Origin of the sequence: Agarivorans sp. Alg241-V36, assembly GCF_900537085.1 — a bacterium.
Lineage (GTDB): Bacteria > Pseudomonadota > Gammaproteobacteria > Enterobacterales > Celerinatantimonadaceae > Agarivorans.
Window position 1 is genome coordinate 62,672 of sequence record NZ_UNRE01000009.1, and the last position, 57,671, is coordinate 120,342.

The window sequence follows — 57,671 nt, forward strand, 5'->3', positions numbered from 1 at the left end:
GAGAGCTGAAAACGTTCAAAGAGGCAAAGGCTGGATATGTTAAGCGGATAATATAGCTGGGAAACCAATGGTGAGATAGTCGGCAAAGCTGCTCTGATGTTTTAGCCAATGTTCGCCTGTCACTAGCAAAAGCTAGAACTAAAAAAGGGATGCCGTTGTTTACAACTAAGCATCCCTTACTATGTAGACTGGTGTCTAGCGTGGTATTAAGTCATCGCTTTAGCGAGACTTAAAGATACACGGCTGGCTTACATCATGCCGCCCACCACAATATAAGCAACTGATAATATGGCAAATTTATCCAATTCGCATTTAAGATACCCCAACTTATACCCCACAATGTTCTAGAATATCTAATATTTACATCGCAACGCTCAACTAAAGGTGGTCTAGAGCTCCCAAAATTGAGCAGTTAGGCGTGTTTTTAGATTGTTCGCCCAGTTGGTTTTGCACTTAACAGGACACGCTGTAAAAGCCACAGGTAATTACAATAGCAATCTCGCTAATTCAACTATGCATCGTAATGTTCTTTCGAACCAAATGATGGGCTCAAGAACTTACAGAGATAGCGGCGTTGTTGATCAATTCAGTGCCGATTCAGCCTAGATACACCCGCACTCACCTTTTATGAAAGCTACATTTTTCTATAATTTGCAATTGAGAAGTAGGGGCACCATGAATACTTTTTACAAGAGTTTCTATTAACAACCTACCGATCTTATGAAAATCTTGACGAAAGCCAGATATTGGTGGAGAAAAGTAACTAGGAAAATTGCAGGTTTCTATCAGCATCACTTCAATATCTTTACCAACCACTTTACCTGCATCTTGGATCCCAGCAATCACTCCCGCAGCATTGATTTCAGAACTACAGATCACGCCATCAATATTGTCTTCAGAAAGCGCTAACGTCTTACCTAGCTCGCGATAATTGAGTTCATCTGACTCAAAAATCACATTCTTTTCTTTTTCAAATTCAGCGCCAAACTCCATTGCCGCTCGGCGTGCGCCGTAGTACTTATGCCAAACAAAGGTATAAATCTCTGAGGCGCAAAGTAATCGTATGTTCTTACGTTGATTGGCAAATAGTTTACTGGCCGCTCGATAAACGATATCAGTATTATCAATGTCGACAAAAGGATGCTCAATGCTCATTTCGGTTTGACCAAATGTTACAAAGGGGACGCCGTTGTCGTGTAAGTAACTGACGCGTTCATCTTGTGTTTTGGTCATATTAAATATCATACCGCCGCAGAGATTGTTCTCTACTGCATATTTAACAGGCTCAAGAGGGTGCTCGTCTGGCCGAACTGGCAATACTGTAAGCTGGTAAGGGGATTCCTTCAAGGCTGAAGCAAAGCCTTCAATTAAGCCTAGCGAGCCAATATCACCAACTATATCCCCCGGCTTAGTCACTGGTAGTACTGCACAGATATTGTAGTTAATACCTGTTCTTAGACCAACTCCAGAAGGATTAGGGCGATAGCCTAGCTCTTTAGCAGCAGCTTTAACAATTTCTTTGGTTGGAGCCTTTACATCATCTCCATCCTTGAGCGCTCTGGAGACGGTGGTCACCGATAGACCTGTATGCTGGGCGATGGTTTTTAGAGTTGCTCTTGCCATAGTTTTCTTTTTGTTAGCTAGTTACGAAACGTTACGAGTCTTTATTGACAGCAATAATAACACGATAGCCCTACCCTAAAAACTGCCATTAGGAATTTTTGTTAACTTCAGGTCAAATAATAGTACTCCCTTTAGCCAAACTCACTAATAATTTAGTGAGTAAAGCGCAGTAACGCTGCCAAAGATGCAAAATAATTTGCAAGACTATGCTAAGTAACTAGCCTGCGGGAACCTTTCGAAACAACTGTTTACTTGTCTCGAACTAACCATAACGTTTATCTATTTGATTTCTTGCTCAAAAAACCATCATCACATATTTCATAACCAATCTATTAATTTTGTTGCCGTAACCTCTTCTTCCTTGCACACTAAAATCGTAACGTTTCGATTTAGGGTTTGGAGAGCGCTGTACCAGATAGTCGATGCTGCACGTTACTCACACTCAATAACATCATAAAAAGAGATTATAAAATGCGTATAACCCTAACTCCTACACTGCGGCGCAAGCTCAATTCATACCTAATACTCACTCAGGCTGGAGGCCTAGCCTTGCTGTTGGCTTTGCCAGTCAAAGCTTTAGAAACGCTGGATTATCTATACTCCATCCAAGGCAAGCACACTTTGGGCGCAATGCACAACCGCCAGCCAAACTCCAATCCCAACCTCTACAGTAGCCAATTACAGCAGGTTACTGGAAAATGGCCGAGCTTATACAGCACTGACTTTCAATTTGAACCTCAAGAGGTCACCTATCGCCAAACCATTACCAATCAGGTCATTACCGAGTGGAACAACGGTGCCATGATTCATTTAATGTGGCATGCCTGCAACCCTGCTAAGCAAAGTCCCTGCGAATGGGATGAGCAAGGCGTGTTAAGCCAAATGAGCGATCAGGAATGGAACAACTTAATCACCGACGGCAGTAATTTGAACCTACGCTGGAAAGCGATGATGGATGAAATTGCGGTCTATTTACAACAGATGAAAGACGCTGGGGTAGAGGTATTATTTCGCCCGCTTCACGAAATGAATCAATCATTGTTCTGGTGGGGCGGAAGACCCGGCGCAGAGGGTTCTGCACGACTCTATCAAATCACCCACGACTACCTACTCTATGAAAAAGGCTTAACCAACATTGTCTGGTTGTGGAATCTACAAGATTTTCAATCTCTAGCCCAGGATCTCAATGACTACGATCCCGGCAATGACTATTGGGACGTACTAACTTTGGATATGTACTGGAGCGACGGACAGGGTTATACCACTCAAAAATATCAAGCGATGAGCCAAAAAGCCGCTGGCAAACCCATGGCTATCAGCGAGTGTGATGACATCCCCATGCCAACGCTATTGGCACAGCAGCCACTTTGGACCTTTTTCATGCCTTGGTCCGAGTTGACCTTTGCCCATAATAGTTCAACCAAATTAAACACCGTATATCAATCAGACCGGGTACTCACGCTGGAAGAAATGCCCGGCTGGTTGGGTTATCAGTTCCCCAATTCGCCTCAAATTAATAAGACCTATATACAAGCACAGCATTACAGCAATCAAAGCGGTATTGTGCTGGCCAGCTCCAGTGATAATGGCGGAGCTCAAATGGCAACATCTATCGACGCCTATGATTGGTTAAGTTTCAATAATATTAGCGTGAAAAAATCAGGCAACTATGTATTTGCCTTTAGGGTAGCCAGCAGCAACGGCGCCAGCCTACGCTTAGAGCATGCTGGAGGTGGAGAGTCGCTAGCCACAGTGGTCATTCCTCCCACCGGTAGCATGTCCAATTGGACCACCGCATATGCCACTGTTTACCTTAGCGCAGGCACGCACAGCCTAGGGATAAAAGCGCTAACAAGTGGATGGAACATGAACTGGTTCTCTTACGACGATCAAGATTAAGTCCAATATAAAGCCCCGCTTGCGGGGCTTTATTACTTTAGATAACCGGAGCAGGCTGCCGCCAGCACCTAATACTACTACTCTTCAAGCTTATTGATCACCAGAGGATGAGTGCAGTGTTGCTGCTCTAGTTTATGCTGCTCAAACAATTGTTGCTGAGGTAAATACCACTGATTTAAACTTTGTTGTAACTGGGCTACCGCCAGTTCTGGTGACAGCCGCTGTTGTATCACCGCCTGACTGACCTCGCTCATTTGGGCCTGAAAGTTAGGCTCGCCTCGAGACAACAATTGGCTAAAATTGCGAATAGTGACATCACACTTAAAACGCCAGCCTTGCATGGTTCTGGCAAGCGGATTACTTAGCTCGAAGAAATGATTGGATAGCGAGAAAAAACCAGGCTCCGACTCGGTAAAAAGTTGAGCAAACTCGGCGCTTGTCATCCACTGCAACAGTTTGTAGGCCGCCTGTTTATTCGGGCTAGCACTGTTAATCGCAATCCCTTTGTCGGTATGGTCAGACACATAGCATTGCTGTTGCCCCTCAGGCACTGGCGGCTTAAACACAGCCAATTCTAAGTCAGCCGACAGATTGGCTATTTCCCAAGAGCCCCCTGGCGCAATGACCGCTTTGCCACTGTTAAAAAGCGCCCAGGCATCACCATAGGAACGGGCTTCATGGCCCTCCCCCATATAGCTGCCCCAAGCTTGAATACTAGCTAATGCCTGTTTATATGCCGGGCTATCAACCGCCTCTTTACCCTCTAGCAAACGAAAGCGGCCATCTTCACCCTGCCAATAATTGGGGCCAATGTTTTGCAGCGCTACTTCAGATACTGCCCAGGCATCCTTTGAGCCAAATGCCAAAGGCAGGTATTTGCCATGGCTTTTGATCCGTTCCAGGATATTAAAGAATTCCGCTTCGGACTCTGGCTCAACTAAGCCCAGCTCGGCAAAGGCACGCTTGTTATAAAAGAAACCGTGCATGACCGAGCCCAGAGGCAAACAAAAGCTACTGGCACCGGAGTCAGTTTGCCAAGCCGCCTGAGCAAAGCTGGGAAAATTCTCCATGCCCGCTAAATCAGTAATGTCTTCTAAGTACCCAGCCTTAAACCAATTCAATGAAGGGTCAAAGGGCTTGCACATCACCAAATCTCCGGCTTCTTGGTTGGCGAAGCGTTGGTTCTGGGTGGGCACATAATTCCAACTATCCATTTGCTTGATGACTAGCTCAATCTCAGGATGATGGCGTTGAAAAGCAGGAATAATTTTCTGTTGCCAGAGCCTAAGTTCGTCTCCCCAGGTATCGATAACCAATCTCTGATTGGCATGGGAGGATATGCTAAGCATCAGTATAATGAGCGATAAAAACAATTTCATGTGTCCTCCTAGACTACAAACTTCTCTACTAAACCCTGTTGTTGGTTGGCTAAGGTCGCCAGAGAAATACTGCTATTTGCTGATTGCAGTGCTCCTTGCTCAGTGGAGCGAGAACTATCGCCGATCAGCTTTGCGTTTAAAGCGAGACTGGTGCACACTTCAATTTGTTGATGAGCGGCGCTATTAATGGTTTTAGATAACTCCGAAACTGAGAGCACTTTCTCTGATACCTTCTGCAACATCAGTTGGGCACCTTTAGTCTGGTTAAGGTTAGCATCGGTCTGATCCTCACTCGCCTGCATGGCTCTTAAGATCTGATCGGAGCATTGGACTAGCTCTGCTATCATTTTTTGTATCACCAATGTGGAATCTTGAGAGCGGTTGGCCAGCTCCCTAACTTGCTCGGCAACCACGGCAAAACCCCGCCCCGAGTCACCCGCGCGAGCGGCTTCGATAGCGGCATTCAAGGCCAGTAAGTTAGTTTGCTCTGCAATTCCCTGAATAATGTCGACCACTTTACGGATCTCGCCAGTCGTATCGCTGAGTTGCTTCGAGAAGGCTGCGGCATCACTAATAGACAGAGATAACTCCTCCATTGAACCACAATTATGAGCCATCACTTGCTTACCACTAAGCAGATCCTCGCAAGCGCTGACGATGTTATTTAGTGATTGATCACTAAATCGGCGTACATCATCAGCATTACCTTCCAACTGAGTAACTGCCGTAGCTATTATTTCGGTTTGCTGGCGCTGCTTTTCCACTTGCTGCTTGGTTTGCTCACTCACCAACGCAGCACTATTTGACTCAAGCACCAAATCACCTGAAGCTTTGCTGATCCCTCCTAGCAAATGAGCCAATTGATCTGCTAAACCATCAATAGATTGCGCAATACTGGCAAACTCATCCTTAGCTTGATAATGCGTTCTAACCGTAAGGTCACCTTGAGCCAATTTGCTTAATACAGGCCTTAATCGTGACAGTGGTTTTCGAATTCCATTGAACACTAAGCTGGCAATGACTAAGCCTACCAAAGCGGCAATCAAGGCTAGTAGTAAGCTAATGCGATTGCCAAAGTTTAGAGCTTGATCTGCAGCATCTTGACTTTGGCTGGCTGAAGCAATCGTTGAACCAATGAGTTGCTCAAGCTCTGCTTGAACTAACAATGCAGCTTGCTTCGAGTCTTCGCTAGATTGCATCAATTTAGCCTCCAGTCTAATCTCCTTAACCAACATATTGAGTAGTCCAGTATCCGATAAGGTCATTTGCTTGAGTTGAATGATAGTGTTAACGAAGCGCTGTTTCACATCATGAGCAATATCCATAGCCTGCAAGTGTTGCAGAGCTATTCGAATGTCATTCTCAAGGGTGTGCTGCAGTTGGCTGATGTCTGCATGGTCATCAATTCGCCGTAGGTTTTTTAAGTCCCGATTAAGCCCGCTAGTTACTAATTCTGCTCGGTTATGTAAAGAACGGCTGCGTTGAGCAACTTTTAATAGTAGCTGGGCAGCTCGAGAATACCGATCTTCTAGTGAAATAAACTGGTGCATCAGAGCCTGTTTCCGCAGGCTCAATTCTACCAACTGCTGCTGCGCCAACATGGTCTTCTCAGCCTTATTCAAATACATGCCAATACTATGTGAAACTTGATTCAACAGCAGGCTATCTTCGGTCTCCATATGATAAGAAGAAAGCTCTGCCATCAGGTTAGTAAAAAGTATTCGCTTATCAGTAAAGCTCTCAGACATGTCTAGTAATTGCTCACGGTCATGGTTCATCAAAAAAGCAAACACATCTGTCTGCGCCCTTTGCACCATCGACTCTAAGCGATAGGCCGACACCAGCTTAGGAGAAGCATTTTCTACTATGTTGGTGATGCGTTGATACATCAAGTTGCTGGTAAAATGGTTGCAGACTACTACTACTATTAGTAGAACGAACATCAATGTGAAGCCCATAATGGTTCGAACAACTATAGACATCTATTTCTCCTCAAATTGCGACTTCAAAGCTCCACGACGGAGCTAGCACCATCTTTAAGTGCGAATAACGGCGTACAACTGCGCCAGCGCAGACTAACGACCTCGATCAAAAAATTTAGCTTTCTCAATGCATTGCAACTTGGACATGGCCTCTCCTTTGATCCTGAGAATCAATACTTCAACCAACCTTCGACCAATCAAGTGCAAGTCCTGGCGGAACCCTGAAATAGGTGGAGAAAAATACTCTGCAAAGTCACTGGTTTCTAAGACCAGTAAGTCCACGTCATGGCCAACCTGCTTACCACTATCTTTAATCCCTGATAACACCCCTGCTGCATTAATTTCCGAACTACAGATGATTCCATCCACCGGCGTGGCCGCATTCACTAATTCGCGGCCCAAGGAGCGCAGTTCAATATTGCTCCGTTCATAAATCACATTGCTGCACCGAGTGAATGACAGGCCGTGTTCCATAGCAGCCCGTCGCACACCAAAGTATTGGTGCCACGCGAAAGTGTATTCGGCCGGAGCACTCAGTAAGCGGATCTCCTTACGACCCTTTGCAATTAAGCGAAGCGCTGCTTGGTAGCAGGCCTCTAGGCAATCAATATCAACAAAGGGATGCTCAATACCCATCTCGGTTTGACCAAAAGTCACAAAAGGAACCTGTTGCTGTTGCAGGTATTTCACACGTTGATCTTGAGGCTGAGTGAGGTTAATGATTAGGCCATCGCAAAGTTTATTTTCAACCGCTAGCTTAACTTGCTCAAGTGCTTCTTCAGCATTACTAGCGGGCAGCACACTTAGCTCATAAGGAGAGTTTTTTAGGGCTGCAGCAAATCCTTCGATGAGACTTAAACTACCTACATCACCAATAATATCGCCAGTTTTTGTTACTGGCAGCACCGCACACAGATTGAAGTTTTTGCCCGTTCTCAGACCTACTCCAGAAGCATTGGGCCGATAGCCCATTTCAGCAGCGGCTTGCCTAACTGTTGACTTGGTTTCTGCTTTTATGGAGCTTTGATCCTTCATTGCCCTTGAAACAGTCGATAAGGACAGTCCTGTGTATTCAGATATAGTTTTTAAGGTTGCTCTAACCATTTCGTAACGTTACGTTTATTAACCTATATTAACTACACTAGGTGTGGAAAATTCGGTTTGGTTTTAGATTTTAGTTTGACCTAGACAAGGACGAACCAGCTCCAGACAGGAAAGTGAGAACTTTCGGTCAGTGCTCCTTGTATAAAACAGCACTGACCACGAACACTCGACTAGGGCTCAGCTTTTGCAAACACTTGCAAGTTACCTAACACTTGGTCCCATTGCTTACCATCGTAAAGAGGTAGAGTTAAAGCAAGTCCCTTATAGTCACCTACTAGGTCAGAGACACTATATATCACTTTCTTATAGTTACCTTCTGCCGGAGTATCACTAGAAATGCCTTGAATGACATCTAGAGCTACCCATGTGCCGTCATCGAGCTGACCTTCGAAAGTGATCAAGTTAGCTTCGGTGCCATCGGTGTAATAGCTGACTAACTCAAATGAATCAATATACTGTTCAAATGAATAGGACAACTTAGAAGCATGAGCAATAAAGTAGGTATCTCCGTCTCCCCAGTCTGTGGCATTACCTACTCTACGCAGTGTACTGCTGTCGCCGTAAAAACGATCCGCATTGGGGCCTTCTAGCTGAAAATTCCAATCATCAACGTAACTGTAGGGTGCTGCGTCAGATTGCGGTACGATCGCAAAATCGTCACTTAAAAGCACAACCGGGTCCACCGGGTCTACTGGATCAACCGGGTCCACTGGGTCCACTGGGTCCACCGGGTCTACTGGATCAACCGGGTCCACCGGGTCTACTGGATCTACCGGGTCTACCGGGTCTACCGGGTCTACCGGGTCTACCGGGTCCACCGGGTCTACTGGATCAACCGGGTCTACTGGATCAACTGGGTCCACCGGGTCCACCGGGTCTACTGGATCAACTGGGTCCACCGGATCAACCGGGTCCACCGGGTCTACTGGATCAACCGGGTCCACCGGGTCCACCGGGTCCACCGGGTCTACTGGATCTACCGGGTCCACCGGGTCCACCGGGTCCACTGGATCCACCGGGTCTACCGGGTCTACCGGGTCTACCGGGTCAGTTGGTTCTTCTGGTTCTACCGGGTCTACTGGGATTTCAGAACCTTCTTTAGCATAGACAATGAAACTGCCTAGCACCTGATCCCATTGTTTGCCGTCATATAATGGTAAAGCAAAGGCAATGCCCCTATAGTCTTCGTTAATACTCGATAGGCTATAGGTGACCTTTTTGTAGCTACCTTCCACAGGGCTTTCGCTAGAAACAGTTTGATTTACTGCGATACTCTCCCAGCTGCCATCTTGGGTTTGCCCTTCAAAGCTTATCAGATTGCTCTCGGTACCCTCGTTGTAGTATGTGACCAGTTCAAAGCCATCAATGTATTGGACAAACTCGTAAGAGATTTTGGATGCATGGGAGATAAAGTAAGTATCACCATCATTCCAATCGGTAGCGTTACCCACTCGACGCACGGTGCTGCTGTCGCCGAAGAAGCGATCGGCATTGGGACCCTCTAGCTGAAAATTCCAGTCATCAACGTAACTATAGGGTTCAGTGTCAGCCCTTGGGGCTGCTGCAAAATCATCAGTCAGCAATACCTCTAGCTCGACTGGCTCTTCTGGGTCTACCGGATCAGTGGGTTCTTCTGGTTCGACTGGGTCGGTGGGTTGCTCGTCCTCACCACTATCCCCTTGGCGAACGGTTTTTAGACTGCCTACCTGTGGTGCCCAGGGCTTACCGTCGCCAACTTCTGGGAAAGTGACTTTTAAATAAGAGTAATTAGTGTTGCTATCGTTAAACATGCCGACTTGTGCTGCATCCAGGTTGGTAAGGTCAACGCTGTAGGTCACTTTTTTGTAGTTGTTCGGACTCGTCTCATCCGATACTGTGATACTTGGGCTTAGAACTACTTCGCTAGCCCCTTCTGACTCTGCAGCCACAAACACGAACTCAGTACCCACTGAATCGGCGTCAAAATAACTGACTAACTCGAATGATTGTATCGCGGTCTCGTAATTGAAGGCTAAGTGAGAGGCAAAATCTCCGTAACGTTTAATCCGTGTTTCATCACCAAAGAAGTCTTCTGGAGAACCACTATCAATCGCTAAGTTATCGCTGTCATAACTATGAACGCCATCAAAGTTAACAAAAGTGTCTTCTTCAACTATTTCAGGTGGAGTGGGCAAGCTATCGACATAAATTGACTCAAATTCTGAGAAATCGGTACACTGTTCAGCGGTACAGGCTTGTACCCGATAGTCGTAGCTCTGAGCAAGCTCTACGTCGTAATCTTGGAACAAGATTTGGTAAGGATAACCATCCTTCATGACATAGTTGCTTTCATCGGTTGAGCCGGTCACCACTTGCTCGGCCACAATCTCACACTGACTGTTCGAGTCACAGCGCTCAATATTGTAGTACTGGGCACTAGTAACACCCTGCCAACGAATGTCTTCAATGCTGCTAATCGGTAACATGCTTGGCGTTTGCTCGAGATAGGGCAAGACACCAGGGTAAGTCAATCCGTCGATAAGATAAGCGTTTTGCCATACTAAATCGATCACATCTATTTCGTCATAAGCGCTGTTATCTGCGAAGCCAGGCCAGTGGTAAGCGCGATATGGCTCAGCCTCAGCGTGGTCTAAATAACCACCGTCTGCACTCTGCTGACGTAGGCTCCACAACATAATACCGCTTGCCCCGCTATCAACAACTTCTTCAACCACTTCGCTGAGAGTGTCGATGCTGGCAATCCCTACTTCACCGACAAACAAGGGCTTAGTGCCCTTAACTTTGTTCCAATCACGAGCGAAACGTTGCGCGTAGTTGTCCCCATTAGAGCCATCAAGGTTGTAATAGTGGTTAGTGAGCAAGTCAATATTTGGATCCATCGCCGACTTGATTGAGAGCATACCGTATTGGCCGTCAATGAGCAGGTGCTTAGTATCAATAGACTTAATGTAAGCGGCCATTTCAGTGGTCCAATTATCGGGCACTTCATATAACTCGTTACCTGTTTCCCAAGCAAATATTGCAGGATCATCTTTGTAGGCAACCCCCGACACCGTATTTACTCGGTTTAGTACGTAGCTCACAATGGTCTTGTAGTCTTTTTTGAGAAGGCTAGAACCAAAGAAATCCTGTTTCTTTAACCCTCTATTATTAGCTAGCTGTTCAATGCCTCCCCACCAATCCCAATAGTCGATAAAAGGAATAATTAGGCGAACACCGTGCTGGTTAGCTAAATCTAAAGCCTTATCAATGTCGGTGAACAACTCTTCATTAAACTGTAGCTCCCCCTTGTCATCGAAACTTATGTGGTAGGGACCATCGCTATTGCCATTCTCAATCGACAGTACATAGGTTCTAGCTACTTTGCCTCCCATATCAGAGATCGACTTAAGTGCATCTGCTATTTCAAACTCTGTTGTGCGCTGCCAATAGGGAGACTCTTTAATCAATAATTCTGGTACATTGAATGAGACAAAACGAAATTCTTCTGCGCCTTCAAACAACTTGCTACTGCTATATTCATCCTGCACTGTGTCAGCGCGCGCTTCAGCACTATCATTACCACGAGTGATGTAATGCTCAAAATTATTATGGGTTGCGCCACCTATTTCCGCCGGGACTACAAGCTCTCCTTGGCCACCAGCAACATATTGAGGTTTGCCCATAACGTTATCATTTTTGAGCGTGGGGTCACTGTCGTAAGCATACTTAATCTCACCTAACTGGGGACGGTCATAGTAGGTATTCCCCTCATTATCCTGATAGGAAAAATCAGGCAAGATAATTCTCAGGTGGTCATAACCACTATCAGTAATCACCATGTTGCCATGGTATTCAGTAACCCAATAACCTGGACCTCCGGGGCCAACTTCAGTCATGAAATACGTGACTTGCTGGTAGTTCAATCCATCTTTAGATATCTCTACACGAAACGGCTTAGCATCAACACCGTAGTTATACAGCATGCTAAGTTCAAGCGTTCTCAAACTACCGGGAAACACATACTCAACAAACTTTTCCCCTTCGCCTGTACGTGCAATCCGTTCGGTCTTGCCAGCAAATTCTTCGGGGTTCCCTGATAGGTTAATTAAACCCAAAGAACGTCTCACCATGGCGACTTCATCACCAATACTAGCAAGATCAGCGTTGAGATTTTGTGGCGCAATGTCACTTATTTCTGGGAGTGTCTCAGCATCTTCTACAATGCCACCACCACAACCAATGACCAAGGCGGTCGACAAGGATAGCATGGCGATGCGTAAGCTTTTACCTAGCAAGCTCAAACGCGGCGAAGCGGGCTTTTTCTGTTCGGTGCTTTTCATATTTTTACCTTAACTCTAACTCTGCAAAAGCGGCTATGCTTGCAGCCGCTTTGAGGCTTGGTAGTGCCTTGTTTACCACCATGCTTCCATGGTGAAACCAAAAACAATCTCGTCGGTCTTTCCACCGATAAGCGCTTGGGGAGGAATCGGATTACCATAATTCCAATCAACATCTGTCCATTGATGGCTTTGTTCTACATAACTTGCTGCCACTCGAAAAATGGGCCGTGACCACACTCCCACTTCAGGCTGCATTTGCTGAGCAATGGTGGCCTTAAATGTTCCATTGGTACGGTCAAAAGCTTGCGCTTGTGCTTGGTCATAACCAAACTGAAATAAAGTACTGTGAACGTCAGTCCAGGCATAGTGTGGCTGTAAGGCAATTGCTCCCCACTGCTTGCCGTATTGGTTGTCCAGTTTGAGATCTTCAAACCCTAAAGACCATTCCAAACGAGCCTTATCATTAAACCAAGTTACCCCTTGATAAAAAGCTGAAATACTCGTTCCTTTGTGTTCAAGGCCAAAGTAGTGGGGTTCAGCTACCGCTCCCCAACCATCCTTCATGGCGGAAGCGAGTGCATCTGTACCAAATTGCAACAGAAACTGATTTTCACCATGCGACCAGTAGTGAGTGTTCACAAGACTTAGCAATAGGCCGGAATCCGCCACCTCATAATCTGCAGGAGAGACATCATTTTGATGAGAAAAAATGTAATTAAGACCAAAAGTGAGTTCTGGCAGAAAGCTTGCCAATTTTACTTGCTTAGCACGAATATCTATTAAGAAGGGTGAGATCTTAACATCGCCACCATCTTGCTTAGGCTGAGACCAAATACCATCTGGGAAAGCCCAAGCCACATCTAGGGTGTAATCTCCCAGTGGTAAGTCGTCGATGCCAATACTGTAAAAATGGTTGTACCAAAGTTTCAGATCCATCTGGTACAGTTCATTTTTGATATCAACTCGGCGACCGGCCCACAACCTTGCCTCAGGCATCGAATCAAACATACCCGTAGCAGCAACATACAGTGCCTGTGTGGCAATCGTGCTCCAATCTTCGGTATTGTTACCTAACAACCAACCTGCTTCGACTTGGGTTACACCATCATCATAAATTTGGTCGCGCAGTCCAATTTCATACCAATTGAATTCATTACCGGTACGAAAATGGCCAAATCCACCTTCTGTAGCAACCGGTTCAATCACTCGACCCGAACCATTGTTACGCTCGTCGCTATCGGTGTAAATGTAACCAAGGTTTACATAACCGATGAACTCAGGAGAAAAGCTCGCCTGCGCATCCTGGGGAAACAGCGTTCCAGCCACTAACAATGGTGCAACGGATAATGTGTTTTTCCACTTCATCATTTTCTAATCCTTTTTTGAAAACGCACTACTCCCTCCCTTTTCTTATTCAAAGGGCTAAAAAGAGGGAAGCAGAGGTCTAACTAGAGTTCACTAGTTACTGAAATACCTTTTACAAACATGAAGCCGTAGTCTTTGGGCAACTTGGCAAACTTAATTTTGTTGCGCCCTTTCTTCAGTTTCACTGCAACCTTTTTGATGTGCTCTGAAGCATCGGTTTCAGGAAAGGTCACCTTGTACACTTTGTTGTTGACCACCAAGGAGTTGACTTTAGCGCCCCATTTACCGCTGAAATGTACATTCACCGTAAACTCGCCATTCCATGGCGCATCCACACGCCACGTCAGGCTATCTCCCTGCTCGGCAAAGGGACCATGAAAACCGGCTTCGTCGGTAAAAGACACATGCTCTGATGGGGTAACAATATTCACTTTTGCCTGGCTCACATCGTATACAGGCGTCGCAAAATCGCAGAAATTACTGACTGGAGAGTTGACTGATTTCCGTACCTCTACCTTGAGCGCCTTTTTAGCGACATCGGCGGTATCGGAAGCACTTAGTTCAAACCAGTACTCACCAGGCTTGATAAAGCCCACTCTGGTATTAAGCGACTTAGGATGACAGATTTTCGCACCGTTCTCAGGACCACCAATTTGCTTCCATTCAGTGCTTACTCCAAGGCCGGGAATGCCGTCATCCGTTACTGCTGAGCGCAACACTGTAGCACGATATTGGCGCGTCTTGAGTTGCTCACTTGGGAAAGTGATGTAGGGCTCTTTGTTACGCTGTGAAAAAGTCACTGCTTGAATATTTGAAGGCTCAGAAACACCCGACTCGTTCTTAGCGATAACCCTGTAGTAATAGGTCATACCAGGAATCAAAGTGTTATAGGTATCGGCGAATAGGTCCATTGTTCTAGGATCCCACAAGTTATGACCATCAGAAATATTCTCGCCTACTAGCTGCCAAGGTCCATCTTCAGAGGTGGCGCGCTGTATATCGTAGTAACGCCCCACCGGTGAACCCATCCAGTTAATTTTAAAGGGGTTCTCGATCTCTCGTAAGGTCGGAGCTTCGGGCACTGGAAGTGGCGGCACTGCATCTTGACCGTTCATGCTAGCCACAGCTTGGCGTACCGAGTCAATGACTTCCATTTCTTTGTTCGCTGCACCTTCTACAGGAAAACCTGGAATATGATAGCTATATACACCAGTGTGCTCTTTGTGCCAGTAAAAACCGCCTTCGTGACGATGCCCACGAGAGGCCCAAACAAAGGCACCAGCGGTATTTTGGCCGTCAATTTCGGTGTCGACAATAGCCTCCATTAAGCCGGTAATCTCATGTACAGGAGTAAGACCAAACTCGCCAACAAAGTAAGGCTTTTTGCCACCCACGGCAGCTAAATCCCGTTTCAGCACATCGGGTAAAGGATCGCCAGTAAACTTGTATAAGTGATTGCTGATCACATCTACGTTTGGATCTTCCAAGGCATAGTCATGAATCGCCTTAAAGTTGCCATCCATCACCAATTGGTTAGGCGCATGCTGTTTGATCCAAGCAGAAGTTTCGTTCAAAAAAGCTTTGTGGGTACCTTCAAGTTCATTACCGGTTTCCCATATCATGATGGCCTTTTCGTCATAATAATGACGGCCAGTTATAGTGTTTTTACGGGTAGTCAGCTGACGAATAATGTCTTTATAGGCCGCATAGGTTTTAGAATCTAAATCATAGATGGCGTGCTCATCTTCATCATAGAACTTAGCCAGTTCCCGGCGACCGCCCCACCAGCTCCACTCATCCACAAAGGGAAGGATCAGGCGCAAGCCGTGCTTGTCAGCAAGGGCAATCAGGTTATCGTAAACCACCATGGCTTGTTCATTAAGCTGAGGCATCGCATCTGGCGTATCAGGACGAAGAATATGTACCGGACGGTTGCCACACTCTTCATCGTTGTCACGAGCAACAGAGAGGACATAAATACGTTGTACCTTGGCGCCGAAACGCACCTGAGACTTAACCCAGTTTTCTTGCTCTTCATGAGTGGGCAATTTGTAGTACATGCCGCCTTCGCCGTGCGGGCAACCACCTCGAGCGTCATCCTCAATCATGTGCATTTCCGGCATATGAATCCCCGCAAAACGGAACACCGAGGTGCCATCCATCAGGTTTGGACCAGAGGCAGAAATAAAGTTCTGGAAGCTAGAAGGCTCAGCGGCAATGGCTGGCGCACTCAGTCCAGCAACCAGAATTAGAGATAGTAAGTTACGTTTCATTTGCTAACACTCATTCCTAAGTAGCATGACAACGTTTTGATTCATTTTTGAAGCCATCAACTTCGCTTAAACAAAACAGCAAACCTTGTCAATGTTGCGGGTAAACCGGACCACAATCCGATTAAGATGACAAAATGGTAACGTTATGATTAATAAAAAAGTAGCAACAGAGATGGCTTATGTGATCAGAACGAACAAAAAACTTACAAAAACGTGATGAAAAACACAGAAATATCGAAATCAAAAAAAGCCCTCCAAAAGCCTAACACAAAGGACTTTAACGCTAATTCAAATTGATAAAATCGTGACTAATACCAAATAGAACTGAGGAAGCAGGCCAAAAAGAACGCCGCAAGCCCAAGGACTATGGCTCAAGGGCAACGCCATTAAAACGTAACGTTTCGATAAAGCACTATTCATTACTTGATACCAGAATCAGGTAATGAACAATGCCAGCAGAAGTAAGTGTGGTGAAGGTTTAAGGAAAGTAGATTGAAATAATATTGGAGGCGGCGGAAACACCGCTTTCGTTCTTGGCAAACACTCGGTAGAAGTAACGTGTTCCACCCACCAAATCAGAGAGGTCAGAGAACAGAGACATGCTTTGGGGATCCCAACAATTATGACCATCAGAAATGTTTTCGCCAACCCTCTGCCAAGGCCCACTAGTAGACTCTGCTCGCTCGATATCATAGTAACGCCCTACTGGCGCCCCCATCCAATCAATTTTTGCTACGTCGTCGCTCGGCAACAGAGTCGGAGGCTCTGGGATTGGTAGTGCCGGTACGGACTCTAAGCCAGCCATTCTCGCGGCAGCAGCGCGCACACAGTCAACAATTTCCGATTCGCTATTTTGCTCGCCCTCTTTGGTAAAGCCAGGGATGTGGTAGCTATAATGACCGGTATGCTCTCGGTGCCAATAATAGCCGCCGTCTCGACGATGTCCTCGGGAACCCCAGACTAAGCCGCCAACAGCACGGTGCCCATCAACCTCAAGATCAGCGATAGCATTCATCACTGCCAGCATTTCCTCGCAGCTCACTAAGCCAAACTCTCCTACATAATAGGGTTTGCGCCCGGCAACTTGTTTTAAATCGGCCGCAAGCGTGGTCACCAGCGGGTCATCGGTAAACTGATAGAGGTGATTACTGATGATGTCAACATAATCACTTTCGATGGCGTATTCGTTGAGCGTTTTAAAGCTGCCATCCATCATCAACTGCTGCGGCGCAAGTTGCTTGATCCAGCGTGCCGTAGCTTCAAGAAACTCCGGGTTAGTACCGTCGAGCTCATTACCGGTTTCCCACGCCATGATCGCTTTTTCTTGGTGGTAGTAACGACCGGTAATGGTGTTTTTCCGATTAATCACTTGCTTGATTAAGCTCTTGTAAGCCTGGAAAGCTTGGCTATTAATGTCGTAAACCGCGTCTTCTGGCTCAGCAAAAAAGGCGGCCAATTCCTTGCGCCCCCCCCACCAATGCCAGTGGTCGATAAAAGGTAAAATCAATCGCAATTGATGCTTGTCAGCCAGCGCAATCATTCGATCATAGATAAGCATGGCGGTCTCATTTAACCTTGGTTCGTTACTGCCCGGTAAAGGCGCTAGAACGTGACAAAGTGGCCGATCTTCTGGTGCATCCTGCGAATTGACGTTTTCAATCGACAATACGTAACAGCGTTGTGCCTTGGCACCAGTGTAGACTTGTGCCTTAATCCAATTCTCTTGCTCTTCCTGCGTGGGTAGCTTGAAGTACAAACCACCAGCAGGAGTTTGGCCGCGCACATCATCTTCAATCATATGCAATTCTGGGGTATGAATTCCAGCAAATCGAAAACACTCTTCTCCGTCAATAAGCTCGGATCCGCGACGGCGAATGAAGTGTTTAAAATTGCTTTGATTACTTTCCATTGGCTTACCTAACTATTTATAAATACGAAAGTTATGCTTGCATCAATCAGTTCTAACGAAAGCATAACTGGGCTACATAATTTGCGACTTCTAGGCTTACTAATTAAATGCTTTATTGGCATCAATCAATGCAATTCGCTGTTGCACACAAGCAGCAGATGTAAGTGGATCTTGCGGGGTATTCACAACGTAATCAACCAGTTGATCTACTGAGCTTTTCAGTACGTGACAACGTGTGTCGGAAGAGGCGTAATAAATAAACACCTCTCCTGTTTCAGTTGCCACCATACCATTGCTAAAGACGACGTTTGAAACATCCCCCACCCGCTCAGCACCTTCTGGAGCCAGAAAGTGACCACTGGGACGATGGGTCACTTTAAGTGGATCGCTCAAGTCAGTCATAAAGCAGTAGAGCACATAACGCAGACCCGCTGCGGTGTTGCGTACGCCATGAGCAATATGCAGCCATCCGGCATTCGTCTTAAGCGGAGCTGGGCCTTGGCCGTTCTTGGACTCTTTAATTGTGTGATAGGTTTTTGGTTCAATCACATGCTCCAACTCAACTTGGCAGTTTTCCATGCTGTCGGCAAATGCCATCCCAATGCCTCCACCTTTACCAGCTTCAATAAAACTATCTTGGGGGCGGGTATATAAGGCATATTTTCCGTCAACAAATTCTGGGTGCAGCACTACATTGCGCTGTTGTGCTGAGCGCGTTTTTAGGTCGGCAAGACGCTGCCAAGTTTTTAAATCTTTAGTACGAACGATACCACACTGCGCAATAGCTGCTGACTCGTCACCAGCTGGAGCTTTAGGGTCTTTTCGTTCAGTACAGAACAGACCATAAATCCAGCCATCTTGGTGCTTGGTTAAGCGCATATCATAAACATTTGTGTCAGGATCATTGGTTTCTGGAATTTGGCAGGGCTTATCCCAAAAGTGGAAACCATCAATACCATTGTCGCTTTCTGCCACGGCAAAGAAAGACTTTCGATCATTCCCTTCTACCCGAGCCACAAGATAGAACTTGCCGTTTAAACTAATTGCACCGGGGTTAAGTACGGCGTTAATGCCTAGACGCTCCATCAAATAAGGATTGCTTTGTGGATTGAGATCATAACGCCACTCCAAAGGGGCATGCGCCGCTGTTAATACTGGATGACTATAGCGACTAAAAATGCCATTGCCGGGCAGTACTGGCTGATTTTCAATTTTATGTGTTTCCTGGCTTTCGGCTCGTAACATGGCCAATCGTTGTTGGAACTGACTCATACTTTTAGTGTCCTTAATTTGTTCATTGTTTAGATGAGATAGGTGATGGCGGCTAAGCAAGTAGCGCTAGTAGCTCATTGGTCTTTTGCTCCAGCAATTTGGGATCTTGCTTGGTCTCAATATTTAGCCGTAGTAAAGGTTCGGTATTAGAGCAGCGAAGATTGAAGCGCCATTGCTCAAAGGCCACACTCACGCCATCTAGGCGACTCACAGCTGTAGCTTGCTCGGCATAGTGGGCAAGCACTTGTTCTACCCGTTGTTGGCCATCATTTACATTCAGATTGATTTCACCCGACACTGGGTAGCAGGTTTGACGCTCGCTTACCAAGGTAGACAATGCTGTACTGCAGCTCACCAATTCGGCGACGAGCAACCAAGGCAACATGCCACTATCACAGTAAGCGAAATCTCTGAAGTAGTGATGCGCACTCATTTCTCCACCATAAATGGCATCCTGCTCGCGCATTTTTTCTTTGATAAAAGCATGGCCAGTTTTACTTTCGATAGCTTGACCGCCCAGTGCTTCTACTAAATCGATGGTATTCCAGGTTAGTCGAGGATCATGAATAACCTTCTGCCCAGGGTGTTTAATTAAGAAGGCTTGAGCAAGCAAGCCTACCAAGTAGTAGCCCTCAATAAACTGGCCCTGCTCATCAAATAAGAAACAACGATCTACATCACCATCCCAAGCCACTCCAAAGTCAGCACCATGGGTAATTACCGCTTCGGCGGTTTGTGCACGGTTTTGTTTGAGCAAAGGGTTAGGAATACCGTTTGGAAAATTGCCATCGGGCTGATGGTTGAGCTTGATGAACTCAAAAGGCAGGTGCGCTTCCAGTTGGTCCAGCATATGCCCCGCTGCACCGTTTCCCGCATTAACCACAATTTTAAGTGGCTTAAGTTTTCTCTGGTCAACAAAACTAAGAATATGAGCGCTATAGCTCGGGCCAATGTCCAGCTGTTCGTAGCCCCCAACAGAGTTAGTTGCATGGCAACTAGCAAAATTGGGATCGGCCACCAAGGCCTCTATGTCGCGCAAGCCGCTATCACCACTAATAGGTTTAGCGCGCTCACGAACCAGCTTCATGCCGTTGTAGTCCTTGGGGTTATGGCTGGCAGTAACCATGATCCCGCCGTCGAGCTGCAGGTGGTCGGTGGCAAAATAAACTTCTTCGGTGCCCACTAAACCCAAATCAATAACCGTGGCACCCTCGTCACGTAGCCCTTTAATTATCGCCTTTGATAATGCAGGGCTACTGAGACGAATGTCATAACCAAGGGCTACTGTTTTAGCTTTCAGGTGAACGGCAAAGGCTCGGCCGATACGGTAGGCCAACTGTTCGTTTAGCTCATCGGGTAAACGGCCACGGATGTCGTATGACTTAAAGGCGCGAGTAGTAAACTTCATAGAAATTCCTGGTAACGTTACGATTTTTCATTTAAAAAAATGAGTATTTATATCAGTGCTTGGCAAACCCACTGCATTGTAGTGGGTCCAATCTTATCAAGTACTATTTCAGTACCCGTTTTTTAGCACGGTTCCAACGCTTATCCAGCTTCTTCAACGACGCTTCAAGGTTAGAAGAAGTCACCAAATCTTGGATATAGCCACCCGAGTAGAAATCAATCTTGGCACGGTTGGTCACTGCGATAAAATCACTAGAATAAATCGGTGCTTCAATCACCTCTGGCGAGTAACTCATTAATTCTTCAATTTGAGCCAAAGACACTTTCTTAGACTTGATAGTAGGAATAAAACCCGAGATTTCCTCAAAGTTGGTTTCCTCTAACAAGTACATCAAAAAGGCCTTTGTGGTTTCTTTATTCTTTGAGAACTTGCTAATGGCGTAGCCCCAATCACTATTTAGCTGAACGCGCAGATCGCCAGCTTCATTAACAGGCATAGGCATAATACCTATGTGCTCACTGTCAATTCCGCGATCGATCACTTGAGGAATAAACCAACTACCAAGATAGAACATGCCAGCATCGCCGTTAGCTAGCGTGGATTTGGATTCCTCCCAAGAATTGGTCATTAGGTCAGCCTCAGTCCATTTGTTTTCCACCAAATGCCTAAGCACACTAAATGACTGATGATAGGCGGTCTCACCAGAAAATGCGTCATCACGAACCAGCATGTTTTCATACACGCCACGATCCCCTGCTACCGTGACAGGGTACTTATCCCAGTACTGCAAGGGCCACTGGGCGCCAAAGTTCAAATAGAAAGGGACTTTGCCTAACTTGGCAATTTTCTCAGCTGCTTCATACAGCTCGCTAATCGTTCGAATTGGCACTTCTACTTGTGCTTCAGCGAGTACTTGCTTGTTATAGACGAGGCCTTCAATTTGATTGCCCATAGATAAGCCGTAAACCTTGTCTTGGTGGCGCCACACGTCGTAGAAGCGCACCTCGTCGGCTTGATACATATTTAAGGGTTCATAAAACTTTGAATACTGCTCTTTGGGTACAGACGGCAGCACCAACACCAAATCACCGTAGTCATTAGTATTCATTCGCGGGCGTAAGCTCCCCTGATAATCAGCAAAGGCCACCACCTTTACCTCGGTCACTTGCGGGTACTTACGTTTGAAGCCTTCGGTATATTGCTGATATACACCCGACTCAATTAAATCGGTACGATTAGTGAAGAAGGTGATCTCTCCTTTTACCTGCTCTACTTCTAGCTCAAAGCCCGCTGTTGCTGCTGCGCTAGTAACAACGAAGGGAAAGCTAAATACAACGTTAACCAACACTGCTTTCGCAATTGCCAATTTCATAATTTGTTTCCTTACTGGTTCTGCGATATGTCCAACAGCAAAAATGATAACGTTTCGATAACTTACCATCAATGACAAATAGCCTTTAATAGAAATTATGTGAGCCATATCAAGCAAAAGTCAGTGCTATCATTCATTTTGTTATTGCCTCCACATACTGAACAAGCCCAGTAAATACGGGCCATTATCTCAAAGCAAGTCAGTTAAGTAGTACTCTCTAAAGTGACGTGAGCTTCCTCACACATTTCACCCAAACAACAAAATTCCGTTTGCAGCAAAAAAATCGTGACGTTACCATTATTGAAAATCAACGATATTTGTAGTGGTTTAACACCGGGTATTTGCCAGTATGGAACTCACCGATGTTTGCATGGGAGCTTAAATGTTCAGTTTGTCTTTGAAGCAACAACAGAGACTCATCACGGTGCTTTTTTTGGCTGTGCCACTGTTGCTGTTATTTACCTTTTCTTACTATCCCGCCAGTCAGCTGTTCTATATCAGCACAACTGATTGGGATGGTTACGCCACAAGCAAAGACTTTATTGGTCTAGAAAACTACCAATACTTGCTCGAAGATACCGAGCTACTAAGTCCTTTGCTTAACTCGCTTTATTACTTTGTGGGTTCGGTGATTCAGATAGTCTTGTCGCTGTGGTTTGCGGTGCTGGTCAATACTAAACTAGCTGGGCGCAACCTATTTAAGACTCTATTGTTCATTCCTTTTGTGCTGAATGCTGTTGCCGCGTCGATGGTGTTCCAAATCTTCTATCAAGTAGATGGTGCACTGGATAGCTTCCTCGCAAGTATCGGCCTACACGAGTTAATTCGCCCTTGGTTGATGGATGCAGACATTGTTAACTGGTCTCTGGTAGCTGCTTCGGTATGGCGCTATTTAGGATTTAACTTAATTTTGTTTTTTGGGGTTTTACAGTCAATACCCCAAGACCAGTATGAAGCAGCACGCATAGAAGGAGCCAGTGAATGGCAGCAGTTTCGCTTTATCACCCTGCCCTCTATCAAGCTAATTATGGGCTTGCAGATCCTTTTGGCTTTTGTTGGTTCACTTTCAGTATTTGAAATTCCGATGATCATCACCAAAGGCGCTAATGGCACCAAAACCTTTGTGATGGCTACGCTAGAAACCGCATTTACTTTCAATGACTTTGGTCTAGCTTCGGCAATGGCTGTGGTGTTACTGGTGATAGTTGTGTTCTTTATGATTCTGCAGAAAATTCTATTTGGCGGGAGTAAATAACATGCAAGCAAACCAAACAATTGCGTCGATAAAAGAGCCCGAACAGACAATGAACAGTAAGCAATTAGAACACGCTCGAGTATTAAATAAACTTAAGCAGCCTTCTTGGGTATTTTGGACATGCATCAAATACCTAACACTAATCCTAGCCTCGTTAGCTGTGTTAGTTCCTCCCTATGCGGTACTTATGGCCTCGTTTAAAAATGCCAAGGAGTACTACGCCACGAGCAAAGTGGCGCTACCAGAGTCCTTTTTGTACTTCGACAACTTTGTGCAAGTGATTGCCGAAGGGAACTTAGGCTTAGCCTTTGCCAATACAGGTATAATTTTATTCGTGTCATTGTTTTTTACCGTGTTGTTTGGCACCCAAGTAGCTTATGTATTGTCACGGTTTAACTTTAAGGGCCGCAGCTTAGTTTTGCTGGCCTATGTGGTAGCCATGGTTATTCCAGCAGTAACCACACAAGTTGCGACTTTTGAGATCATCAAGTCGCTAGATCTAATCAACCATAAGGGCTCGGTCATCTTGCTCTATGTTGGCGCAGATGTGGTGATTATTTATCTGTTCCTACAGTTTATGAAGGGCATTCCCTTAGAGCTGGATGAAGCCGCTAAGATTGAGGGCGCCTCTTACTTCACAATCTACTACCGGATTATTTTGCCTTTACTGAAGCCAGCAATAGCCACGGTAGTGATTCTAAGAACCATCTATATCTATAACGACTTCTATTTTCCATTACTGTATTTGCCTGAACGCGAACAAGTGACGGTATCTACAGCCCTGTATAAATTCACCTCGGTATTCGGTACCGAATGGACAGTGATTTCGGCAGGCATCATTATCATTTTGATTCCCTCTATCATCGTCTTCTTGCTACTCCAAAAGCATGTGTATGCCGGTGTTACCAACGGCGCAGTAAAGGGCTAAATAAATGAACCTGACTTTATCTAGCAACCACAGTAGTCCACTTATCCAACTCTGCTATTGGATAACACGTCTAGCTTGGATCAACCTATTAATGCTGATGTTCAGCTTGATTGGAGGGGTGCTTTTTGGCCTGACACCTGCGCTGATAGCCAGCTATAAAGCAATTGGACACTACCAAGATGGCGGTCATCAACTTAAATTTGGTCATTTTTATCGTCTATGGAAGGCCAACCTAGGCTACAACAAACAAGGGTTTGCCTTACTAGCTTTAAGCTTTGCTTTGCTTTGGTATGCGCAACTATTGCTAGCTAGTCCTCACAATGCACTAAACCTAATAGCGTTTTCACTATACCCCTTAACTGGGCTCACGCTTTGTATTTATAGTAATTTGGTGTTACTCGCAGGTACAGATGAAACAGTCAGCCAAGGGAAGACAAATGCAGCTGTGGCAATGTTGGTAAAAACTCCAGGTCTTAGCCTGTGCTTTCCTTTTAGCCTACTGGGCTGCCTATTAATCTATTTAATGTCCCCTATAACAGGGCTAATTTTTTTGGCCACTCCTGCTCTGCTACTTAGCAAGCTTATTTATAACCAAACCAACGGGTAGTTTAAGGATCTTATAATGCTAACCCCTCTTAAACTCAAACAAGCAGTTGCTCAAGAGCTAGAACAGAACATTCTCGAGTACTGGCTCAAGATGATGGATGTAAAGCACGGTGGCTTTTACTGCTTTGCTGACTTCGACGGCTGTATTGACAGTGAACATAAAAAGTCGGTGCTGCTGCACTCACGTATTCTGTGGAGCTTTGCTGCTGCTTATCGAGTATTGCCTAATGACAAATACCTTGCCGCCGCCGAGCATACCTATAACTTTATTATCGAGCATGCGCTAGACCGCGAACATGGTGGCATGTATTGGATGCTAGATGCCCAAGGACAGCCCTGTGATAAGCAAAAACACGTTTACAATCAAAGCTTTGCCATTTATGCATTAAGCGAATACTACCAAGCTAGTGGTAACGAAAAAGCACTTAAAATAGCCATTGAGCTATTTGAACAAATCGAGAACTACGCCTACGACAATGATTTTGGAGGTTATAGTGAAGCCTTTAGTCAAGATTGGAAAAGCATCGATAATCACCTGGTTTGCGATACCGAAGAAGACGTGTTGGCTGACAAATCGATGAATACTCATTTACACATTATGGAAGCCTACGCCAACCTGCACCGATGCTGGCCTAATGCCTTAGTTCAACAGCGTATCGAAGAGCTACTGAGACTGTTTAAAGACAAAATTATTAACCGCTCTTTACACTTTGGCCTGTTCTTTACTAGTGACTGGAAATGCATCTCTAAAGATGTTTCCTACGGCCATGATATTGAAGGTACTTGGCTAATGGATGATGCAGCTAATCAACTTAGTAACCGAACCTTCGCACAGGAGATTAAAGCCCTTACCTCGCGTATGGCCAAAGTCACATTAAAGGAAGGACGCGACTCTGATGGTTCTATTTTCAATGAGTTACGAGAAGGCCGCATGCTCGACAGTGATCGCATTTGGTGGGTGCAAGCAGAAGCCATGGTTGGTTTTTACAATGCCTTTCAAAAGGAATTTTTACCCGCCTTCTGGGAAGCTACTCACACGTGCTGGTCGGTTATTGCCAACAATTTGGTAGATGACCAAAACGGTGAGTGGTACTGGCGAACCAACCGCCATGGTAGCCCATATTTAAACGACCCTAAAGTCGAGCCATGGAAATGTCCTTACCATAATGGCCGTGCTTGTCTTGAGATCTATTCACGAATTAACGCCTACGAGGAATACAATAATGCATGCTGTTGAAGTCAAATCCCTGAGCAAGGCTTATGGGAAAGAAACCATACTCGACACTATTGACTTAGCAATGGATGCGGGAGGATTCACGGTATTACTTGGCCCTTCTGGCTGCGGTAAATCTACGCTACTTAGATTAATAGCAGGGCTTGAAGATATTACCTCTGGTAGCATTCATATTGGCGAGAAGGACGTTACTCTAGCGGACCCGAAAAACCGTGATATATCTATGGTGTTTCAGTCTTATGCATTATTCCCACATATGACCGTTGAGCAGAACATTGGCTTTGGAATGATGATCAATAAAAAGCCCAAAAGCCAAATAACTAAACGTGTTGAAGAAATAGCGACCATGTTGCAAATTGATCATTTACTGCAACGAACTCCAGCTCAACTATCTGGAGGACAGCGTCAACGAGTAGCGATTGGTCGCGCTCTAGTACGCAACCCTAAAGTATTTTTGTTTGATGAACCCCTCAGTAACTTAGACGCGAAATTACGCGGAGAAATGCGTTTGGAGCTGAAAAAGCTTCACGATAAATTAAACGCCACAATCGTCTATGTAACCCATGATCAAATTGAAGCTATGACACTTGCTACTAAGGTAGTAGTGCTAAATGGTGGCGAAATTCAGCAAATTGGAAGCCCTCAAGAAATCTACAACAAACCTGTAAACACCTTTGTGGCTAAGTTTGTTGGCGCACCTCAAATCAACTTAATAGAAGGTAGTTTATCTAAAATAGAAAATGAATGGTGCTTTATAGCTGAGGACATATTAATACCTGTTGATAATTACGCCTTTGTAACCCCCCCAACGGAGGGCCAATTAGTTCAGTTAGGCATTCGTCCCGAACATATTTCTCAACCCAACAAAAACAGTCATTTCAAATTACAACTAAACGTTAACGCCTTTGAAATGACTGGTTCAGAAACCATTGCAGAGTTAAGCGTTGGTGATCAAAAGGTTCGAGGAAAACTGGATGCCGACATAAGTATTCAAAATGGCGATGAGTTGGAGTTAGAACTCCTACTAAAGAACATTTCGCTGTTCGACACTAAAACAACCCGCCGTATATAACAACAATCATTTAAACCTGATGAGAGCTGATTAGGCAGCTCTCATAGCTAGCTGCTGCTTTTTTTTCATAAGGCGACATACAGCACTAATATCAATGGATTAACTATGGCCAAGTCAACTCAATACTTTTATCTCTTAGAAAACACTATTCAAAACTACCCTTGGGGAAGCAAAATAGCTATTGCAGAACAGTTCGACTTTATAAATCCGGAGCTGTTGCCACAAGCAGAACTGTGGATGGGTACCCATCCGAATGGTTGCTCAAAGACTCATCAACAAGGCGAGTCATTGACGCTTAAAGCCCTAATTGATTCCGACAAGGCCGCTGCACTCAACCCTCAAACTGCTGAGCAGTTTGGTGAATTGCCATTCCTGCTGAAAATTCTTGCCGCTGAAACGCCACTGTCAATTCAAGTACACCCCAATAAGCAGCAAGCTGAAACTGGCTTTGCGTGTGAGAATGCGCAACACATTGCACTAACAGATAAAACCAGAAACTATAAAGATCCCAACCATAAACCTGAACTTGTATATGCACTTACTAACTATGAGGCAATGAATGGCTTCCGAGAGTATTCTGAAATTCTCAATGACTTCAAACAATTAGCCTTGAGCAGTATTGCTGGGCTAGTCAATAACTTCTCCAACACTCAAACATCCAGTGGACTAGAAGAGTTTTTTGTTAGCCTTCTTAACCTTCCAAAGGATACTTTAAACAACGCGCTCAACGAACTACTGGAACGACTGCCCAACATCAGTAATAGCTGCGCCACAGCCATGGTCACACGCTTATCTAAGTATTATCCGGGAGACGTTGGTCTATTTTTCCCATTTTTACTTAATATCGTTACCCTTAAGCCAAATCAAGCTATGTATCTAGATGCAGGAACACCACACGCTTATATTAGAGGCACTGGTTTGGAAATCATGGCTAACTCTGACAACGTGTTACGCGCAGGCCTTACGAAAAAGCATATCGACACAAAAGAACTAACAAAATGCGTAGTATTCGAGCCAAAGCCATTGATAAACATAGTACTAGAACCTAGATTACTTGAGCATGAAGAGTGCTACCCCGCTCCCGTTGACGACTTCAAATTCAGTATAATTAATACCCCCACTTACCAGCACATCGAGAATACTAGTGCCGAAATTCTTTTAGCGATCGATGGAGGAGCAATGCTATATCACGGCAGTGGTGAAACCCTAAAACTAACCAAAGGTAACTCAGTATTTGTTCCCGCTTGTACAAAAGGTTATAGGCTTACAGCGAATGGGCGAGTGGCTAGAGCTCGCAATTAATACGCCGATTCACGTATTAGTATCAATTGTAGCTACCATCGAAACTTCCATTAGAGTGAATAAAAAAGCCCGTAAAGCAATGCTTTACGGGCCCTAAGAAACTTTATGAGTTTCTATGAATAGCTGGAGCGATGATTACATCATACCGCCCATGCCACCCATACCGCCCATGCCACCCATGCCGCCCATATCTGGAGCGCCACCAGCAGCTTTGTCTTCTGGTTTGTCGGTGATCATACATTCGGTAGTGATCATCAAACCAGCAACAGAACCGGCAAACTGTAGTGCAGAACGGGTTACTTTAGTTGGGTCAAGAATACCCATCTCTAGCATGTCACCGTATACGCTAGTACCAGCGTTGTAACCAAAGCTCGCTTCGCCTTCTTTCACTTTATTCGCTACTACAGAGGCTTCGTCACCTGCGTTAGTTACGATTTGGCGAAGTGGAGATTCCATAGCGCGAAGTGCTAAACGAATACCTACGTTTTGGTCTTCGTTGTCACCTTCTAGGCCAGCAACTAGTGCCGCAGCGCGTACTAGTGCTACACCACCGCCTGCTACCACACCTTCTTCTACCGCTGCGCGAGTAGCGTGAAGTGCATCTTCTACGCGGTCTTTCTTCTCTTTCATTTCTACTTCAGTGGCTGCGCCAACTTTAATTACTGCAACACCGCCAGCTAGTTTAGCTACACGCTCTTGAAGTTTTTCTTTGTCGTAGTCTGAAGAGGTTTCTTCGATTTGTTGACGAATTTGAGAAACACGACCTTGAATCGCAACTTCTTCACCTACGCCATCAATGATAGTGGTGTTGTCTTTAGAGATAACTACACGCTTAGCGCTACCTAGGTCTTCTAAAGTGGCTTTTTCTAGCTCCAGGCCAACTTCTTCAGAGATAACAGTACCGTTGGTTAGAATAGCGATGTCTTGAAGCATAGCTTTACGACGGTCACCAAAACCAGGCGCTTTAACAGCAGATACTTTAACAATACCGCGCATGTTGTTTACTACTAACGTTGCTAGCGCTTCGCCTTCTAGGTCTTCAGCAATGATAAGCAATGGCTTACCCGCTTTAGCTAGAGCTTCTAATAGAGGAAGCAATTCGCGAATGTTAGAGATTTTTTTATCAGCCAATAGAATGAACGGGTTGTCTAGTTCAACAGTGCCGTTTTCTTGGTTGGTGATGAAGTAAGGAGATAGGTAACCGCGGTCAAACTGCATACCTTCAACAACATCTAACTCATCAGTTAGTGCTTGGCCTTCTTCAACGGTAATTACGCCTTCTTTGCCCACTTTTTCCATTGCTTCTGCAATGATGTTACCAACAGTGGTATCAGAGTTAGCAGAAATAGTACCTACTTGGGCAATCGCTTTAGTATCAGCACATGGAGCAGATAAACCTTTTAGTTCTTCTACTGCTGCAATAACTGCTTTGTCGATACCGCGCTTAAGGTCCATTGGGTTCATGCCAGCAGCAACCGCTTTTAGGCCTTCGTTTACAATGGCTTGAGCCAATACTGTTGCGGTAGTAGTACCGTCACCGGCTGCATCGTTGGCTTGAGAAGCAACTTCTTTCACCATTTGTGCGCCCATGTTCTCGAACTTGTCTTCTAGTTCGATCTCTTTAGCTACCGATACACCATCTTTAGTGATGGTTGGTGCGCCAAAAGATTTGTCTAGCACTACATTACGGCCTTTAGGACCTAATGTAACTTTAACTGCGTCTGCTAGTACGTTTACACCCGCTAGCATTTTGCTGCGAGAATCATTTCCAAAAATTACGTCTTTAGCTGCCATGATACCTTTCCTAATATTCGTTCAGCTTTTTCTTAACCAGAAAAAAGGGAGATTATTCTACAATTGCTAGAATGTCTGACTCAGACATGATCAGCACTTCTTCGCCGTCAACTTTTTCAGTTTTAACGCCGTAGCCTTCGTTGAATACAACAGTGTCACCAACTTTTACGTCTAAGGCTTGGATTTCACCATTTTCAAGCATGCGACCTTTGCCTACAGCAAGTACTTCGCCACGAGTCGACTTTTCAGCCGCAGAACCAGTAAGCACGATGCCACCAGCTGATTTATTCTCTTGGTCTTTACGTTTGATGATAACGCGGTCATGCAACGGACGGATGTTCATTGCTATCTCTCCTTAAATAAAACAATCGTGTTTTGTCTGTAAAAATATGCAGCCTAGGGCCACAAAGCTTTAATGTTGAATTTAAGATGGGGGCGTAAACGCTGCATACAAGGGTTAGTAACAATTTTTTTTTGGTTTTTTGTCGCGAAAACTTGGCCAATATCAAAATGAAAACACTTTCAGTAACAAATTTTACAAAAAACACTTGAACCCAGATAAAAATTTGAGCAGGATCACAACCACTGGTCATACAAGACAGTTATACCAACAATTAGATAACAAACAGATAACAAGTTGTTGGTTTTATTTGGCGTAACAGCGGGAGCACTTGATTATGCAGCCAATTTACATTGCATTTGAGCGTTTGAGTGGTTTTCTAAGCAAAGAGAAAACTGTTTACTTACCATTTCTGGGTAGCGTTGAAGAAGCCGAAGAGCATCTTCGTTCCGACGAGTTTGATTCGTTTTTGTCTACTAGCAAAGGCTTGAATCCTCGTGTGGTAACACAAAGGCACTAATTGCCTTAGCAACATTTACAGATAAAAAAAGAAGGGCTATTGCCCTTCTTTTTTTGTATTGATTTCGATTAGTCGTCCTTTCTTTCGTACTCACCTTCGATGGTGCTGCCTGGCTTATTATCTACCTTACCGCTAGGTGGATTGGCATCTTTCACATTGCCCTCACCGGGTGTTTGAAAACGCATAGACTGCATTTTTAAGGCCTGAGACTTTAGCACTCGAGCGGCCAATAAAGCTCGCAGCGGTGGCAGCAAAATAAGCAAACCAAAAAAGTCGGTAATAAAGCCTGGCATCACTAACATTGCGCCAGCAATAATTAGCATTAAGCCTTCAATCATTTGTTGAGCTGGGGTTTCTCCCCGCTCCATTGCCGAACGCGCCTGAAAGGCGGTTTGCAATCCTTGGCTACGAACTAGAGATGCACCAACCAATGCAGTAAGAATGGTTAAGGCAATGGCGCTTAACGCGCCCATTTGGCTGCCCACCTGAATTAACACATAAATCTCTGCGTAAGACAGGCCAGCAAACAATAAAAATACATATAAAAACAAGGCGTAGTTCCTCAAAGTCATGGAGAAGCTGAAAATCTGCTTCATCCTAAGAGTAAAATATGAGGGCGGTGGGAGCAAATTTAAAGGCTTATGCTCAATAAACCAGCAAACAGCAGGGCATTTCGCTTGTTTAATGGCGCTTCAATAGCAAGTTTCTACACTCAAAGTGACATCTGCTTACAAGAGGCTCAATATGGAAACCGCTTGCTATTTAGTTCTCACCACTTTTGATAATGTAGACACAGCCCAGCACTTTGCGCAGCAGCTGGTTGAAAAAAAATTAGCGGCTTGTGTTAATATTTTGCCGCAAGTCAGGTCTATTTATCGCTGGCAAGACAATATTGAATCCAGTAATGAAGTACAGCTACAAATTAAAACCAATTTGCGCTGCTTACATCCCTTACAGTGTTATTTTAAACAGCATCATCCCTATGATTGCCCAGAATTTATTGCGCTACCCATTGAACAAGGAGCGAGTGACTACCTGAAATGGCTAAACGATTCTTTACAATAATATTTTTGCTCTGCCTGAGCTTACCGAGTATTGCCAACAACTTACTCGATCAACTGCCCGGCCTTAAGGCCTCTCCTAGTTCTAACGCTAATGAATTTTTACCTGTAGATAGCGCTTTTGCTTTTAACTTTGTTGAGCAAGACGGCGCCTTACACCTTAGTTGGCAAGTCGCCGAAGAATACTACCTTTACCAAGCCCAATTTAAAGTAGAGGCAGATGGCCAAGCGATTGATTTAAGTAAGCTGCTGCCACAAGGCAAGCTCTATAACGATGCTTACTTTGGTGAAGTGTTTATTTATCCGCAAGATGTCTCTTTCTCTGTGCCGCTTGGTCAGTTAAATCAAGCCAACAATATTCAGGTTACGTATCAAGGCTGCGCAGAAGCCGGTTTATGTTATCCGCCAGAAACCAAACAGGCTTTTCTGTCGCAATCTTCAGCCGCTAATGGCGTAACAGAAGAACCCAGCGCAACAACGGCTCCGATGGTGAGCAATGATGGTTCGGTACCCATTAGCCAACAATGGGTGCTGGCCGATCGCCTCACCAATAACAACATTTGGCTCAATGTATTGTTGTTTTTTGTATTAGGCATAGGGCTAGCCTTTACGCCTTGTGTATTCCCTATGTATCCCATTCTTACCGGGATTATTGCCGGTGCCGGTAAACAGCTAAGCACTAAGCGCGGCTTTAGTTTATCTATGGCCTATGTGCAGGGCATGGCAGCCACCTTTACCGCCTTAGGTTTGGTAGTAGCCAGTGCAGGCTTACAATTTCAAGCAGCCCTGCAACACCCGATAATTCTAGGCGGCTTAGCCGTGTTATTTGTGGTGCTAGCGCTGTCTATGTTTGGCTTATTTAACCTGCAACTGCCCAACGGCTTGCAGCAAAAGTTGAATAACTTAAGTAACCAGCAGCAAGCAGGTTCGTTATCTGGCTCTGCCATTATGGGCATGATATCTGGCCTAGTGGCCTCACCTTGCACCGCCGCCCCACTCTCTGGAGTGCTTATTTACGTGGCGCAAAGTGGCGATCTCGCCTTAGGTGCGATTACCTTATACAGCTTGAGCTTAGGAATGGGCTTGCCGCTATTACTGCTAGGTGCGAGCAGTGGGCGCTTACTGCCAAAAGCCGGCGCGTGGATGAATCACGTTAAAACCTTCTTTGGGGTAATGCTGCTTGCAGTTGCGATTTTAATGCTGGAACGCTTTTTATCTAGCGAAGCTATTCGCATCCTCTGGGCTGCCTTAGTGATTGGCGCTAGTGGTTATTACTACCACCAAAACCGCTTAGCGCTATTAAGTGGTTGGCAAACCTTTAGGCAACTATTGCTGTTGGCAGTAATGGCTTTGAGCTTGTTATGGGCTGCTCAACCTTGGTTTGCGCCTGCGCCAACCCAACAGCAGGGTGAGTTTATTCAAGTAAGCAACTTGGAAGAAATGCAGCAGCAACTGCAGCTAGCGGCCGAACAAGGCAAACCGGCTTTAGTGGATTTTTATGCCGATTGGTGCACTGCCTGTAAGGATTTTGAGAATAAAACTTTTCACGCTCCGCAAGTTGCTGCCAAGCTAGACAAAATGGTGTTAATCCAAGCGGATGTTACTCAAACCAATGCCACCGCTATTCAGCTTCTCAATCATTATGAAGTGCTAGGATTGCCAACAATATTGCTGTTTAATCAAAGCGGTGAAGAGTTAAAACAAGCCCGAGTCACCGGCTTTATGAACGCCGAAGCCTTTAGTGCTCATCTTATCTTGAACGGTTTGTAAGCCACAAAAAAGCCACCCAAGGGTGGCTTTCTATTTTAAAGCTTAGTCACTAGGCAAACTTAAAGCCTTGCACCAAATTCACCTGCTCTTTAGCAACCGACTCTAAGTCATCGCTCAAACGGTTTAGCTCTGTTACCACAGTAAGGTTTTGTTGTGCAGCACTTGATATGGTTTCCATGCTGCAAGACACATCCACACTGGTGGTTTGCTGCTGGTTGGTTGCCACACTAATCTCTTCGTTAAGTAGTGATAGATGCTCAATGTGGCTGGCAATGTCTCCAATTTTTTGGTTAATCGCATTCACGTTACCGGCATTTAGCTCCATGCTCTTATTACACAGCTCAATTTCCTTCACCGCTAGCTCGGTATCTTGCTGTAAGCCGCCAATCATGGTTTGAATTTCGGTAGTAGAAGAAGCGGTGCGCTGGGCTAACTGGCGAACTTCATCGGCCACTACCGCAAAGCCTCGGCCTTGCTCACCAGCACGGGCTGCCTCAATCGCAGCGTTAAGTGCTAACAAGTTTGTTTGCTGAGTAATGCCTTCAATCACCTCTAGAATGCCAAAAATAGCGTTACTGCTTTCACTCACATGCTTCACTCTATCGGTAGAGCTGGCAATGTTAGCCGCTAGTGCTTGGTTGTTTTCTAGGGCTTCTTCGGTAAGGCGAACGCCGTCTTGCGTGCTATCGCTAATTTCGCGCATACCTTGCGCTGCTGAGTCTGCCCGGCGCGCTACATCTTGAATCGCTTGCTCCATTTCGGTCATAGCGGCCGACACGGTAATACATTGGCTACGTTGCTCGTCTAGCTGCTTCATAATGTCGCTACCGTGCTGACGGTTTACGGTAGAGGCTTGGCCTAAGGCTTCACTCTTATCACGCAAGCCCGTTACGGTATCTCGCTGCTGATCGATAACCTGATTTAGCTGATTGCTCAACATGCCAAACTCGTTGCCACTTTGGTACTGACAGCGCTGGCTCAAATCACCCTCTGCTAAGTGCTTAAGAGTGTTAATCAGTTGCTTCAGCGGCGTTCTAATCAACTGCTGAATAATTAGACCCATGGCGATACAGAACAAAATGGTTAGAGGAATAACCACTGCGCCACTGTTTATTAAAGTAGAGATGCTGCCAGAGGCTTCTTCAATTTGCTGTTCGGTAGCACTTTGGCTCTCGGCAGTAAGCGCGCTCAAGTTACCGTTTACGTCTTCTAGTTGGTCGGTAATAGAAGCCTTAAGCTTCATCAATTTATTTTGTTTAATCAGATACTGCTGGTACTGACCTAGTAAGCCACCAAACTCGGTCACTTCGTTTAGTAACCATGGAATTTGGGTTACCAATTCATGCTCGCCTTGTTGATCTTTCAGCTCTTTCTCAACAATCAAGTCACCAAAGTCTTCTTCTACAAAAGTCTTGGTTTCGCGATTGTTGGTAATCACTTTAGAGACTTCGCGAGGATCGGTTGAATTAAGCACATTAATAGTGGCTAACTGCATTGCTGATAAATCGGCACTTACTGCTTCAAGCAAAATCTTGAGCATACTAGGATCTTCTTCATCAAATAGCTGGCCTAACAACAAGTTAATACGCAGTGATATGCCTTGGAAGCTAGCGGTTCGCTCAGATAATGAGGTTCCGCTGGAAATGACATCTTGATGCAGCTCAATAAGGTATTCTGCATCTTCAAACAACAGTTCATTTTGCTGTTGAACAAGGCTAAAGTTTTCGCTTTCTACGCCATTTTCCGACAGCCAATTTACCAATACTTGCTCTGCCGCTTTGTAATCGACCACGCGTTGATGGTATTGCTCAATAAGTTGATTAACTTTCTGCTCGTCGCGTTCTTGGATGGTGTTATTTAGCACCCGCTCTACAGCGGTTAAACTACGATCAAGCTGGTTCGTATGTCCCATTAAAGGGAAAGCTTGAGTGATCACTTCACTCATTGTGTTTTCTGCCTGTTGCATTTGTTTCCATGCAACTAAACCGAGCACCAGCAATACGATACATAGCATTGAAAATGTCGCCAGAATCAACTGGGTAATGGACAATTTTTTATGTACTAGCATCTTTATCTCACTTCTATAATGTGTTCACTTCCGTATGTAAGCGCTTACATGATAACTGTGTGGCAAGCTGCTAATGGATTATGTTTTCAATATACAAAATTATGAAAAAACGTTTTCGAGAGCCAAGCGATCTTTATGTGAACGTTAATAATATCTAACTGATTAAAAGAGTGATTAAGCTCATAAAAGCAGCAATGGTAAATACCAAGTAGTGGCACAAAGCACATTCTACTTATGAAATAAATTTAGTTTGAGCTTGCTATACAGAATCGCTGCAGCCGAGTAAGCTAGGCACGTAGACTAACGACGAGCTCAATATGCAACTTGGAAAAATTAACTTAAATTTACTCAGTGCTTTGTATTATTTACTGCAAGAACAAAGCGTTACTCGCGCTGCAGAAAAAATGCACTTAAGCCAATCGGCCATGAGTAAACACTTAGCTAAATTACGCGAGGTATTTGGCGACCCTTTACTGGTAAGAGTACAAGGGCAGTTGCAGGCAACCCCCAAAGGTATTGAGTTAAAAGCCCAAGTAGCCCCCTTATTAGACTCGGTAGAAAACCTGCTCCACCAACAAGCCTTTGAACCTAGCCTATGCCAGCGTACCTTCACTATCGCCACTTCAGACTACGTAAGTGAACACTTACTGCCAAAAGTGCTCGGAGGTATTTATCAGCAGGCACCTCAGCTAAACATTGAGCTGTGTAATTGGGACCACACCACCAATCGGCTATTGCATAGTGGCGAAGTAGACTTAGGCATGACGCTGCCGCCCAGAGATAGCACCGAGTTACACGCCACTACCTTAGGCACCGATCACCTAGTGTGTTTAATGCACCAACAACACCCCTATTTGTCGATAGCGCAACCCAGCATGAGCGATTATTGCCGTTATCCGCACGCTATTATTACCACAGGTGCAGACAAAAACAGCCATATTGATCGCCACCTTAGCCAGCAAGGTTTACAGCGCCAAATTCAATTTCGCGCCTCTTCTTACCCCGCTACGGTGCAAATCCTCAGTGAGACACGGTTTATTCTCACCTTGCCTGCAAAAATTGCTAAGCAGCTACTAAAGCAGCGCCCTTTAGCCATGGTTGCTTTGCCCTTCGAGGTTAGCCCTTTTGACTACTCGCTGATTTGGCATCATCGCAACCACCACGATCCAGCTCATACTTGGTTTAGACAGCAAATCCACCAAGCTATGACCTAGCCATGTAAGCGCTTACTTAGCCTTTAAGCTAGATAACTTAATAAAACTGACTAACCCACTGCCATATGTTGCTGATGTTGAATACCAAACTGCTGCCTATAGCTTTCCATGGTCATAGCCATTTGTTTTTTGAATAAACGGCGAAAACTGCTTTCGTCTTGGTAACCAACTTCTAACACAATTTTGTTGCTGGGTAATTGGGTCGCCTCAAGTAAACCGCAAGCTTGATTAACTCTAAGCTTCTGCAGATATTGCAAGGGTGAGCAATTTAAGGCGGCTGCAAAGCGACGCTTGAGTTGGCGGTCACTAATGTTGAGCTCTTTTGCTAAACCCACCATATTTATGTCTTGGCTACTGTTACGCTGCAAATAAAGTTGCGCCTGTTGCACTAAAGCATCTTGGTGATCTGGTTGATAGTGGTGAGCACGATAAGGTGCTGCCGGTGGCGCATTAAGATCCATCATCAACAACTTGGCGGTGTTGATTGCCGTTTGGTGGCCAGCAAAACGTTCTATAAGGCGCAATACCAAATACTCATAAGCCATACTACCGCCAATCGAACACAGTAAATTGCCATACTCGGCAATGGTATTTTGGCTATCAATGGTTAAATGAGGAAAAGCGCGGCGGAAGTGGTGCTCATTACGCCAATGCATTAATGCCGGATTCTTGCCCAGCAAATCGGCTTGGGCTAGCAAAAATGCCCCAGTGCACATACACACAATCATTTTGTTATTGGCTACATGCCGCTGAAGCACCGGCACCATCACTTCACTTTGGCGCATCGCCGTTTGCACTTTCTCAAAGTTACTGGCCGATTGATAAATGCCGGGAATAATCCAAATATCCGGCTGTTCTGGGCGAGCAATAAAACTGGCCAAATCCACGTCGGCAGCAATACGTAGGCCGTTTGTAGGCCTTACCGGATTACCATCTAAAGAAACCAACTCCCATTCAAAAAGTGGCATCGCTCCAGATTTAATCAGGCTGTAATTAGCCGCAATCAGCGCGTCCAATATGCCATTTATACCGGTACCAAAACAGTTGTCCATTAACAAAATTGCAGCTTTCATAGCGCGTCCAATTTCACCATTAATATGGCAAATATGACACTTTTTAAGCTAAGCAGCAAATTGCATACTAGTGGCTCAACCTCAGGGAGTGACAATATGACTCAGCCAACTTCAGCCAAGCCAGTAAGCGGCGTTATTACACCGCCACATCAAACCGCTAAACGCCACCAGCGCGTGGTGCCTTTAAGTTACCAAGCAGCCGGTTTGGCCTTTAATCTCGCTGGCTTAGTTAATCAACGCTGGGCAGCAAATACTCTTAGTGAGTTATGGTTTCGAGTATTCAAACGCAAAGTAAGCGCCAATACCCAAGCATTTTGGCAGAGCGCTGAGCAAACCCTTAGCTTAAGCGTAAATCAGCACCAGCTGCCTTTGCACTTGTGGGGCTCTGGGCCTTTGGTTGTATGTTTACACGGTTGGAGTGGCAGCGGCGTACAGTTTCGCCATTTTGTGCAGCCTTTAGTTGAAGCCGGCTACCAAGTAGCAACTTTTGATGCCCCCGGACACGGCAGCCACCAAGATTCGCATAGTCACTTACTCGAATTTAGTGACAGCTTATTGGCTATTCAGCAACAAGTTGCCAAAGTGCATTGTGTGTTAGCCCACTCCTTTGGCGCTATGGCCACCACTACCGCTCAATTACGTGGTTTTACTCCAGCAAAGCTAGTGATGTTAGCCCCTCATTTAGACGTTGATGAAATGTTTAGTACCTACGCCGGTTTACTTAATTTACGCCAAGGCCTTACCGCAAGATTCAAACAGCAAGTGGGTATGAAAATGCAAGACTTGCTTGCAGGAGAGGACCCATGGAAATTGTTTAAGGTGGAGCGTCTTGTGCCAGTGAACACTTTCGGATTATTAGTCAGCGATAGCAACGACCAAGAGGTAACTCAAGCACAGTTTGGCTTAATCGCCCAAAACTGGAGCAAGGCTAAACATCTGCAAACCCAAGGCTTAGGTCACTTTCGTTTGTTAAAAGATCCACTAGTAATCAAACAAACCGTAAGCTTTGTGAGTGAAGAGCGAACAGCAAGCTAGCGTAGGAACTAACACCAAAATACTTTATGCTCGGTTAAAACAGATTAATCAAGACTGATACTCGTGGCACAAATTAGCCCTTCACAATGCCCTGGCTGTGGAAGCCTTTTAAATTGCACTGCCGATAGAAACTGCTGGTGTATGGATATGCCAGCCATTCTGCCGGTGAGCGCCGACCTTAATGAGCGCGCCTGCTTTTGCCAAACATGCTTATCGAAAAAGCTGGCCGAGAAACTAACAGTGCTAATAGCCAACACCCCGCACGATGAGCTACTTACCTTAGCAGAGCGCTACCGTACGCCACCAAATCAGCAGGCAGTTTTGCAAGAACACCTAGACTACAGCATGGAAAATGGCTTGATGGTATTTAGCGCTTGGTATCATTTAAAGCGCGGCAGTTGTTGTGGCAATGGCTGCCGCCACTGCCCTTATCCTAGTTAAAGCAATTAGCCAAGCTAAGCTAGCTTATCGACTTGCTTAACGAAGGTTTTATTGGCAAAGCCATAGCAGAAGCGGGTTAGCCCCCAGAAGATCAGCAATACCACGGCAATAATCGCGTAAAGAGCATGTAAGTCGATAGACAATTCAAACAACAAAGCCGACAACTCCGCCTGCACATCAAGCCAGGCAATCACCCCATAAATCTCATAAAAAGAGTAAGCAAATACCGCTAGCAGTTCCGCCACAGAAATGAATATCGAAGCAAGCCACGACCAAAAGCTTAAATAGCGTAGCTCTTTACGAGTAAGCCCTCGCTGGTGATCTTTCACAAACAACTGCACCGCAATAAATGCCGACAACATCAGGATAATAATGCCTAAAAAACTGTTGGACTCTAAATCTAACCACGACACCACGGTGCCAAAAACTAAGGAACTGGCTAAATAAACCAGTGAAAACCACATTAGGTACTTGTTAAGTGATACTTCAGCCGTTTGCATGCTCTTCTTTTAACCTTACTGCCTAAACTACCCGCGCATATTAACACTAAGACGACAAAATTTAGCATTGGGCTAAACCCTCCAACTTACGCAATATCAATTTAATCTGCGGCTGAACTCGCTCAGCTCACAGTTTTATAATCTTTACCAAACCGAACATTCCAAAATGGAATATATAGAATATCTACAATTCCATTTATCCACTTAGTGACAGGCCCTACACTAGCCGCAGTTTATAAATCTCATTACTTTTCAGGGATGAAGGCGTGTTAGAAGCATTAAGCGCACTGCTATTAATTAATTTATTGGGCATGTTAAGCCCAGGCCCAGACATGGTCATGGTATTGCGCCATGCCAGCGGCGGCAAACGCCAAGCGGCATTATGCGTAATGGGCGTACTAGTGGGTTTTAGCATTCACATTGCCCTTGCTATTGGTGGCTTATCTATTCTTATTAAGCAATCCCCTCTGCTGTTTGAAGTATTGCGTTGGGGCGGCGCGGGCTTTTTAGTATTCCTTGGATTAAGAACCTTGTTTAGTCGCTCAGAGCTTATTGAACTTGCCGCCGAAGGCAAACCTAAGCGCGCTAAAAAAGTGGTGCTAAGCGGTATTGCTTGTAACCTACTTAATCCAAAGATTTTAGTTTTTGTGGTAAGCGTATTTAGTCAGTTTATTGCTAGTGAAACACTACTCAGCGAAAAGCTGATACTCGGGGCGGCTTTGTTACTAGAAACCGCATTACTGTGGTACCTATTGGTACGCATTTTGTCGCATCATAAGGTGCAAATACAGCTGCAACGCTATCAACAATGGGTGAATAGATTTAGTGGCACAACCCTACTTGGAATGGGAACTTTGCTCGGCCTTCACAGTTAAGCCCTCTGCAAATTGAAACCCACAGGGCTTGGTGCTATGGTCAAAAAAAAGGCAGATGAATCATGGTTATGGAAGATACCTACAAGATCATTATCGCTGACGACCACCCCTTGTTTCGTAGTGCTCTTCAGCAGGCAGTACAAACTGCCGTTCCCGATGCTCAGTTACTAGAAGCTGAGAATGTTAACGACCTACTTAAACTGCTCGAACTAGAGCGCGAACCCGACCTACTGTTATTAGATTTAAAGATGCCCGGCGCCAATGGCTTCTCGGCGTTTACCCACTTGCATGGCCAGTACCCAGAGTTGCCAATTGTGGTGATCTCTGCCAGCGAAGAAGTGAGCGTAGTACAGAAAGCCAAGCAACTTGGTGCCACTGGTTTTATTCCTAAATCTACGCCACTGCAACAATTAGTTGCAGCCATTCAGCACATTATTGAAGGTGATGACTGGTTCCCAGAAGGCATAAGCTTTAGCGCTCAAGCAGAGGAAGACCCTCTCGCGGAGCGTTTAGCCAGCCTAACCCCGCAGCAATACAAAGTATTGGTAATGCTTAACGAAGGGCTGCTTAACAAGCAAATTGCCTACGAGTTAAACGTATCGGAGGCCACCATTAAGGCCCACGTTACCGCGATTTTCCGCAAACTTAACGTGAAAAACCGCACCCAAGCAGTAATCGCCTTGCAGCAATTAGAGCTAGAGCCAAGCCCAGAAGATAACGAGATTTAAGAAGCTTCTTTAAATTAGAAAGCCCGCAAGTGCGGGCTTGTACAGGTGCCTATCTGAATATCTTTGGGCTTAAAGCACACCCTGGATATAGGGCTTGCTGTTTGAGCCTATGAATTAAGGTTATGATTTCTGCATTTGTTGCTGGAAAGCAATTTCAATAAATTCGGCTGGGCGAGTAATTGCCACAAAAACCGTAATTCTTAAGTCTCCATCTAAAATGTCTTCACTGGTCATGGTTTCACCTAATCCAACACGAACACTATAAGCTTTGGCTGGCGTAGCTCCAACTAAACCTCCACATTGCCAAAGGCTAGTTAGGAAACTAGAAATCATGCTTTTAATCGAGCTCCAAGTTTGCGCATTATTCGGTTCAAAAACATACGCTTTAACTGCCAGCTTTATTGATTGTTCAAGCATAATCACGGTGCGTCGCACATTTATATAGCGCCAATCCACACTATTACCATCTAAGGTTCGAGCTCCCCACACGAGATTTCCTTTACCAGTAAATGAGCGAATGGCGTTTATCGATTTACCATTAATATCTACGTTTAAGGTTTCTTGTTCTTCGTCGGAAATTTTCAAAGCGGGTGAAGTGATACCAAGTACCTCGATATTCGCAGGCGCTTGCCATACACCATCGCAATTGTCGGTCATGGTGTACAAGCCGGCCATCGCGCCAGATGGAGGAACTAGATTAAGCTGACGACTTACTTCTTGAATTAACGCCTTGTAGATAACGCTTTTGCTGCGTAAAGTACGATCAATATCTTTGAGTTTAAACTCATCAGCATAGGTTTTATTGTTAGTAAGATCAGCCAGCAGCTTTCCTAAGTCGGAAGTGACATCAGGCCTGCCAAGTTCTTCGTTTAAAACCGCTCGTAAGGTAGCCTTACCCTCTTCAGTTAAATAACCAAAATCAATGTCTGTATCACTAACTAAAGTGCTATTTAGCCAAGGGAAATACACTGCACCAAAATCACCAATGCCCTTATTTGATACTCCCGCCCTAAATGCTGCTACGCTGTCGTCCTCATCTTGAAAACCGTTGTGTACATCCAGTAAGGCAATACGACTGCGCGCGTCGCCACCGCAATGCATCAACATTTGCTGCTGAACCATGTAACAATCAGCAGCAGTAAGGCTTATTGCATCAGGAATAACGAGCATGGTGGGTTCTTGCTCATTTAACAGGATTGTAATGCCAGCTAATAGCGCATCTTTAGCTATACCTGTTGTGTAATCACCAACCGATACGATGTAGCAAGGGCCACCACCATTTAAGAAAAACATCTGCATGCTTTGGTACAAACGATAGTTATTGCCACTCGTTGATACTGAGTAATGCTTTTCACTAAAAGAAACATTGTTACTTACTTCATCCGCGGCCTCTGCAAAGCCAAACCGCAAGTTAGCTCCAACGCCAAAAATATCATGGAATTCAGCCATTGAGCATATTCGAGTGGGCTTCTTTAGTACCGACCTATTATTTTGACTGGCGGTTTGGGTATAGCCGATAAATGCGGGTACAGCAGTTGCTACTTCCACTACAGAATTTGGAAACGCACTATTTTCAACAATATACACACCGGGAGTTTTCATGTTGCTCATGTCATTTCCCTTTTGTAGAGTCATAGCTGTAGACCAGCCTCTACTCTGTTTAGATATCACAAGGTGAAGTTGAAGCTACCAATTATTGGCTTACTCCAACCTATGCGATTTGAATATTGTTCATTAATTGAAAAAATGCCACTTATGGATGTTTAAAATTGATAAAACATACCTAGCTCAGATCACCAATGCTAAACGAGCAGAGTGTGATTATTACGAACTGGGTTTAAGCCAATCATTGGCCCCTTTTTGGCTATTGAGTAACTGCTGGCAGAGCTTTTTCAAACGCAGTGGGCGCAGTGGTTTACTCAAGTAAGCAAAACCTTGGGCGCGTACTCGGTCAATAAGGTCGGTTTGTCGATCGGCGCTAATCACAATGCCATGGCATGAGAGCTGCCCTTGATGAATTAGGCGTTGCAGTGCTTCTAAGCCGGTTTTGTCGTAGTCGAGGTGGTAGTCACTCAAAATCAGTTCAGGCACCCAGCCACCTTCAATAACTTCAGCAGCGGTGTCGGCGTCTTCACAGCAAATAACTTCGTACCCCCAGCGGCTTAACAGGCTTTCCATACCGGCCAAAATGTCGGGTTCATTGTCAATGCAGAGCACTTTTGCACCTTGGGTGGTGCTAATAGGCGCGCCCTCTAATTGCTTGGTTTTGTATATGTTGGCTGCTTCTACCACCGGAACAGTAACGTAAAATACCGAGCCTTTGCCTAGCTCCGATTCCACGCCAATAGGGATCTCAAGTAGCTCGGCAAACCCCTGTGCAATGGCTAGGCCCAAACCTAAGCCTTCTTCACGAGCGCGGCCAGATTTTTGTAACTGCTGAAACTCCTCAAAAATTTGCTGTTGCTTACTCTCTTCAATGCCGGGGCCATTATCCCACACCTCTAATCGCAGGCTATGGCCTTTACGACGAGCCCCCAGCAGCACTTTGCCTTTGGGGTTATAACGCAAAGCATTAGTGAGGAAGTTTTGCAGGATACGGCGCAATAATTTGCTGTCGCTACTTACGGTAAGCTTGCTGGTATGTAGTTTTAGCTCTACGTCTTGCTGCTGCGCTAGCGGGATAAATTCTGCATGAATATGATCGAGTAAATGGCCAATATCAAACTGTTCTTTACTCACCACCACTCGCCCAGACTCGAGCCGCGAAATATCCAGTAAATCACTAATAATTTCTTCCGCTGAATAAAGAGACTTGTCGATGCTTGCGGCTAAAAACTTGGCGTCTTTTGCCAAGTCTGCTTCCAGTAATGAACCGGCAAACAGTTTAGCGGCATTAAGCGGTTGCATAAGATCATGGCTCACCGCCGCTAAGAAACGGGTTTTAGATTGGTTGGCTTGTTCGGCCGCATGTGTGGCATGCACCAATTGTTGGTTAATAGATGATAATTGCTGAGTACGCTGAGCCACCCGCGCTTCAAGAATTTCATTGGCTTGTTTCAACATATCTTCGGCTTGGCGGAAGGTAGTAATGTCACTAAAAGTCATTACATAGCCGCCATTTGGCATGGGATTGCCTTGCACTTGAATCACTCGGCCATCACGGCGAATTCGTGAAGAAGTATGGCTATTACCCCGGCGCAAATGCTCCACTCGCCGCTCTACGTGTTCTTCAATATCACCGGGTCCACACAAGCCATTAATGGCATTGTGACGTATTAACTCTTCAATCGGTCGCCCAACCGCAATCATACCGTTGGGAAACTCAAATAACTCGGTATAACGGCGATTCCAAGACACCAGCTTAAGCTCTTTATCAACAATAGCGATGCCCTGATCGATATGTTCGATCGCGCCTTGTAAAAGGTGCTTATTGAACTGGAGAAGCTCCGAGGCTTCTTCAGCAATCGAGGCAAATTCTTCTAATTGTACTTGCTTGCCTTGCAAGGCCGAGCCAAGTACCAAACGCGCCGAAGAAGCCCCAAATACACCACCTAACATACGCTCGGTTTCGGCAATTAACTCAACCGGCGCTTGCTGATTTGGGCTAAGGTCGAGATCGCGTGAACTAGCGTATTTGCTAAAGGCTTCACTAATTCGCTGGCTACCTAAGAAACGAGAAGCCAGCATGTGTAGCTCTTCTACGCTTACTTTTGATTGATAAAGCGCCCCTGCGTCGTCGCTTTTACCGGTTTGACCAACAAAGTTACTGGCCTGCAACCACTCAGAAACCGCTGGGCTAGAAAGCTTAGACACCAACAAGTAAGCCAATAAGTTCCCCAATAAACTAAGCACAATGCCCCAGTTATCATTGGAGATAAGCGCTCTTCCCGCCAGTTGTGGCGCAGTAAGCCACTCGGCTATCCACTGGTTAAAAATCAGTGGACTAAGGCTGTCGGTCATATTCAGTAAATTGAGCAGCCATAGGCTCATGCCTACCAGTAAACCGGCATACACGCCGGTGCGATTACCTTCGCGCCAGTACAAGCCAAAAATCAGCGGAATAGCGAGTTGGGCAATGGCAGCAAAAGATAAGAAACCAATATCCGCTAGATTGGCTAATTCCCCTAGCATTAAGAAAGTGCCCCAAGCCAGCAGCAGAATCACTAAAATGGTGGTGCGGCGAACGTTAAGCAGTAGTTCACTAAACTGGGCAAAGTTGCGACGACTCAAACCGCCTTGCTTTAATAGCAAAGGCAACACTAAATCGTTACTCACCATAATGGCCAAGGCAATGGTAGACACCACTACCATGCCACTAGCCGCTGAGGTGCCGCCAAGAAACGCCACCATACCTAGCCAATCGTGACCGGCCGCCAACGGCAAACTAATCACATAGTTATCGGCCGGGGTATTGGCCGGCAGCAATACATCTCCAGCAAAGGCAATGGGTAAGACAAAAATGGCGAGCAACACCAAATAGGCAGGAAATAGCCAACGGGCGGTTTTAAGATCATTCACTTGGTTGTTTTCTACCACCGTTACGTGGAATTGCCGAGGCAAACAAATAACCGCCGACATTGCCAACAACGTGGCAATCACCAAGTCTGTTACATCGGCAATGCTAATCTCTTGCCATTTAAAGCTAAAGGACTCACTCACCGCTTGCTGGGCGCTTAGTGGTAAATCCCACAATATTGATACCGCGAGTAATCCCACACAAACAAAGGCCACCAGCTTAACCAATGACTCAAAGGCGATAGCAACAATTACCCCGCGGTGATGTTCGGTAGCATCAATATGGCGAGTGCCAAACAACATGGTGAATATCGCTAAAGCAATACTCACAAACAAAGCGATTTGAGAGCTACTGCCTTTACCCACCGCTTCGCGCATTGCCTCGCCACCAAACAGGTCTAAACCCATCACAATGGCGCGCAGCTGCAAGGCAATATAAGGCAGCACACCAATAATACAAATAAGAGAAATAACTACAGCAAGGGTTTGCGACTTGCCATAACGTGCAGCGATAAAGTCGGCAATGGTGGTGATATGCTCGCGTTTGGCAATTAACACCACCCTCGCCAGCAGCTTCCAACCAAATAGAAATAGCAGCACAGGGCCAAGATAAATGGGAATAAAAGATAAGAAGTTTTCGCTGGCCTGGCCTACCGTGCCGTAAAAGGTCCACGAGGTACAATAAACGGCGATAGAAAAGCTATAGAAGGCAGGCTGCCAACGCAGGCGCGCACTGGCATTTTGGTCGGTGAAATAGGCGATAACAAATAGCAGCCCTAGGTAGGCCAACGACAGCGGAATAACTAACCAACCTTCACTTACTATTTGCATTTACAATCAATTCCCTTGAAACAGTTCATAACCAGCGTGACCAAGTATTTACGCTAGCAAAAAAGATCGGTGATAACTGTGATTAATACAAAGGCTTATCAAACTATTGCAGAAAAACTGCAGCAATGAGCTTAACAAAAACCGTAGCAAGCAATCGCCAAAACCCGCCTCAATGCGCGTTTAGACTAAAGTCGTCTAGGTTGGCAAGGTAAAAAAGACCATGCTAAATGCCGATAGTTACCTGAGTTATGAAACAACTAGGTGAGGCAATGAGCACAGACTTTAACTTTCAACACCCGCCCTTTGATCAGCTTGAGCCTAAGCAGCGTGAACTGGTGTCTAGCAACCTCGATATTCACTATTTTCAAAGCCAACAAAAAATTGTGACTGCAGGCGCGCAGGCCGCTAGCTTGTTCATCATTATTAAAGGCCAAGTTGAAGAACGAGCCGACAACAACGACGAAGTTTTTGCTCACTATACTCTGGAAGATTGGTTTGATGTGCGTTCGCAATTTGGCGGCTATGCTAAGCACGACTACATCGCCTTAGAAGAAACCTTATGTTATGCCCTCCCTAGTCAGACATTTCGTCGTTTAGTGAGTGAAAACAGTGACTTTGGTGATTATTTCCAACGTGATTTGGCCACCCGCCATCAACTGGTTGAATCTCGTGAAGGTAATAAAAACTTAGCCGAATTTATCCTCACCACCATTGATGAACGCAACGTACAACCCGCGGTGGTGATAGAAGGTGAAACCTCATTACAGCAAGCCACGCTAATTATGCGTGAGCAAAAGTTAGAGTCACTATTGGTTAATCACGATGGCTGCTTTGGCATGCTTACCGGCACCGATTTATTGCATGCCGCGGTGTTAGTTCAACAATCATTAGATACTCCAGTTTGCCAGTTGGCGAACTTCAATTTAATTAGCGTGAACAAAGGTGATTTTTTGTTTAACGCCATGCTGTTGATGACCCGCAACAGCATCGAACGAGTGGTCGTTAAAGAGCAGCAAAAGATCATTGGCATACTTGAGATGGCTCACCTGCTTAGCTTGTTCTCAACCCACTCTCACGTGCTGGCTTTGCGGATTGCTCGCGCCTCTAGCATTGAGGAACTCAGCGAAGCGGCGCATACCCTCAATAAACTGGTAGAAAACCTCTGCAATAACGGTATTCGTACTTTGTTTATTATGAAGCTGCTGGCCACCATGAATGAGCAAATTATTAGCCGAGTATTTGAGTTAAGCATTCCTCAGCAGCACCACAATCACATTTGCTTAATGGTAATGGGCAGCGAAGGGCGCGGTGAGCAAATCGTAAAAACCGACCAAGATAACGGCTTAGTCATTGAAGATGGCTACGATTGGCCAGAGCGACAGCAGCAATTAAATCAATTTAGCGAATACCTGCTTGAGCTGGGTTACCCGCCTTGCCCCGGCAAGATTATGGTAAACAACCCGGAATGGGTGCAGCAACAAAGCCAATGGAGCGACACCATCGCCAAATGGATAGAAACCGGCCACGGCGATGCCATGATGAACTTAGCCATAGTATTAGACGCCCACGCGATTGCTGGCAACAAAAGCCTGCTACGAAGATTACGTAAAGATCTTATGGCGCAAATGGCAAATCGCAGCGTTACCTTGGCATTTTTCGCCCAGCCCGCGCTTAAGTTCCATACCCCGCTTACTTTGTTTGGCAACATAAAAACCAAGCAAGCGGGTTTAGATATTAAGAAAGGCGGTATTTTTCCTATTGTGCATGGGGTGAGAGCTCTGGCCTTAGAGCACTCCATTGGCCCCACTAATACCCTAGAACGCATCGAGCAGCTGGCGCTGTTAAAAGTGCTGGATGAAGATAGCGCTGCTAATCTTAAAGAAGCCTTATTGCTGTTTTTTAAACTACGTATTCAACAGCTGTTCCCCGCTGAAGATGAGCAGGACTACCACGTACTTAAGTTGGATAAGCTCAACCATAGCCAACGTGACTTATTGCGCCATGGTTTGCATGTAGTGAAGAAGTTTAAACAGCTGTTGGCGCTGCACTTTAATATTCGTGATTATTAGGTAGCTCGATGTTGCAACGTTTGCTTTATCAACGAAGATTTCGAGACAGTGAATTTGCCACACTGTTTGCCCCCTATCGCGGTAAGGAATATGTAGCGCTGGATCTCGAAACCACCAGCCTCGATACCAAGTTGGCCGACATCGTCTCCATGGGCGCGGTCATCATCAGCGAAAATCGCATTTTGGCTAGCCAATGTTTCGATATTAAAATTCGCGCCACCAGCAAGTTAGCTGGCGACTCAATTAAAGTGCACCGCTTGCGCCACAGTGATTTAGCCCAAGCCAGCAGCATAGAAGAAGCTTTACCAAAACTACTGCAGTTTATTGGGCCGCGCCCGATTGTTGGATATAACATTGGCTACGATCAACGGATCTTAAATCGCCACTGTAAAGAACGTTACGGCTTTAAGCTGGTAAATCCGCTAGTTGATGTTGGCCGTATGTTTGCCGATAAAGTCCATGTAGACCACGTAGGCATTAGTCCCAATCAAGATCTTGTGCATATTTGCCAAAGTTTAGGCATTCCCCTGTCGGGCCGTCACCAAGCCATTGATGATGCCATCACCGCCGCCATGATTTACCTGCGTTTACAATTTGGACCAAGACCAACCAGCGCCATCCCTCAAGCTATAAGTGCTTAATATTATTGATGAAGATAACGCTAATATGAATCGAGTTTCATCATTAATCTAGCCACTTAGCGCTTAATCACAGCCCCAGAGTTTGCCTCCCAAATCTTCTAGAACCAGCAAATGTTTAAGGCTACATTAGGCGCAGTTTTCTCCTAATTGGAAAGTCTAATGAAAAAGCTTAGCTTGTTAATGCTGCTCTCTAGCACTCTCTCTTACTCGGCCATTGCTGAGCCGGTAAACCAAGATACCTTGGCGCAAACCGGTGCCCTAAATACCAGTAAAACACCACTATTTGGCGCCGAGGTTTATAGCAATGATAAGGTGCTTTACGGTAAATTTGTGACTCGTATGAAGCTAGTGTCTAGCCCTGGGGTGGTATCTTCATTTTTCACCTATGACAATGAATCTTGGCAGGGTAAAGGCAAACCTTGGAGTGAGATTGATTTTGAGGCCATTGGTAAAACACCCAACCAATTGCAAACTAACTTAATCACCGGTCAACTCAATAGTCGCAAGCACAGCGAAAAGAAACACCAAGTACCTCAGTTAGAAGACTTCGTTGAATACACTATCACTTGGACACCCGATGAAATCATTTGGCAGGTAGATGGTAAAACTGTACGCCACGACACCGCCGACAATTCTAAACAAGTTGTAGCCATGCGCGACATTCCGCAAAGCTACCGCATGAATATTTGGATCTCTGAAGCCGTTGGCTGGGTCGGCCGCTTTAAAGCAGACAGCCTGCCTCTGCATCAAGTCGTCGATTGGATGGAGTTTTATGAATACCAAGAAAACGGCGAGTTCAGCCTAGCGTGGCGTGACGATTTTACTAGCTTCGATGAAAAACGCTGGGGTAAAGGTGATTGGGGCTTTGAGTCTAACCTGGTTACCTTCTCACCCAAGAACGCCAATATTGTTGATGGCAAGTTAGTGCTAAGCCTTAGCGAAGAAGGCATGAAACTTAACTACAGCGAATAAGCTCATGTGCAATCCCAGCTTCTTAAGTTGGGATTGCAGCTATTACCACAAAATACTCACGTTTGCGGCAAATTATAATTTGCCAAGCCCAAGCTAGTTATATTGCGTCTCACTGGTACGGTCGAAGATTTCGCCTTGGCTACCATCAAGGGTGATCTTAATTCGACCAGTATTGTAACGGGTAATCATTACTTTTGAGTTGGCCTTCAAAGCGACTTCATCGGCTTGGGTTATTTCCATCACATTACCCGTAGTTGACTCCACTAGGTACTGAAAGGCCTCTATCTCTTTATTGTTGTTGGCTTCGATTGCAGCGCCTACTAAGCCGATTACTGCCAAGGCCGCTCCCGCATCACGTGCATGCTCACTACGCCCTGCTCCAGCCATAATACCGCCAGCTGTTGCCACTGCTAATCCAGTATGTAGACCTTGTTTATCAATATCAGAAGGCTTTACTCTCACCTGAGTAACACTAAGAACCACTGCTCGCGTCACCTGAACTGCACTTTCATCGGAGTTATGTACCGTTGGATCATAGCGGTCAGCCATACTTGAACATGCGCTGGTAACAATAACCATGGCAATGACGAGAAGTTTTTTCATGGTGTTTCCCATTTGAAGTTGCTTAAAAACCCAAATGTACACGCACCTAAGCAAGATCTTAAACGAAGGCCTTTAAGTGAAACTAACAGATTAAGCCACCTCCACTTTCCGCCAAAATCATCAAGCCGAAAAAGCACTAACAAGAGAGAGTTGCTACAGTTCACAAATTAATCCAACACAGGCCGTGAGCCGCCTCTCAGTTTCAACTCGCAACATAAAAAATCACTTTGATTAATAAAGCATTTTACTATTCTTCACAAATAATTAACCAAAAGTCTAATTGTCGACAACCTGTGTCGGTGCGAGTCTAGATTCATATCTGAGACGTCAATGACGATATCCCGCCTCACATCGAGGAAGCAAGGAGAGGAAGATGAGTGAACAAAAGCTGTACCCCGTTAAAGCAAACATTGCAGACAACTGCTTGTTAAACGATCAGCAATATCTAGATATGTATCAAGAGTCTATCACCCAGCCTGATCAATTTTGGGGGAAGCACGGTAACGAGTTACTCGATTGGATCCAGCCTTTTAGCAAAGTAAAAAACACCTCCTACGATCCTGGCCACGTAAGCATTAAATGGTTTGAAGATGGCCTGCTTAACGTAAGCGCCAACTGTATCGACCGTCACCTTAAGGATCGTGGCGATGAAGTGGCGATTATTTGGGAAGGCGACAGCCCAGAAGAAGACAGCAAACTCACCTTTAATGAGCTCTACGAAAAAGTGTGTAAGTTTTCTAATGCCTTAAAAGAGCAAGGTGTTAAAAAAGGTGAAGTGGTATGTTTGTATATGCCAATGGTGCCAGAAGCTGCAGTCGCCATGTTAGCTTGTACCCGTATTGGCGCTGTTCACTCCATTGTATTTGGCGGCTTTTCTCCGGAAGCCTTATCCGGTCGAATCATTGATTCAAATTCTAAATACGTAATTACCGCCGACGAAGGAGTGCGCGGCGGACGCGGCGTACCATTAAAAGCCAACGTAGACCAAGCCTTAGAAAACCCAGATTGTGCCTTTGTTAAAAGCGTAGTGGTATTAAAACGCACTGGCGGCGAAGTAAATTGGAATGCCAACCGCGATGTTTGGTGGCACGAAGTTACCGAAAACCAGCCAGCCGAATGTTCGCCAGAGCCAATGAATGCGGAAGACCCGCTGTTCATCCTTTACACCTCTGGCTCAACTGGCAAACCTAAAGGGGTACTACATACCACCGGCGGCTACCTGCTTTACGCGACCATGACCTTTAAGTATGTGTTTGATTACCACCCAGGTGATATTTACTGGTGTACCGCCGACGTGGGTTGGATTACCGGCCACAGCTATTTGGTTTACGGACCGCTTGCCAATGGCGCAACCACGATCTTGTTTGAAGGTGTGCCCAACTACCCTACTTCTGCACGCATGAGCGAAGTATGTGATAAACACCAAGTGACCATTTTATACACCGCCCCTACTGCAATTCGGGCATTGATGGCCCAAGGCGATGCCGCCGTGCAAGGCACCAGCCGAAGCAGCCTGCGGATTATGGGCTCGGTAGGCGAACCGATTAACCCAGAAGCTTGGGAATGGTATTACCGCACTATTGGTGATGAACGCTGCCCGATTGTCGACACTTGGTGGCAAACCGAAACCGGCGGTATTTTAATAACCCCACTGCCCGGTGCAACCGCGCTTAAACCAGGCTCGGCCACTCGTCCCTTCTTTGGTGTACAACCGGCCTTAGTCGATAACGAAGGCAATGAGCTAGAAGGAGCCGCCGAAGGTAACCTAATTATAAAAGACAGTTGGCCGGGGCAAATGCGCACCGTATATGGTGACCACGAGCGCTTTGAGCAAACTTATTTCTCCACCTTCCCTGGCACCTATACCACTGGTGATGGTGCGCGCCGCGATGAGGATGGTTATTTCTGGATTACCGGTCGTGTAGATGACGTACTTAACGTAAGTGGTCACCGTATGGGAACCGCCGAAATTGAAAGTGCCCTGGTTGCTCATCCTAAGATCTCAGAAGCGGCTGTGGTTGGTGTTCCTCATGAAATTAAAGGCCAAGGCATTTACGCCTACATCACTTTAATGGCGGGCGAAGAAGCCAGCGCAGAGTTGCATAAAGAAGTAAAAGCTTGGGTACGTAAAGAAATTGGCCCCATTGCTACACCGGATATTTTACATTGGGCCGAAGCCCTACCGAAAACCCGTTCTGGCAAAATTATGCGCCGCATTCTGCGCAAAATTGCCACTAACGAGACCGACTCATTGGGTGATACTTCAACCCTTGCCGACCCGTCGGTGGTTGATAAGTTAATTGAAGAAAAATCTAACGCTGCTTAATCAGCAATAAAGCCGCTTTAATTAGCGGCTTTTTTCTATCTGTAAGCAGCCTCTACTACTTAAGGTGTAGCTCAAAGTTAACAGCCTTTAGCAAAAATCATGTAACCAGCCCTCACAAAATTTAGTTAGATCAAGAATACTGTCACTGATTATCGATACACTACTCAACAATTTTCACCAAGCAATTAACTTCTGAACAAGGATGGAGAAGAAGATGATGAATGTATTAAAAAGCTTAGTGCTTTGCAGTTTAATGGGTGTATTGTCGGTTCAAGCCTCCGAACGCTCAGAACTTGCTTGGCAACGTGTAGAACAACAACAAGCTATTTTGATTGATGTACGTAGCGAAGGGGAGTTTGACCAAGGCCACCTAAGCCAAGCTCATAACATTCCACACACTGTGATTGCCCAACAAATTGCCGCCATTACCAAAGATAAAAGCCAGCCCATCGTGGTGTATTGCCGCTCGGGAAACCGCTCCGGTTATGCATTGCAGGTTCTGCAAGCCATGGGCTATCAGCAGGTCGTTAACGGTGGTGGTTTAAAGGAAATGCTCGCCTCTAAAAGCCACTAAGATGCTTACACAAAAACGCCGCTACTTAAATTAGTAGCGGCGTTTTCTATTACTCAGTATTTAAGCTACTTAGCTGCCAATATATCTGCTTCTAAGGCTAATGGCGTGGCTTGCTCACTGGCTTTAGGGTTACGTTTAGCCAGCAAATAGTAGAACAACGGGGTAAGCAGTAGACCAAAAATGGTCACCCCAATCATGCCAGAAAATACTGCAACGCCCATGGCTTGGCGCATCTCAGCCCCCTCGCCCGTCGAGAACACCATCGGCACTACTCCCATAATAAAGGCAATTGAGGTCATCAAGATTGGCCGCAAACGTAGCCTTGATGCTTCTAATACTGCCTCCATTACCGTGCGGCCTTGGTCTTGCAATTCCTTAGCAAACTCAACAATTAAAATGGCGTTCTTGGTGGCCAAACCTACTAGCACAATCAAACCAATTTGGGTGAAGATGTTGTTATCCCCACCCCATAGCAATACACCACTAATCGCCGACAATAAGGTCATCGGGATAATTAGAATAATCGCTATTGGCAAACGCAAGCTTTCGTATTGCGCAGCTAGGACCATGAATACCAAGATAATCACCAAAGGATAAATCAGCATTGCGGTATTGCCCGACAGCTTTTGCTGATAGGTAAGCTCGGTCCACTCAAAGGTCATGCCTATGGGCAAGGTTTCTGCCAATATCTGCTCGATGGCAGCTTGCGCTTCGCCTGAGCTATAACCAGGTGCTGGACCACCGTTGATTTCTGCGGTGGTATAACCGTTGTAGTGCATCACTCGGTCTGGACCTGCCACATAAGATACATCAACAAAGGAGCCTAGCGGGATCATCGCGCCATCGGCATTTCTCACCTTAAGCTGACTAATCTGCTCTGGCGACTGCCTAAAAGACTCATCGGCTTGGATATTCACCTGATAGGTTCTACCAAACTTATTAAAATCATTCACATAAGTAGACCCCATGTAAGCTTGCAAGGTTGAGAATACCTCATCAATGGCCACTCCCTGTTGCATGGCTTTGGTTCTATCCAAATCCAAATCAAGCTGCGGCACATTCACTTGGTAACTTGAAAAAATGCCGGTAAGCGCTGGCGTTGCCCAGGCTTTTTGCATCACTTGCATGGTGACATTGGCTAACTCTTCATAACCCAAATTGGCGCGGTCTTGAATCTGCAGCCTAAAGCCACCAATGGTGCCTAAACCCTGCACCGGTGGTGGTGGAAATATCGCAATAAAGGCTTCTTGAATACCGGAAAACTGCTGGTTAAGTGCGCCAGCAATAGCATTAGCCGAAAGACTTGGGTCTTGGCGTTGATCAAAATCGGCCAAAGGGGTAAACAAAATCGCGCTATTTGGGCTGTTGGTAAAGCCATTAATGCTTAAACCAGGAAAGGCCACTGCGTGCTCAACACCAGGTTGCGCCAGCGCAATCTCAGACATCTTTTTCACCACCGCTTCGGTGCGCTCTAAAGAGGCGGCATCGGGCAGTTGAGCAAACGCCACTAAGTATTGTTTATCTTGCCCAGGCACATAACCAGTAGGTGTAGTGTCAAACTGGTAGGCAGTAAGGCCTAACAGACCCACGTAAATAACCCCTACTAAGGCCGATAAACGAATGGTCTTTTTGATGATGCCGCCATAAACATTGGCACCTTTGTTAAACAAACGATTAAACGGCGCAAAAATCAGTTTGCCAAACAAACTGTCCATAATTCGGGTTAAACGGTCTTTAGGTTCGTCATGCCCTTTTAGCAACAAGGCCGACAAAGCAGGGCTCAAGGTGAGCGAGTTAATCGCCGAAATAAAGGTCGAGATAGTAATGGTTAAAGCAAACTGTTTATAAAACTGTCCGGTTAGGCCAGACATAAAGGCAGTAGGAATAAACACCGCTGCCAATACCAAGGTGGTTGCCACAATGGGCCCGGTTACCTCTTTCATGGCGCGCTGCGTCGCGGCCACTGGGTTTAAACCCTCGGCAATATTTCGTTCAACATTTTCCACCACCACAATGGCGTCGTCCACCACGATACCAATGGCCAATACCAAACCAAATAAAGACAAGGCATTAAGCGAAAAGCCCATCAGGTGCATAAAGGCAAAGGTACCCACCAACGACACGGGTACAGCAACTAAAGGAATAATTGAAGCGCGCCAGGTTTGTAAGAACAGCACCACCACCAATACCACCAGCAGTACTGCTTCAAACAAGGTTTTAACTACCGCTTCAATGGAGCCACGAACAAATACCGTTGGATCGTAAACCGTGTCGTAGTTTAGGCCTTCAGGAAAGTTTTGCGCTAATTCGGCCATACGCGCCCGTACATCTTCAGAGATCTGGATAGCGTTCGAGCCAGATGCTTGAAACACACCAATGGCAATTGCATCCTTGTTATCCAGTAGTGAACGAAGCGCATAACTGCTCGCCCCTAGCTCTACACGTGCCACATCGCGTAAGCGACTAATTTCGCCTTGCTCGCCCACTTTAATGATGATGTTTTCAAACTCTTCAGTGGTGTTTAAACGCCCTTTCACGTTAATCAAAATCTGAAAATCAGACTCACCACTGGGCTGTGCGCCTAAGCTACCTGCAGCTGCTTGCTGATTTTGTTCTCTAATTGAGGCAATAATTTGATTCGGGTTTAAACCCAAAGCAGCCACTTTATTGGGATCTAACCAAATGCGTAAGCTGTAATCGCCAGCGCCAAACAAACGCACTGCGCCCACGCCTTCTATTCGCGCTAACTCATCTTTAACGTTAAGTGCCGCATAGTTAGACAGGTACAGTAAATCGTAGCGATCTTCTGGTGAACTTAAGTGAACCACCATGGTGAGATCGGGAGAGGACTTTTCGGTCACAATACCCAAACGTTGCACTTCAAGCGGCAAGCGCGGTGTGGCGCGATCTACACGGCTTTGCACCTGGGTTTGTGCTTGGTCGATATCGGTGCCAATGGCAAAGGTCACGGTAAGTGTCATACGGCCATCAGATGTCGCTTGCGAAGACATATACAACATGTCTTCCACGCCGTTAATTTCTTGCTCCAGCGGAGACGCCACCGTTTCGGCAATTACCTTAGGGTTAGCCCCTGGGTAATTGGCGGTAACAACCACGGTAGGCGGCACCACTTCTGGATATTCGGTAATTGGTAATTGCCACACTGCAATTGCACCGCCAATAAACATCAGCAGCGATATAACGGCCGCAAAAATCGGCCGTTTAATAAAAAACTGAGAAAACATGGGCGAATCTATCCTTGTTGAACTTACAACTTAGCGTTAAGGCTTAATTGCTGATGCTGTTGATCAAGTAACCGCTGAGACTCTCGCAATCCAGATATCACTTCTTCGCTGGCCATAGCCTTTGCAATGGGGGTTACCTGCATTTGTGGACGTACTCGTTGAATGCCGTTT

The 57,671-nt window shown here is 45.5% G+C and carries 42 protein-coding genes (1 of these 42 cut by a window edge); 20 read left to right on the top strand and 22 right to left on the bottom strand.

The genetic code is table 11. From position 1 onward, the window contains the following. Window positions 1–618: 618 nt before the first annotated feature. Window positions 619–1,623 (bottom strand): LacI family DNA-binding transcriptional regulator, encoded by a 1,005-nt coding sequence (locus tag G6R11_RS18640; protein ID WP_163134567.1) that lies wholly within the window; start codon window positions 1,621–1,623, stop codon window positions 619–621. A gap of 471 nt (window positions 1,624–2,094) precedes the next feature. Between G6R11_RS18640 and G6R11_RS18645 the strand changes: the two genes are divergently transcribed. Then, window positions 2,095–3,522, top strand: coding sequence for a glycosyl hydrolase (locus G6R11_RS18645; protein WP_163134568.1), 1,428 nt, complete (start codon window positions 2,095–2,097; stop codon window positions 3,520–3,522). Window positions 3,523–3,599: 77 nt separating this feature from the next. Here G6R11_RS18645 and G6R11_RS18650 read toward each other — a convergent pair whose 3' ends face one another. The 10 genes from G6R11_RS18650 to G6R11_RS18695 all read right to left on the bottom strand — a co-directional run bounded on the left by G6R11_RS18650 (window position 3,600) and on the right by G6R11_RS18695 (window position 21,908). Beyond that, window positions 3,600–4,901, bottom strand: a complete 1,302-nt coding sequence (locus tag G6R11_RS18650) for an ABC transporter substrate-binding protein (RefSeq protein WP_163134569.1) — start codon at window positions 4,899–4,901, stop codon at window positions 3,600–3,602. 8 nt (window positions 4,902–4,909) lie between these two features. Further along, on the bottom strand, window positions 4,910–6,883 hold the full coding sequence (locus G6R11_RS18655; RefSeq protein ID WP_163134570.1) for a methyl-accepting chemotaxis protein: 1,974 nt from the start codon (window positions 6,881–6,883) through the stop codon (window positions 4,910–4,912). A 93-nt stretch (window positions 6,884–6,976) separates the two neighbouring features. Then, the gene (locus G6R11_RS18660) at window positions 6,977–7,987 is read right to left on the bottom strand and encodes a LacI family DNA-binding transcriptional regulator (protein ID WP_163134571.1); all 1,011 of its coding nucleotides are present in this window, start codon (window positions 7,985–7,987) and stop codon (window positions 6,977–6,979) included. Between the two features lie 170 nt (window positions 7,988–8,157). Beyond that, window positions 8,158–12,309 carry a DUF4573 domain-containing protein gene (locus G6R11_RS21825; RefSeq protein ID WP_240352505.1) on the bottom strand — a complete coding sequence of 1,384 codons (4,152 nt, stop codon included), beginning with the start codon at window positions 12,307–12,309 and terminating at the stop codon, window positions 8,158–8,160. A 72-nt stretch (window positions 12,310–12,381) separates the two neighbouring features. Next, window positions 12,382–13,677 carry a carbohydrate porin gene (locus G6R11_RS18670; RefSeq protein ID WP_163134572.1) on the bottom strand — a complete coding sequence of 432 codons (1,296 nt, stop codon included), beginning with the start codon at window positions 13,675–13,677 and terminating at the stop codon, window positions 12,382–12,384. 80 nt (window positions 13,678–13,757) lie between these two features. Then, window positions 13,758–15,947 (bottom strand): CBM35 domain-containing protein, encoded by a 2,190-nt coding sequence (locus tag G6R11_RS18675; protein WP_163134573.1) that lies wholly within the window; start codon window positions 15,945–15,947, stop codon window positions 13,758–13,760. 478 nt (window positions 15,948–16,425) lie between these two features. Further along, window positions 16,426–17,856: a hypothetical protein gene (locus G6R11_RS18680; RefSeq protein ID WP_163134574.1), complete on the bottom strand. Its 1,431-nt coding sequence runs from the start codon at window positions 17,854–17,856 to the stop codon at window positions 16,426–16,428. Between the two features lie 99 nt (window positions 17,857–17,955). Continuing rightward, window positions 17,956–19,128 (bottom strand): glycosidase, encoded by a 1,173-nt coding sequence (locus G6R11_RS18685; protein WP_163134575.1) that lies wholly within the window; start codon window positions 19,126–19,128, stop codon window positions 17,956–17,958. 52 nt (window positions 19,129–19,180) lie between these two features. Further along, window positions 19,181–20,536 (bottom strand): phosphomannomutase, encoded by a 1,356-nt coding sequence (locus G6R11_RS18690; protein WP_163134576.1) that lies wholly within the window; start codon window positions 20,534–20,536, stop codon window positions 19,181–19,183. A gap of 103 nt (window positions 20,537–20,639) precedes the next feature. Then, window positions 20,640–21,908 (bottom strand): ABC transporter substrate-binding protein, encoded by a 1,269-nt coding sequence (locus tag G6R11_RS18695; RefSeq protein WP_163134577.1) that lies wholly within the window; start codon window positions 21,906–21,908, stop codon window positions 20,640–20,642. A gap of 382 nt (window positions 21,909–22,290) precedes the next feature. Between G6R11_RS18695 and G6R11_RS18700 the strand changes: the two genes are divergently transcribed. From G6R11_RS18700 to manA, 6 genes are all read left to right on the top strand, one after another. Continuing rightward, window positions 22,291–23,163 carry a carbohydrate ABC transporter permease gene (locus tag G6R11_RS18700; protein WP_163134578.1) on the top strand — a complete coding sequence of 291 codons (873 nt, stop codon included), beginning with the start codon at window positions 22,291–22,293 and terminating at the stop codon, window positions 23,161–23,163. Between the two features lies 1 nt (window position 23,164). Then, the gene (locus G6R11_RS18705) at window positions 23,165–24,091 is read left to right on the top strand and encodes a carbohydrate ABC transporter permease (protein ID WP_163134579.1); all 927 of its coding nucleotides are present in this window, start codon (window positions 23,165–23,167) and stop codon (window positions 24,089–24,091) included. Window positions 24,092–24,095: 4 nt separating this feature from the next. Continuing rightward, complete coding sequence (locus G6R11_RS21995) at window positions 24,096–24,698, top strand: DUF624 domain-containing protein (protein WP_370525675.1); 603 nt, start codon at window positions 24,096–24,098, stop codon at window positions 24,696–24,698. Between the two features lie 15 nt (window positions 24,699–24,713). Next, complete coding sequence (locus G6R11_RS18715; RefSeq protein ID WP_163134581.1) at window positions 24,714–25,934, top strand: AGE family epimerase/isomerase; 1,221 nt, start codon at window positions 24,714–24,716, stop codon at window positions 25,932–25,934. Further along, a complete protein-coding gene (locus G6R11_RS18720; RefSeq protein ID WP_163134582.1) occupies window positions 25,921–27,003 on the top strand; it encodes an ABC transporter ATP-binding protein in 1,083 nt (360 codons plus the stop codon). The genes G6R11_RS18715 and G6R11_RS18720 overlap by 14 nt, the downstream gene beginning before the upstream one ends. A gap of 105 nt (window positions 27,004–27,108) precedes the next feature. Continuing rightward, a complete protein-coding gene (manA, locus tag G6R11_RS18725) occupies window positions 27,109–28,305 on the top strand; it encodes a mannose-6-phosphate isomerase, class I (RefSeq protein ID WP_163134583.1) in 1,197 nt (398 codons plus the stop codon). Window positions 28,306–28,440: 135 nt separating this feature from the next. On the opposite strand, the gene groL is transcribed toward manA, so the two are convergent. Beyond that, a complete protein-coding gene (groL, locus tag G6R11_RS18730) occupies window positions 28,441–30,099 on the bottom strand; it encodes a chaperonin GroEL (RefSeq protein ID WP_163134584.1) in 1,659 nt (552 codons plus the stop codon). A gap of 52 nt (window positions 30,100–30,151) precedes the next feature. Next, the gene (locus G6R11_RS18735; RefSeq protein ID WP_163134585.1) at window positions 30,152–30,442 is read right to left on the bottom strand and encodes a co-chaperone GroES; all 291 of its coding nucleotides are present in this window, start codon (window positions 30,440–30,442) and stop codon (window positions 30,152–30,154) included. A gap of 334 nt (window positions 30,443–30,776) precedes the next feature. On the opposite strand from G6R11_RS18735, the gene G6R11_RS18740 reads away from it, so the two are divergent. Continuing rightward, window positions 30,777–30,959: a hypothetical protein gene (locus G6R11_RS18740; protein WP_163134586.1), complete on the top strand. Its 183-nt coding sequence runs from the start codon at window positions 30,777–30,779 to the stop codon at window positions 30,957–30,959. A gap of 68 nt (window positions 30,960–31,027) precedes the next feature. Here G6R11_RS18740 and G6R11_RS18745 read toward each other — a convergent pair whose 3' ends face one another. Further along, window positions 31,028–31,510 carry an FxsA family protein gene (locus G6R11_RS18745; protein WP_205472926.1) on the bottom strand — a complete coding sequence of 161 codons (483 nt, stop codon included), beginning with the start codon at window positions 31,508–31,510 and terminating at the stop codon, window positions 31,028–31,030. A gap of 193 nt (window positions 31,511–31,703) precedes the next feature. Between G6R11_RS18745 and cutA the strand changes: the two genes are divergently transcribed. Both cutA and G6R11_RS18755 read left to right on the top strand, forming a co-directional pair. Then, the gene (gene cutA, locus G6R11_RS18750; protein ID WP_163134588.1) at window positions 31,704–32,024 is read left to right on the top strand and encodes a divalent-cation tolerance protein CutA; all 321 of its coding nucleotides are present in this window, start codon (window positions 31,704–31,706) and stop codon (window positions 32,022–32,024) included. Next, the gene (locus G6R11_RS18755; RefSeq protein ID WP_163134589.1) at window positions 32,000–33,790 is read left to right on the top strand and encodes a protein-disulfide reductase DsbD; all 1,791 of its coding nucleotides are present in this window, start codon (window positions 32,000–32,002) and stop codon (window positions 33,788–33,790) included. Before cutA ends, G6R11_RS18755 begins: the two co-directional genes overlap by 25 nt. A 49-nt stretch (window positions 33,791–33,839) precedes the next feature. Here the strand turns inward: G6R11_RS18755 and G6R11_RS18760 are convergent, their stop codons facing one another. Further along, window positions 33,840–35,858, bottom strand: coding sequence for a methyl-accepting chemotaxis protein (locus G6R11_RS18760; protein ID WP_163134590.1), 2,019 nt, complete (start codon window positions 35,856–35,858; stop codon window positions 33,840–33,842). Between the two features lie 317 nt (window positions 35,859–36,175). On the opposite strand from G6R11_RS18760, the gene G6R11_RS18765 reads away from it, so the two are divergent. Further along, a complete protein-coding gene (locus G6R11_RS18765) occupies window positions 36,176–37,072 on the top strand; it encodes a LysR family transcriptional regulator (protein ID WP_016402042.1) in 897 nt (298 codons plus the stop codon). A 50-nt stretch (window positions 37,073–37,122) separates the two neighbouring features. Here G6R11_RS18765 and G6R11_RS18770 read toward each other — a convergent pair whose 3' ends face one another. Then, window positions 37,123–38,145 carry a GlxA family transcriptional regulator gene (locus G6R11_RS18770; RefSeq protein WP_163134591.1) on the bottom strand — a complete coding sequence of 341 codons (1,023 nt, stop codon included), beginning with the start codon at window positions 38,143–38,145 and terminating at the stop codon, window positions 37,123–37,125. Between the two features lie 96 nt (window positions 38,146–38,241). Between G6R11_RS18770 and G6R11_RS18775 the strand changes: the two genes are divergently transcribed. Both G6R11_RS18775 and G6R11_RS18780 read left to right on the top strand, forming a co-directional pair. Beyond that, entirely contained in the window at window positions 38,242–39,180 is a 939-nt protein-coding gene (locus tag G6R11_RS18775) for an alpha/beta hydrolase (RefSeq protein WP_163134592.1), read from the top strand. A 147-nt stretch (window positions 39,181–39,327) separates the two neighbouring features. Continuing rightward, window positions 39,328–39,621, top strand: a complete 294-nt coding sequence (locus G6R11_RS18780) for a DUF5522 domain-containing protein (protein ID WP_205472929.1) — start codon at window positions 39,328–39,330, stop codon at window positions 39,619–39,621. 14 nt (window positions 39,622–39,635) lie between these two features. Here the strand turns inward: G6R11_RS18780 and G6R11_RS18785 are convergent, their stop codons facing one another. Beyond that, window positions 39,636–40,121 (bottom strand): ABZJ_00895 family protein, encoded by a 486-nt coding sequence (locus G6R11_RS18785; RefSeq protein WP_163134594.1) that lies wholly within the window; start codon window positions 40,119–40,121, stop codon window positions 39,636–39,638. A 266-nt stretch (window positions 40,122–40,387) separates the two neighbouring features. On the opposite strand from G6R11_RS18785, the gene G6R11_RS18790 reads away from it, so the two are divergent. Together G6R11_RS18790 and G6R11_RS18795 are read left to right on the top strand one after the other, a co-directional pair. After that, window positions 40,388–40,996 (top strand): LysE family translocator, encoded by a 609-nt coding sequence (locus tag G6R11_RS18790; RefSeq protein WP_163134595.1) that lies wholly within the window; start codon window positions 40,388–40,390, stop codon window positions 40,994–40,996. Window positions 40,997–41,058: 62 nt separating this feature from the next. Then, window positions 41,059–41,724 (top strand): response regulator transcription factor, encoded by a 666-nt coding sequence (locus G6R11_RS18795; protein ID WP_016402048.1) that lies wholly within the window; start codon window positions 41,059–41,061, stop codon window positions 41,722–41,724. A gap of 120 nt (window positions 41,725–41,844) precedes the next feature. Here the strand turns inward: G6R11_RS18795 and G6R11_RS18800 are convergent, their stop codons facing one another. Both G6R11_RS18800 and G6R11_RS18805 read right to left on the bottom strand, forming a co-directional pair. After that, the gene (locus G6R11_RS18800) at window positions 41,845–43,335 is read right to left on the bottom strand and encodes a phage tail sheath C-terminal domain-containing protein (protein WP_163134596.1); all 1,491 of its coding nucleotides are present in this window, start codon (window positions 43,333–43,335) and stop codon (window positions 41,845–41,847) included. 213 nt (window positions 43,336–43,548) lie between these two features. Beyond that, a complete protein-coding gene (locus G6R11_RS18805; RefSeq protein ID WP_163134597.1) occupies window positions 43,549–47,070 on the bottom strand; it encodes a hybrid sensor histidine kinase/response regulator in 3,522 nt (1,173 codons plus the stop codon). 269 nt (window positions 47,071–47,339) lie between these two features. Here G6R11_RS18805 and G6R11_RS18810 point away from each other — a divergent pair, with 269 nt between their 5' ends. The 3 genes from G6R11_RS18810 (at window position 47,340) to G6R11_RS18820 (ending at window position 50,752) form a co-directional block, all read left to right on the top strand. Further along, window positions 47,340–49,139: a DUF294 nucleotidyltransferase-like domain-containing protein gene (locus G6R11_RS18810; protein ID WP_163134598.1), complete on the top strand. Its 1,800-nt coding sequence runs from the start codon at window positions 47,340–47,342 to the stop codon at window positions 49,137–49,139. A gap of 8 nt (window positions 49,140–49,147) precedes the next feature. Further along, window positions 49,148–49,780: a 3'-5' exonuclease gene (locus G6R11_RS18815; RefSeq protein WP_163134599.1), complete on the top strand. Its 633-nt coding sequence runs from the start codon at window positions 49,148–49,150 to the stop codon at window positions 49,778–49,780. Between the two features lie 159 nt (window positions 49,781–49,939). Then, a complete protein-coding gene (locus tag G6R11_RS18820; RefSeq protein ID WP_163134600.1) occupies window positions 49,940–50,752 on the top strand; it encodes a family 16 glycosylhydrolase in 813 nt (270 codons plus the stop codon). Between the two features lie 93 nt (window positions 50,753–50,845). Here G6R11_RS18820 and G6R11_RS18825 read toward each other — a convergent pair whose 3' ends face one another. Then, window positions 50,846–51,355: a hypothetical protein gene (locus G6R11_RS18825; RefSeq protein ID WP_163134601.1), complete on the bottom strand. Its 510-nt coding sequence runs from the start codon at window positions 51,353–51,355 to the stop codon at window positions 50,846–50,848. Window positions 51,356–51,728: 373 nt separating this feature from the next. Between G6R11_RS18825 and acs the strand changes: the two genes are divergently transcribed. Continuing rightward, window positions 51,729–53,681 (top strand): acetate--CoA ligase, encoded by a 1,953-nt coding sequence (gene acs / locus G6R11_RS18830; protein ID WP_163134602.1) that lies wholly within the window; start codon window positions 51,729–51,731, stop codon window positions 53,679–53,681. A gap of 214 nt (window positions 53,682–53,895) precedes the next feature. Beyond that, window positions 53,896–54,255, top strand: coding sequence for a rhodanese-like domain-containing protein (locus tag G6R11_RS18835; RefSeq protein WP_163134603.1), 360 nt, complete (start codon window positions 53,896–53,898; stop codon window positions 54,253–54,255). 65 nt (window positions 54,256–54,320) lie between these two features. Here the strand turns inward: G6R11_RS18835 and G6R11_RS18840 are convergent, their stop codons facing one another. Further along, a complete protein-coding gene (locus G6R11_RS18840) occupies window positions 54,321–57,500 on the bottom strand; it encodes an efflux RND transporter permease subunit (RefSeq protein ID WP_163134604.1) in 3,180 nt (1,059 codons plus the stop codon). 23 nt (window positions 57,501–57,523) lie between these two features. Next, window positions 57,524–57,671, bottom strand: the 3' portion of a protein-coding gene (locus tag G6R11_RS18845) for an efflux RND transporter periplasmic adaptor subunit (RefSeq protein ID WP_163134605.1). It continues 1,076 nt past the right edge of the window; the window shows 148 of its 1,224 coding nt (coding positions 1,077–1,224); its start codon lies off the right edge, out of view — the gene reads right to left on this strand; its stop codon occupies window positions 57,524–57,526.

What these genes read in the sequence shown, in the direction of transcription:
- G6R11_RS18640 (WP_163134567.1), bottom strand. Translation starts at nt 1,623, where the DNA reads ATGGCAAGAGCAACTCTAAAAACCATCGCCCAGCATACAGGTCTATCG.
- G6R11_RS18645 (WP_163134568.1), top strand. Translation starts at nt 2,095, where the DNA reads ATGCGTATAACCCTAACTCCTACACTGCGGCGCAAGCTCAATTCATAC.
- G6R11_RS18650 (WP_163134569.1), bottom strand. Translation starts at nt 4,901, where the DNA reads ATGAAATTGTTTTTATCGCTCATTATACTGATGCTTAGCATATCCTCC.
- G6R11_RS18655 (WP_163134570.1), bottom strand. Translation starts at nt 6,883, where the DNA reads ATGTCTATAGTTGTTCGAACCATTATGGGCTTCACATTGATGTTCGTT.
- G6R11_RS18660 (WP_163134571.1), bottom strand. Translation starts at nt 7,987, where the DNA reads ATGGTTAGAGCAACCTTAAAAACTATATCTGAATACACAGGACTGTCC.
- G6R11_RS21825 (WP_240352505.1), bottom strand. Translation starts at nt 12,309, where the DNA reads ATGAAAAGCACCGAACAGAAAAAGCCCGCTTCGCCGCGTTTGAGCTTG.
- G6R11_RS18670 (WP_163134572.1), bottom strand. Translation starts at nt 13,677, where the DNA reads ATGATGAAGTGGAAAAACACATTATCCGTTGCACCATTGTTAGTGGCT.
- G6R11_RS18675 (WP_163134573.1), bottom strand. Translation starts at nt 15,947, where the DNA reads ATGAAACGTAACTTACTATCTCTAATTCTGGTTGCTGGACTGAGTGCG.
- G6R11_RS18680 (WP_163134574.1), bottom strand. Translation starts at nt 17,856, where the DNA reads ATGGAAAGTAATCAAAGCAATTTTAAACACTTCATTCGCCGTCGCGGA.
- G6R11_RS18685 (WP_163134575.1), bottom strand. Translation starts at nt 19,128, where the DNA reads ATGAGTCAGTTCCAACAACGATTGGCCATGTTACGAGCCGAAAGCCAG.
- G6R11_RS18690 (WP_163134576.1), bottom strand. Translation starts at nt 20,536, where the DNA reads ATGAAGTTTACTACTCGCGCCTTTAAGTCATACGACATCCGTGGCCGT.
- G6R11_RS18695 (WP_163134577.1), bottom strand. Translation starts at nt 21,908, where the DNA reads ATGAAATTGGCAATTGCGAAAGCAGTGTTGGTTAACGTTGTATTTAGC.
- G6R11_RS18700 (WP_163134578.1), top strand. Translation starts at nt 22,291, where the DNA reads ATGTTCAGTTTGTCTTTGAAGCAACAACAGAGACTCATCACGGTGCTT.
- G6R11_RS18705 (WP_163134579.1), top strand. Translation starts at nt 23,165, where the DNA reads ATGCAAGCAAACCAAACAATTGCGTCGATAAAAGAGCCCGAACAGACA.
- G6R11_RS21995 (WP_370525675.1), top strand. Translation starts at nt 24,096, where the DNA reads ATGAACCTGACTTTATCTAGCAACCACAGTAGTCCACTTATCCAACTC.
- G6R11_RS18715 (WP_163134581.1), top strand. Translation starts at nt 24,714, where the DNA reads ATGCTAACCCCTCTTAAACTCAAACAAGCAGTTGCTCAAGAGCTAGAA.
- G6R11_RS18720 (WP_163134582.1), top strand. Translation starts at nt 25,921, where the DNA reads ATGCATGCTGTTGAAGTCAAATCCCTGAGCAAGGCTTATGGGAAAGAA.
- manA (WP_163134583.1), top strand. Translation starts at nt 27,109, where the DNA reads ATGGCCAAGTCAACTCAATACTTTTATCTCTTAGAAAACACTATTCAA.
- groL (WP_163134584.1), bottom strand. Translation starts at nt 30,099, where the DNA reads ATGGCAGCTAAAGACGTAATTTTTGGAAATGATTCTCGCAGCAAAATG.
- G6R11_RS18735 (WP_163134585.1), bottom strand. Translation starts at nt 30,442, where the DNA reads ATGAACATCCGTCCGTTGCATGACCGCGTTATCATCAAACGTAAAGAC.
- G6R11_RS18740 (WP_163134586.1), top strand. Translation starts at nt 30,777, where the DNA reads ATGCAGCCAATTTACATTGCATTTGAGCGTTTGAGTGGTTTTCTAAGC.
- cutA (WP_163134588.1), top strand. Translation starts at nt 31,704, where the DNA reads ATGGAAACCGCTTGCTATTTAGTTCTCACCACTTTTGATAATGTAGAC.
- G6R11_RS18755 (WP_163134589.1), top strand. Translation starts at nt 32,000, where the DNA reads ATGGCTAAACGATTCTTTACAATAATATTTTTGCTCTGCCTGAGCTTA.
- G6R11_RS18760 (WP_163134590.1), bottom strand. Translation starts at nt 35,858, where the DNA reads ATGCTAGTACATAAAAAATTGTCCATTACCCAGTTGATTCTGGCGACA.
- G6R11_RS18765 (WP_016402042.1), top strand. Translation starts at nt 36,176, where the DNA reads ATGCAACTTGGAAAAATTAACTTAAATTTACTCAGTGCTTTGTATTAT.
- G6R11_RS18770 (WP_163134591.1), bottom strand. Translation starts at nt 38,145, where the DNA reads ATGAAAGCTGCAATTTTGTTAATGGACAACTGTTTTGGTACCGGTATA.
- G6R11_RS18775 (WP_163134592.1), top strand. Translation starts at nt 38,242, where the DNA reads ATGACTCAGCCAACTTCAGCCAAGCCAGTAAGCGGCGTTATTACACCG.
- G6R11_RS18780 (WP_205472929.1), top strand. Translation starts at nt 39,328, where the DNA reads ATGCCAGCCATTCTGCCGGTGAGCGCCGACCTTAATGAGCGCGCCTGC.
- G6R11_RS18785 (WP_163134594.1), bottom strand. Translation starts at nt 40,121, where the DNA reads ATGCAAACGGCTGAAGTATCACTTAACAAGTACCTAATGTGGTTTTCA.
- G6R11_RS18795 (WP_016402048.1), top strand. Translation starts at nt 41,059, where the DNA reads ATGGTTATGGAAGATACCTACAAGATCATTATCGCTGACGACCACCCC.
- G6R11_RS18800 (WP_163134596.1), bottom strand. Translation starts at nt 43,335, where the DNA reads ATGAGCAACATGAAAACTCCCGGTGTGTATATTGTTGAAAATAGTGCG.
- G6R11_RS18805 (WP_163134597.1), bottom strand. Translation starts at nt 47,070, where the DNA reads ATGCAAATAGTAAGTGAAGGTTGGTTAGTTATTCCGCTGTCGTTGGCC.
- G6R11_RS18810 (WP_163134598.1), top strand. Translation starts at nt 47,340, where the DNA reads ATGAGCACAGACTTTAACTTTCAACACCCGCCCTTTGATCAGCTTGAG.
- G6R11_RS18815 (WP_163134599.1), top strand. Translation starts at nt 49,148, where the DNA reads ATGTTGCAACGTTTGCTTTATCAACGAAGATTTCGAGACAGTGAATTT.
- G6R11_RS18820 (WP_163134600.1), top strand. Translation starts at nt 49,940, where the DNA reads ATGAAAAAGCTTAGCTTGTTAATGCTGCTCTCTAGCACTCTCTCTTAC.
- G6R11_RS18825 (WP_163134601.1), bottom strand. Translation starts at nt 51,355, where the DNA reads ATGAAAAAACTTCTCGTCATTGCCATGGTTATTGTTACCAGCGCATGT.
- acs (WP_163134602.1), top strand. Translation starts at nt 51,729, where the DNA reads ATGAGTGAACAAAAGCTGTACCCCGTTAAAGCAAACATTGCAGACAAC.
- G6R11_RS18835 (WP_163134603.1), top strand. Translation starts at nt 53,896, where the DNA reads ATGATGAATGTATTAAAAAGCTTAGTGCTTTGCAGTTTAATGGGTGTA.
- G6R11_RS18840 (WP_163134604.1), bottom strand. Translation starts at nt 57,500, where the DNA reads ATGTTTTCTCAGTTTTTTATTAAACGGCCGATTTTTGCGGCCGTTATA.